We start from the raw sequence: 57,671 nt of genomic DNA, 5'->3' as shown, positions 1-57,671 counted from the left end.
CTACCAGTTCGACTTGTTGGTCACTTGGATTCAAATAAATTTGATTGACCGCCGGCTTAATCGTTGCTGTTTCAAACAATTTTTCTAAATGATGCGGTAAAAAATTCGAGACGCCAATCGTTTTGATTTTTCCTGCTGCAACAGCTTCTTCCATCGCACGCCAACAATCAGCGTTGCGTGTCGCCCAATCCTCTCTAAAAGCAATCGGTGTTGGCCAGTGAATCAAATACAAATCAATATAATCGGTTCCTAACGCTTTTAATGAATCATCGATTGCTTGCACCGCTGCTTCATACGTGCCAATTGGGTTGGCTAACTTGGTCGTGATGTATAACTCTGCGCGTGGAATGCCACTTTCAGTGATTGCCGCGCCGACGGACCCTTCATTTTGATAAGCGGCTGCCGTATCAATGTGACGATAGCCAACTTCTAATGCCTTCAAAACGGAGTGTTTGGCAATTTCGCCATCCGGTGTTTGCCATGTTCCAAAACCAACGACTGGAATCTTGTTGCCATCATTTAAGACATACGTACTCGTTAAACTCATGAATATTCCTCCTTATTTTTACTACTATTGTTAGCGTACCTTATTTTGCCTCGCTTGTCATGAAATCCCTTTCTTTTTTTAAATACGAACATTTCAGCAATCTTGCAAAATATTAAATAAATATGCTTGCTTTTCAGTTTAAAATGAATTATTATACATTATATACTAATAAAACGTAAATAATATTCATAAAAACGACTAAATAATGAATATTTTCGAGAGGAGTCTTCAAATGGATTATTTCTACCTAATGAATATCGTCATTGATTTTGGAAAAATGACAAAGTGGATCCCGACTTTTATCGATGGAACGATTGTTACAATTGTTTTATCTTTAATGACCGTCTTTTTTGGATCGATTATTGGCTTACTGGCAACACTGCTTCAACAATCACCAAACAGACTATTCAAAGGGATCGCAGCGATTTATACACAAGTGATTCGCGGAACACCTTTACTGATTCAATTATATTTTTGGTTATACGGCTTGCCTTTAATCGGTATCACCATTCCGGCCATGCCTTTCCTAGGTGACATTTATGGCTCACGTGAATTTTTAACGGCAATTGTCGCTCTTTCGATTAACTCAGGTGCCTATATTTGTGAACTCTTACGTGGTGGGCTAGATGCGATCGACAAAGGTCAAATGGAAGCAGGTCGTTCCCTTGGTCTAAGTCGTCGTCAAACAATGCGCTCAGTCATTATTCCACAAGCGATACGTGTCATCTTACCTGGTTTAGGAAATGAATTTATCGCAATGATTAAAGAATCTTCTATTGTATCGGTCGTAGGAATCTTTGATGTGATGTATACAACGACCATTGTTAAAGCATCGACTTACTCGATCTTTGAACCGTTAATTATTGTCGCAATTATTTATTTCTTCTTAACATTTACATTGACTGCCTTAATGAAACAACTAGAAAAGAGGTTAAGTATTTATGATTAAAACAGTGAATCTACAAAAAAGCTACGGCGATTTAGAAGTCTTAAAAGGCATCTCAACTGAAATCAAAAAAGGCGAAATTTTGGCTGTCATTGGACCTTCTGGTTCAGGAAAATCAACCTTTCTTCGCTGTTTAAACTTAATGGAAAAACCAACAGGCGGTGAAGTTTTATTTAAAGACAAGTCACTAACCGATAAGACATTAAAAGAAAGTGACATTGACTTGATTCGCCAACAAATTGGCATGGTTTTCCAACACTTTAACTTATTTCCAAATATGACTGTTTTAGAAAATATCATCTTAGCACCGATGAAACTCAAAAACCTTTCGAAAGATGCAGCGACAAAAATCGCCGAAGAGTTATTGAAAAAAGTCGGTTTGTCCGATAAGCGAGATGTTTATCCAAGTAAGTTATCCGGTGGTCAAAAACAACGGGTCGCTATCGCCCGTGCCTTAGCAATGGAACCGGAAGTCATGTTGTTTGATGAACCGACTTCGGCACTTGATCCTGAGATGGTAAAAGAAGTCTTACTAGTTATTCAAGATTTAGCTAAAAGTCATTTGACGACCGTGATTGTCACGCATGAAATGAACTTCGCTAAAAAAGTCGCTTCACGTGTTTTCTTTATTGATAAAGGCGTGATTGTTGAAGAAGGTACACCTGAAGAACTCTTTGATCATCCGAAAGAACAACGTACTAAAGAATTCCTAGATCAAATTACTTTTTAATACATAACAAATTGGAGGAAAATAAAATGAAAAATAAATTTAAATTAGCCGTGGTTGGCCTATTAACAATGACAGTCTTAGCAGCGTGTGGTGGCGGCTCAACAGATGATACAACAGCTGGTTCAAAATCAGATGCTGGCACCGATCAATTAAGTAAAATCAAAGAAGCTGGAAAAATCGTGATGGCGACTTCACCTGACTTCCCCCCTGCTGAGTTCTATATTTTAAAAGATGGTAAAAAAGAAATCGTTGGTAGTGATGTTGCCTTGATTCAAGCTCTTGCAGATGAAATCGGCGTCGAACTTGAAATTAAACCGACAGACTTCAATGGCGTTTTAGCCAATATCCAAACCGGCAGTGTCGATCTTGGGATTGCAGCTTTCGTTGGAACCGATGAACGTGGCCAAGTAATGGAGTTTTCTGAAGGTTACCAACAAGAAGCAGCAGATGGTTTCCAAGGATTGTTAATGACAAAAGAAAATGCAGCAAAATACAAGTCTTTAGATGAAGTCAAAGAAGCAAAAATTAAGATTGGCGCCCAAGCTGGTTCTGTACAATATGAACTTGCTACAAAAGTAACGGACGATTCAAAAATCAAGCAATTCGGTACGATGGATGCAGCTATTTTAGCGTTAAACTCTGGAGATGTCGAAGCCATTACAGTATCCTCTTCACACGTATTACCAATGTTAGCGACATTCCCAGATTTAGAAATTTTACCACAAGAAACGTTTGACTTAGATCCTACGAAACAATACGCAACAAACGTCATCGGTTTCCCTAAAGGACGTGACAACAAAGCCTTAATCGAAGTGGCGAACAAAGTGATTAAAGAAAACCTTGAAAATGGTAACTTAGATAAATGGCGTGCAGAATATACGAAACTTGCGGTTGACGCAATCGAAGAATAGGAGAATTGACTGATGACTTTAACAGCCAAAGAAACGCTTTTACAATCCGTTGAAAACAACGTTGATGCTTATATGCATTTAGTTCAAACCATGTACGATAACCCTGAAATTGGCAATGAAGAATTTGAAACGATGGCTTTACTTGTTGATTACTTAGATAAAGCTGGTTTCAAAACAACTTCGGGCTATATCGTTCCAACCGGTTTTATTGGTGAATACGATACCGGTAAACCGGGACCGACAATCGCTGTCATGTGTGAATTTGACGCGCTACCAGAAGTTGGTCACGGCTGTGGCCATAACTTAATCGCCGGTATCGGTATCGCAACTGGTGAAGCGGTTAAAAAGATTATCGATCAATTTGGCGGAAAATTACTCGTCGTTGGTACGCCTGCTGAAGAAAACTTCGGTGGCAAAGTCAGCATGTCTGACGCCGGTGTCTTCGATGATGTCGATGTCGCTTTGATGGTTCACCCTGGTAGCCACAATGGTGTTGGTGGTCGCTCTAGTGCCTTGAATCCAATTAAATTTGAGTTCTTTGGTAAAACTGCTCATGGTTGTATGCCTCAAGCCGGCGCATCAGCCCTTGACGCCGCTGTGATGAGTTACTTACAAATCAACTTAATTCGTCAATTTTCGAATCAACATACATACATTCATGGCGTGATTAAAGATGGCGGTGAAGCAGCCAATGTCATTCCAGGTTATGCTTCACTGGAATATTACTTCCGCGCACCAACAATGGCTTATGCCAAAGAAATTACAGCGAAAGCCATGACTGCTGTCGAAGGTGTCGCTTTAGCAAATGGCGTGACGTTCAAATCTTCTGTTTACGAGTGCCCCTACGATGATACGGTAGTCAACTATTTATTAGCGGATTTATTAACGGAAAAATACGAAGAACTTGGCTTAACTGATATCCAACCAGTTGATGAAGTTGCGAAAGGTTCCACCGACGTTGGTGCGGTCAGTTACAAATGCCCAACGATTCAAGGATTCATTAAGATTTGTGGCCCTGAAGTTGGCGCTCATACGGTAGAAATGGCCGATGCAACGATTTCACCAGATGGAAAAAATGGTTTAATCAAAGCCGCGCAAGGATTGTCTTTATCGATTTTAGAGCTACTCGAAAAACCAGAAAAATTAGCTGCAATTAAACAAGAATTTGATGAAACAATTGCAAGCATGTAATAATAACACGGCTATAAATACATATGCTCTCCAATCTAACTTGATAACTCCAGTTAGATTGGAGGGCATATTATTTGTTCTATACTTCTATTATTAGTAGAAATTATCCACACTATTTTTGTAGATATAACTAAACAGATACATTGAAATCCATGAGAATAAGATCAACAAAAACTAATCTATAAGGAGTGTTCAAATTGGAAATCACTTCAAAAGAAAGCCGTTGATTTATACTGAGAAAAACGCTATTAGAGCCCTTCCTTTAAAGCTCATTTGACTCAAACAGAAATTATTGCTCGGTTATTATCCTACAGCATGGACACTAAAAAAAGGGTGCAAAATCTATCAATCTTTTTTAGTGTCCTCCGCTATTCAGAAAAAGAAAAGTATCTTTGCTCTCAGACTACGGCTTCCATAACTTCATTAACTTTAAAACTGGAATTTTTATCAACTGTAACAAGCATTTTAAATCAAGAAGCATTCAAAAAAAGATCAAACAATGAAATCAGCTGCTTGATCCTACGATTTTATTCTAAAAATTGTCTAATTTTTACCAACACCTATTGTTAAATAGCCAGTTAAATATGTGACAGGACTCTGTAATTCATTTAAAAGTTGTTTTAGTAAATTCAGATATTTCATCCTCAATCACTTGTCTACTGTATTTATTTACCTGTGCAAGCTCATAATACTGAATAATTATTCGCAGATACTCCCATTGTTGTATCCATACATTTTCTATTTTAGACTGATTACAACGTGGAATAACAAAAAAGAAATAAACTTTGTATATCGGTTTATTGGTTATCAATGACAGCACTCATACAGAACATCATTCTTCACTAACCTATGGAGGATGGGCGACTTTTGCCTAATCACCTTAAATTTAATCGTCTAATAAACCATATAAGAACAAATGAATACTTCTTAACAACTCGTCTTCTTTTTCTGTGGTTTCTAAGTAAGACGAAATGACAACAAAGAGTTGTCCTGCAATCCAGTCCCAGTCTTCTTGTTTTCTTGAAATCAACGGATCTTGTGAAAGCACATCAACAAATGGTTGTCTATACGATTTTTTCCATAATAAAAAAATCTTATATGTGATTTTTTCTGAAAGCATTTGTCGAATATCTCTCAGCATTAAAATCAAATTGACCGGATGCTTTCTCTGTAAAAATAATGCCATTTGACTTATCTTCACTTCTATTTCAAGGTCTTCCTGAGCTGAAATAGCTCTCAGATTGCCTTCGACATGTTTTGATAAACGTAACATGACACTATAATAAATATCCTCTTTATTCTTAAAATGGTAATACAGAGCTGGCTGACTAATATTTAATTGTTCCGTAATTTGGCGCGTTGATGTTTCCTTATATCCTTGTGACATAAATAATTTTTCAGCTACATCTAAAATGGCATCATACATCTTATTCCCCTTCTGAAAGCAAGTAATTTACCTTAGAAACCTCTTCTTTCAATTGCAATTTCCTCATCAGACTCACCGATTGTCTCTTAATTAACATTTAGTATCGTTGATTACGTACAACTGAAAGTATTTCTCGATAAATTTCTAGCATCATTACAATCGTTAGTCCAACATCAAAACGAAAATCATTTTTATCCATTTGATTCATCTTTCCTTCGACTTTACTTTCTTTTTCAAATAAATGGACATCATAGCCTTGATTTTAGAGTCGAATAGCTGCACTTAAGTCTGCTACACTTGCACCAATAACTGCAATTTTCTTCATTTAAATTCATCCCTACTTGTTTCAAACAATACACCATCATCCATTGTATAAACTCGATCGCAATACGTCACCAATCTCAAATCATGCGTCACCATAATAATCGCTTTGTTTTTTTCTTTGGCTTCTTTCGCCAAAATTTTAACAACTTCATATGCCTTTTCTGTATCTAAACTTGCTGTTGGTTCATCTGCTAAAATAATCGTTGGATCATTATAGAGTGCTCGAGCAATTGCAACACGTTGACGTTCTCCCCCTGAAAGTTCTTCTGGATATTTATTACTTAATTTTTCAATTTCCAGTTGCTTCAACAAATCGATACCTTTTTTGTTTTCTTTTTGCTTTGCAACTTTATCGACTAGTTGCAATTGCTTCCTAACTGTTAGAAAAGGGACCAAATTAGATGCTTGTAAGATAAATCCAATCTCATTAAAACGCAGTTTGGCACGTTCCTTTTCTTTTTTTCCACTAAAAGTAAGATCGTTAATTCGAACCTCTCCTTCTGTTGGTGTCTGTAAACCACCAACAATTGTTAAAAAGGTACTCTTTCCAGAACCTGAAGGTCCAATAATCGCAACAAATTCACCTCTTTCAACTGAAAAATTAGTTTCTTTTAGTGCTTCAATCGTCGTATCACCATCTTTAAATGACTTCTTAACATTCGTTATCTCAATTGCACTCATTTTTTATCCCCCTATCCTATAACCTTCAATGGATCAATTTTTACAATTGCTCGAACTGAGAATAATGCTCCAACAATTGCAATAACAATCATTAAAAGACTGATTCCTGCGAAAAAGGGCAAGTTACTCTGAAAAGGGACTGTTTCTGGTAACACGAGCCCCGATAAAATAGTCAGAACCAAGCCAGTAAATACACCAACTGTTGCCAAAAAGAAGGTTTGAGCAATCACCGATTTTGCAATGTATCTACTAGAAATCCCTTGCGCTTTCATTACGCCAAATATCGCTGTTTTTTGCATCGTTAACACATAAATGAAGATTCCAATTACAACTGCTGCAATGATCACCAGAAATCCAATCATAAAGCCAAATGTTAACACTTGTGCGTTATATCCAGGTAACTTATTAATAAAATCGCCAATCGCAATCTTACTCAACCCGTCCGGTTTCTCTGTGATTTGACCTCTCGTGATAATAGCATTTACGCGTAGTTCTTGCTTTTCAGCCATTTCACCGTAACGTACTTGTTGAATTGTCTCTAAAGATGTATATAACACAGGAGAAACACTATATTTCGCATTGTCCGTAAATCCTACAATCGTCATTTTTTCATCATTCATTGAAATTTTAATCTGATCACCTAGTGAATAGCCTCCACTTTTCTTTAAGCTAATATCGGCAACAACTTCACCTTTTTTAGAAAATAATTCTCCCTCAATAATATTGGGCGTAATAAATTGCTGTGAGTCAATTCCAAAAAAACTGACATTTTCCTTTGTATCTTGATCTTCTACTTGATAAATAATTGCTGGCGCTTGTACTAGAAGCGCTTTTTCCTTGGCTTCCACTTGTTCAATCATTTCTGGATCTATCATTGACATATTTAAACTATCATTAGCTTTATCAGACAATAATAAGTAATCCGCCTCCCATTTATCCACAGCCATTCTATTTTCTTGTGCCAAACCATAGGCTAATCCACTAAGGAAAAAGACCAAGTAGGCAATTAAAAACATAACACCAATCACTAAAGTGTAACGTAACTTAGCATATCTTATCTCATTTAATGCTAAAAACATTTTAATTCCTCCATTTTTTATTCTATTTAGATAACAAGATTTTTTCAATTAAATGACTAATTCACTTATCACCTGATAAGCGAACTATAACAAAAAATCTTTTAAATAGATAAAGTTTTGCTCATGATTGTTTTTTCCGTCGATTTAATCTCTTCCTTCCTCTAAACCTGAAGAGGAAATAGCTAAGCTCGTTATTCATATTATCTATCGCATGTTAAAAAAATGAGAAAGAAGCCGCCGATATTGCATAAGTGGCTTCTTTCTCACACTCTCTGGCTCAATCTGATCGCAATAATCATCTTTCCATATCCCGGTTGTAAGTCAATAAAACCCCTGATTTCACTTGAACTATCAAGTAAAATCAGGGGTTCATTATTATTAAGAGAAGATGTAGCTATCACAATTATCATTGATGGTAGTTACAAAAACTGTACTTGAATACTTCAAAGACAGCACCTTTAAAATTGATGATGCTACATTATCTCTCACTCTCTATAATCCTTTTTTCCCAATGAATGGAAAAAATTTCGACGTTTTACTAGCATAAATTTTAAAATCTTCTCGGTCTTTATATTTTTTCTCAAGTAAAGGAACACCCGATACAAAAAGCAAAAGCAAAGTGATGACTATTGGGCTAATCATCAGCCATAATTGTTCACTATTTGTAAATGAAATCAAAAAAATTCCCCACCAACAAGTAGCCTCACCAAAATAATTAGGATGTCTGGTTAATGACCATAATCCTTTCGTCAGTAATTTGCCTTTGTTATTCTGATTCTTTTTAAAGTTTTCTAATTGTAAATCTCCAACAACTTCAAAATAAAAACCGATAATCCAAATGATTATACCCGTGATTTGCCACCAGGTTAAACTAGAATTAACTTGGTAAAAACTATTCATAATCGGTAATGAAATAATGAATAAAAGAATTCCTTGAAGGACAAAAACATTCAAAAATGCTTTGAGATTGACAAAACTCGTTCCCCATCGTTTACGCATATTGACGTAGCGATAATCTTCAGGGCGGTTCCAATTTCTTTTAAATAGATGCCAAAATAATCGCAAACCCCAAATAGAGACAAGTAACAAGATAATCAAGGATTGCGTACGCCAATGACTGGCTATAAAAAAGCTCCCCCAAGCAACCACAACAAAACCTAATCCCCAGGCAATATCAACTAACGAATAGTTGTTTTTCATTTTTGAAATCATGGACCACACAACAAAATAGACAAATAAAATAATCGCTACACTACCATATATCATCTTTATAATTCCTCCTTAACTTTAATTCCGGCTACTGCAATTGCACCAATCCCTGCACTAATCGCTATGGCCGCTGAACTTTCAACGATATAGTGGCTTCGTCCATCTTGATTATCAAATAGACTCTTACCAATTTCATTCGCTCTTTCAGCATTGTCCACGTGTGTGATAGCAAATGCTTCTAACTGACTTTTGGCTATCAACGTATGAACTTGCTTCAACATTTTCTTTGTTGCTGACTCTTGACTAAACGAAATCCCTTTTAGCTTACCGTCTCCATCTGAATCTAGAGTGACAATCGGATAGACGTTTAGTCTTTGTGCTATTCGACCAATTTTTTTAGGAATTCTACCTGATTCCACCATTGGTGCCAGACTGGCTACAGAAACATAAATAAAACTCCTTGTTATCGTTTCTAAAACAGTTGTAACGACCTGTTCAAACGACTCGCCTTTTTTTATCGCATTAACGGCTGAGAGAACGAGTAAGCCTTGTGCTGCAGCATTTAATTTTGAGTCAATCACATGAACTTGCGCTTGATTTAATTTATTTACTTCGATTCGTTGTTTGATTAATTGATATGTTCCACTTAATTTAGCTGAAACGGTAATAATTAAAATTTCACGGTATTTACCTTCCAAAAATGAAAGTAAAGCATCAACGCTTTGAATACTTGGCTGAGATGTACTCAATTTTTCTTTTTTTTGAATTTTTTCTCGAATAATGGAACTGTCAATCGTTTGTTTATCTAAATAGCTCGTTGTATCAGTAAGGATTTGAATAGGCAACACATGAATTTGTTCCTCTAACAGTAGCTCTTGGGGAATATCAGCAATTGAATCCGTTACGATTGCAATCGGGTATTTAGGTGTATTCGCAGTATCCCATTGCAATAACATATCATCGACTTTATGACTAACAATCACTCCATATTGTTCTAATTTAATCAATACATCTTTTGGTTTATTCGTGTGAATATGGATTTTAACGAGTTTACCTTCTCCTACAATAATCAGTGAATCACCATATTTTGAAAGTTTTTCTTTCAGCGCAACGGTATCGACGATCACTTCTTTTAATAAAAATTCAGAACAATAGCGTTCGTTAGGGCGTTCTGCTTGATTGTCTATTTCTAAAAAATCAACATGTTCATTTCTATCATCGCTTGCTAACCTTGACTTTCCTTTAGTATCACAGTAAGTATTAGTGAAGCCTTCTATGAAGTGATAAAATCCTTTTGCTCCGGCATCAACAAGGCGTTTATGACGCAAGACATTTAATTGATATCTCGTCTGTTGAACGGCTTCTGAGGCTGCTTCTTCCGCCGATAGTAATGCTTTTTCAAGTACTTCTTCTTTTAAAAATCCGACATAAAGAGCCTCTGACCAAACGGACATCACAGTTAAAATCGTTCCCTCCTGAGGTTCTAATAAGGCTTGATAGGCATCCTTTACGGCTACGCTAAATGAATATACGAATCCTAAAACAGTTCGTTCTCCCTGCTCAAAGACACGAGCAACAGCATTGAGGTATTGCGCAAATATGATTCCTGAGTTCCCCCGGGCACCGATTAATGACGCCTCAGCTATACTCTGTAACGTTTTGTTGACAGATGCTGACTCTGGATTCACTTGATCAACAATTGACTGCATTAAAGCAGCCAAATTACTTCCCGTATCACCATCGGCTACTGGAAAAACGTTGATTTTATTCAACGCTTCTTTCTCCTCAATTACGTTCAATGCACCACTTAGAAAACTTTCTAAGATTCTCTGATTATCTAATTCATCCACAGGTGCCTACCCTCTTTCAAACAAAAATTTATTTAATAAATACACAATTCCCGAAGTACTCCCCGTAACAAACGTTCCCCAGGCCAAATCAATCAGAGTCATGGTGACTGGCCAATTCTTCAACGTTGATAAATTAGTCAAATCATATGTTGCATAACAAATAAGACCAAAAAAAGCTCCACTTAAAAGAGTATAAATCAAACTATTTTTCTCAATACCTGGAAGGATAACAAAATACAAAACACCGCTCACATAAAGAAAGTAAAAGATAATTGCTGGCATGATTCTTACATCACCCATCAGATGCCCAATAAATTGTTGATACATTTTTTGGGAAACGACTAATAACCAAAAAAGATCAAAAATTAAAAAGACTATCGCACTTAGTAAATAAATCCGCATGATATGAAACATCACAAACACTCCCATCCTTAGTTATTGAATTATCTGTATAGACAATTGTATCATAATATTAAAAACCGTTATAATCAAAGGTTTCCAAACCTTAATAAATGATGCTAAAATCTATTTTTCAATAAAAAACTTAGACAATTTTCGTTTTTGTATAGTCTGCCAAAAAAGTTAGTCTTTTTAAGAGCGTTTTTATATCTCTACTTCTTTGTGCTCACAAAATATATTCAATCAGACTTGTCAACAAGACCTTGTATTTCGCATTCAGTATCAGGTGTAGTAGCGAATCAGATCTTGATACTGAATATGTAATATAATAAAATCCTTAATAAAACTGACCCAAAAAAGTTAGATTTTTTAGGTCTAACTTTTTTGGGTCAGTTCATACACCACGTTTGCTTACTTAACTTAATAATAACTTCTTTCTTGTACTTGTTTTAATCCAAATAATCCCAAAATCGTCGTTTGTAAATATAAAGAATGATACCACAAATTAGTAATATCATACCTATAACTAATGGGGTTAGTGGCAGAAACGGTAAAGCAAGGGTTGCAAATGCATAACCACCAATCAGTAACCCACCGATAATTGTGCCTAGCACAATAAAAATACTCATTAAAATCGTGCCGCCACCTCGCTGGAATAACTGTGTCACGCTTGTCCAATTCGTTAAGAGTAAGCGATAATCGCGTGCAAAATAAATCACACTCATCACAAAACTACCTAGCGTAGCCCCCAGCACTCCGGAAATCGTCAGTAATAACGATAACTTTAAGAAAAGACTCGCAGCTAAAATTGTTCCCCCACTGATAATCACTTGGATCAAGAAGCCGATTAAGAATTTTTCTTTGAGATAAGCTTTTTTAGATAACGGCAATGTACAAATAAAATCATAATTTTCTCGATCAAGTGAAATAAGATTGGCTACGAATGAAGCTTGATTGCACGACAGATACGCTAAAAAAACACCTGAAACAAACACGACTCCGACTAAACGATTCGGTAACATGCCCCCTCCAGCGATTTGATTCAGGACACTTCCAAAAGAGATCAGCATTACGATTGGAATAATCACTGAACTTGAAAAAATTTGCATCGCAACACCTGGCTCTTTAATTAATTGCCAATTATATGAACGTAAAAGCTGAGGTGTCGTTTGTCCGATTTTTTGCTTTTTCTTTTTGAATGTTTCCAACGTTGAAACAGTCATTAGTTGCTCGTATAAACGCGGTAAAAAGAAGATTTTGATAGTAAAAGCCAGTATCATGAATAAGCCAATTAGCAATCCCCATCCAAGTAAACCCGATTGGCTAAATGGATTCGTAATTGCCCAATGAACCGGTAATAACGGTATAAACGGCGTCCGATCAAGTACTTCTATCCCCTGTTCAATATTACTCGTATTACCAGAGAGTTGCATAAAGAGGATTCCAGCAATTGACAAGACGGTGGTCAATACCATGAGCCCTGTCGTCATTAATTTTTTATGCTTCTGGAAAACCTTTGTCCGAGTTAAGCCCAGTACAATGAGTGAGCAAATAAATAATAAAATGCCTAGTAGCAAGACGAATGCCAGCAAACCAGAAACAATCGAAAAGACCAGCCAATTGCCGGCTTGCCAAGCGGTTAAGCTAAAGAGTACAAATAATGGCAGGACATAAGGTACCACGGTTAGTGTCACCGCTAAGATTTTTGATACAAAAATTTCTGATTGTCGAAACGGTAACGGTAGATAGGCTTCCAAATCCTTACTTTCAAAAAAGACATTGTAGATCACTGAAACCCCTTGTGACATCGCAAGTAAGCCGAATAACCCAACGTACATCGTAAAGAAGCCTGGCATTTTTGAAAAATCAACCGTAAACAGCATAAATCCATACAGCACGGTGAAAATCAGTGCGAGCAACACATATTGCATCACAATCGCTTGGATTAATTTCTTACCTGACTTTCCTTTCCTTCTTGCTTGATCGGTATATTGCGGATTCGTGTACAGCAAGGACACGCCTAATAGTGAAGCCAACTTCCTTTTATTCATATGTCTCACCATTTAAGGGTTCCTCTGAATGACTTTGGCGCCCGATCATCTTCAAATAAATCGATTCGAGTGACTCCCCTGGCGATTGTGCTAACAAATTATCCGTCGTTCCTTGATAGACAAGTTCGCCTTTTTTCAAAATTGCTAACTCATCGCATAATTGTTCTGCCGTATCTAACACGTGGGTTGAGAAAATAACCGTATTGCCACGAGCAGCATGATCTTTCATCATTTCCTTTAAATCAAAAGCCGCTTGCGGATCGAGTCCAGTCATCGGTTCATCCAAAACCCAAATATCGGGGTCCGGTAATAAGGCACCAATTAAAATCGTTTTTTGGCGCATCCCATGAGAGAAACTACCAATCGCTTCCTCTCGATGATTCAAGATATCAAACAATCCAGCCAATTCTTGGATTCGTGACTCTTTCTTTTCGGTCGTCATCCCATAAGCCGCCGCAATCAAATTCCAGTATTCACCGGCTGATAATTGCAAAAATAAATCCGGTGAGTCTGGCACATAACCAATCCGTTGTTTGATGGCTAACCGATTCGCACTTAATTCTTGTCCGTCAACAAAAATTTGACCACTTGTTGGATCAAGGACCGAAACCAAGCTTTTAATCGTTGTCGATTTTCCGGCCCCATTGTGACCTAAAAAACCAAAAATTTCTCCTGTTTTAATTGTTAAATTCAAATGATCCAACGCTATTTTTTGATCGTATTGCTTTGTTACCCCTTTAAACTCAATCATATACTCCCTCTTTTCTTTGATTTATAACCTGTATTAAGTGTAGCGCTGATTGAATCCTCTGTCTATCATCCTTAGGGTGGATTTTTAAATGATCGCATGATTCTCTTTGTATTTATATTGATTAGAGTCTACAATGTAGTCAGATAATTCTTTTTAAGAAGAGGTGAGAGGCATGAAAGAAGATAAAATTCATGTGACGAGTCTTTTTTTATCTGCACTCGTCATGTTCCTATTTACTTTAGTATTTGATCAAGTTGCTTTAGGTTTTCTATTGGCAATTCTCTGTTTTCCAATGAGTAAAAATCTAGCGAAAAAATCAACGAGAATAAAAAAATATAAAAAACAAACCTATTTATTAAAAATAACAGGTTTGTTTTTTTCTAATACGAATTGCTTTTTAAGGTGCTGGTTTAATAATAAATGCCAACAAAAACACGACGAAAATTAGTATGAAAGGGCTAAGTCCAATAATTAAAGTCACAATACTTATTTTCGATTTATCTTTACGATACGTATCCATCGAGGTGTAATATAAAGCCATAGAAGCTAGAAACACAACAATCGTCCCCCAGCCAATATCGGTCATAAATATGCGCGTGTATGGCATCCAAACAGTAAAGATGATAAATATAGCTAAAAGGACATTCACAATTTTTAGCATAAGCAAACCTTCTTCCTGAAAGTATTTGTCGAAATTCTCAATCTAAGATCGATTAGACGATGCCTTTTTTGCGTGGTATTCAAACTATTTTTTATCTCGAATTTCTTCTAGTATACGAATCAACTTTTGAAAATACTTGAAAAACAAGATGACTGCAAAGAGCTTGAAAAGTATCGCTGCCAAATTAAATAATAATGCAAAATTTGCCATTGCCATTATAAACACACCTATCCTCCCGAGTAATCGTTTTCACTTAATATATCATTTTAAATACTAAGACACAATTTATTGTATACAAAATAACTAAACAATATAAAATCAACCCAAAATATCATTTACTATCAACTGGCATTATATTTTTGTGACAATATTTTCTACAATAAAAAAAGCAACTCACATTTCTCTGATGTCATTTGACAAATAGAATTGTGAGTTGCTTTTTGATAGCCTCTATTTGGAAACGGTGTTGTGGGAGCAAATGTTCGGATATAAGCCAGAATTGTTTGAAAGTAAAATACACTTTCAAACGATTCTTTGCTTATTACTCGTCATTAAACGCTTCATTTATAGCCTCTTGTTGAAACAGCATTTCTATAGCTGTCACTCAGAGATAAGAAACCCCCGATAAAAATGAAAAATCCATTTTTTCGGGGTTATTCTTATCTTTCATGCCAAAACGCTCTATAAATAGCCTCTTAATTTGAAACGGCATAAAAAGAGCAGGTGCTGCGGAGATAAGTGGTCACTAGAATAAAATCAAAAAGCGATTTTTTCTAATGCCTTCTTATCTCTTGCACCTAACGCTCTTTATTATGGCCTCTTAATAGACTTTCACTGTTTTGGTTGTTTCTACGGTAATTTTTCCATCTTTAATCACGTATAGACGAGTTGGGATGTCGATGATGGCATCATTAACGACTTTAGTATCTAAGATGACTAAGTCGGCTTTGTTGCCTTCTGCGATTCCATAACCTTCTAATTTCAACGCTTTTGCTGGGTTTTCAGTAATCATTGGTAAAACGGTTGGTAAATCATCGGCTCCACCTAAATGAGCGACTGGAATGGCAATCATCGCTGTTTGGAAAATATCGCCATTGCCGTAAGGGGTAAAGGCATTACGGATATTATTCGTTGCGATACACACGTTGACACCGCCATCACGTAATTTACGAATCGGTGTTACCGCTCGGCGTACATTGTATTCATCATTTCTAGCGCCTAAATGTAAATCAGTTGCTGGTAGTGCCATCACATTGATTTTAGCTTTTGCCATTAAGGCAATGATTGGATTTAATTCTGCATCTGGTAACGCATGAAGTGCGGTTAAATGTCCGACAGAAACACGGCCTTCGTAACCTTCATCGATTGTCTTTTGACATAAGTAGATAATACTCATATGATCGGCTTCATCCGCAAAATCTTGGTGTAGATCGATGTCTTTATCAAAACGTTTAGCGATATCAAAGATTAAATCAATATGATCGTTAGCAGGCGCATCGTTATAAGGAATTCCTCCAACAACATCCGCTCCCATTTCCATCGCTTGATACATCATTGTTTCTGTTCCTGGTGCTTTGAAAATGCCTTCTTGTGGGAAAGCCACCACCTGAATATCAACGAGGTGTTTGTATTCCTCTTTTAATTGCATGATGACATCAAATCCAGTGAAGCCTTGTGCCGGGTCAAACTCTGCATGCGTACGAATCGCTGTGACACCGTTTGGAATGATCATGTTTAAGACTTTACTCGCACGTTCATAAATGTCTTCTTTTGTGAAGGTTGGTTTCAATTCCGCCGTGACTTCAATCGCTTCTTTTAAAGTCCCTGACTTATTCGGTTTACGACTAGCAATCAGCGCCTTATCTAAATGAATGTGGCTTTCGACTAAACCAGGAATCACCACACGTCCATCGACATCAATCACTTTTTTTGCTTCGTCGGTAATACCGGTAGCAATCGTTACAATTTTACCTTCGTTAATCGCAATATCCGTTAACGGTGCCTCATCTGTTAAGCGTGCATTTTTAATTAAAATATCCATTGATTTATTTCCTCCTCTTTCTTATCCCATAATTAGTGAAATAATCAGTAGCAATACGGATGCCATGCTAATCCATTTCACGTTGCCTTTTACGACATCTAAAATTGGTACATCAAAGCCTGAAGACAAGGCTTGCATCGTAATATTCACGAAACTCATTTGACTACCTAAACCAACACCCATGGTAACGAATCCTAGTGCTAACGGTGGGAAACCTAGTGAAATGGCTACTGGTAAGACAAGCGTTAGAACGGATCCGACATATGCGCCGGCTGGAACACCGATTAGAATACCGGTTAAAACAGCCACCGGAACAACAATTGCGGCTGGTGCTTCTTTTGCGACACCGGCAATTACAGCAAAGGTTCCCGTTTGAGCAATCACGTTAATAAATGCTAAGAAAATACCAACTTGAAAGAGTCGCGTTAAGATATAGGTTGAACCATCAATCATCGCTTCCACCGTTTGATTCATGCTAAATTTCGTACAGCCGTAGATTAATACGAGTGTAACAACCATGTAAACCAACGGTGTGAAGACTGACACACCAATCATTTGATTGACTAATGGACCAAAGATAACAGCGAATAATAAGAAAATCGCCGGTAACGTTAATTTGAATAACTGACCATTATTCATTTCAGCATATTCATCATTTTCGGTTTCTTTAAAGCCAATATTACGACGCTTTGTTCCCCAATAAGCGAGCACCAAAGCAATCCCCACAAAAAATAACCAGTATGGGCGCATAGTTGCAACGTACTCTGCGACTTCAAAGCCACCTAGTTGTGACACGATACTTGACTCTAATGATGCGGGAGAGGTTGTAAATGAAACAGCAGCAGCTAGTGACATGGCTGCAATTAATTCTGGTACCACACCCACTGCAGCAAAGGCTAACGGTGCAATAACCATCGCGCTTCCGCCACCAATGCCCGACATGTAGGTAGCAGCCGCTAAAAGAATGACGATAAAGACAGAGACGAGTTCCACTTTTCCTTTAGTTCCCCGCTTAGCAAGTGTTAGTGCTGCGGTATAACCACCGGATTTGAACACCGCCATTGCAATTGCCGAGTTAATAATCGGAACAGTGATGCCAAGCATTGTTGGGATCGCTTCTAATAATTGTTTATTGGCATCGGCAATTCCTATGCCCCCAATAATCATAGCGATGACACCACCGACAACACCAGCAATAATCATATCAACTTTTAAGAAAAGTAAAACAAGTACAATCACTAACGGCACAATGGTTAAGATTGCCATGAAACCAGTTGGTGCAACAATTTCTTTCAACTCCTGTGCAAATGCGGTAATCGGTACGAGTAACATTGCTATGAGCGCTAATAGACTCCATTTTCGTTTATTCATAAAATACGCCTCCTCTAGGATTTTAGATTGATTGGGTTGATTACGCTTTTTGATTAAATATTTCATAGTCAATTTCATTTTCAGAACGAGCAACTAAAATCGCTGAGTAGACATCCGAGTTGACGTTTAAGAAGGTTCTTAACATTCCGACAAACCATTCCACGCCAGCAAAAATTGCAATACTTTCGATTGGTAGTCCGAGTTGCGGTACAATAATTGCCAGTGAGACAAGTCCCGCTCCTGGTACAACCGCATTCGCTAATGAAACAAATGTTGCAGTCACAGCGACGGTAATCATTTTAGGTACATCAAAATCCATTTGATACATCTGTGAAATGGTCATAACGGTAATCGCCATATGCATCGCTGATCCGTTACTATTTAAAGACATTCCTAAAGGTAACACCAAATTGGTAATTCGCTCACTTAAACCGAGTTTTTGTGTCGACTCTTCCATCGCAATCGGTAACGTAATCGCAGAAGACGTTGTCGCTAAAGCCATCACGGTCATGCTCTTCATGTTTTGGATTAAGCGAATCGGATTGATTTTGCAATAAACGGTTAAAATTAAAATCCACAATCCCATAAATAAGAGGGACGCTAAACCATAAACCAGTAAATATTTCAATAACGGCAAGATAATTTGCAAGCCTAAGTTACTGATTGTTGATGTAATTAAGGCGAAAATACCAATTGGCGCGATAATCATTACGTAACGAATAACGTTAATAATCACTTCGTTAAAATCGAGTAACAACTCAAATAATTTTGAATCTGGTTTGCTTTGCATATAACGATTTAAAGCAATCCCAAAAAATAAGGAAAAGACAATAATTTGAATAATCGATCCTCGTGATAAGGAATCAAAAATATTCGTTGGAATAAAATTTAGAAAGGTTTCTGATGCTGAAATTTCTTGCGCTTCAATTCCTAAATCTTGCGCTCCAGCTAAATCGACTCCTCTTCCAGGATTAAAGACAACCGCCATCAAAACACCCCAACCGGCCGCTAGTAAAGAAGATACTCCGAATACAGCAATCGTTTTTCCACCTAACTTAGTTAGTTCTTGTGGATTAATGCCACCAACTGCTTGAATAATTTGTCCTAAAATTAATAACGGAATCGCCATTTGCATTAAACGTAAAAATACATCTCCAATAATTTTTAATTCTGCTCCAACTTTGGGTAACAATAAACCAAAAGCTACCCCTAATACAACTGCAATCACAATTTGCGTGACCATCGAGACCTTTTTCATTTTCTCCAAACCCCCATCTATTTGTCTGAAAAAGAACGTTACTTTCTTGTGCGCGTTCAAATAAATATAAAATGACAAAACACGAAAATTAAAACGACACAATTGCGATCTTTTCTTTAGCAAACATTTTTTTACTCATTTAATCCATTTAATAACTGCGTCCCCAACAATAAACCATAAGATAAATCTTTTCCCGATGAATGACCAATTGCCATCAATTGTTGCACATTCTTCTCCGTTAATCTTTCGTCTAACTTGTTTAAATTAAGAAATAATTGATAGACCAACGAATTGACAAACCCATCCGTTGCAGCAAGCAAATAGGCTTTACTTACATCTGGTGTCGCCAGTTTCCCTGATAGCAACGCTTGACTTAACGTGATGGCTTGTGGTTGGCCTGTCGCATACAACAAGGACAAGTATGCCACCAAAATATCATCGCCACTTGGCGTACCACCGCCACCGCGCCCAACAAGATAAGCAACAATCTCTGCCCAATTTGGTTTCGTTTTTCGCATCATTGCAAATATCTCCTGAGTTCGTCTATCTAAGGACAATCCTAACTTTTCTTCGAGGTTTTGATTTTCTAAGACCTTTTGTAATAAAAGTAACTCATCTGATCTCAAAGAAAGCTGTCGTACGTCTAAAGAGCGTGTTTCAACACCAATTAAAGGCAAATGATAAATACCATTTTGACTATAAAAAACAAATTCCTGGTCGTTGACTTTCACAAAGTCTCCTCGACGAACATAAGGTGCAACCGCTTCAAAAGTTACTTTTGGTAAATACAAACCATAGCTTGCTAAGTACTCAAAATAACTCGATACATTGATTAATTGCTCCCCTATTTGTAGGTTAAACGAATAAGGAAAAACAGTATGAACGCTTCCGGCCTTACCAAACTGTTCAATTGGATGAATATATTCGCTGATTTTCATCTGGTCTTTCAATTCAATAACCTCCTCTTGTTTTCCATATTATCAGATTTATTCCAACTTCACCAATTCGAAGATTTTTCTCTTTTTTACTTTATTGATATATCTTTATCACGAAGGTTAACGCTTACATGAAGCACTTAAAAATAACAAAACAAAACCTCTCCGTTTTTCAACAGAGAGGTCCATTTTTTATTTTTTTGTTTTATCAGGGAATTTCGCTTCTACGCGATAAATTGGTTGCCCTTTTGACGCAAATTTTTGTTCGTATTCCGTCATGATATTACCTTCATAATCACTACTATGAAGATCCAACCAAACTTTTTGTAATATTAAACCATATTGCGAAAAACTCGCTAGCGAGTATTCGAATAACCCTTGGTTGTCGGTCTTAAAATGAATTTCCCCAGCTGGTCGTAAAATCGCTTCATCCACCGCTAAAAATGATTTGTATGTTAAACGGCGTTTTTCGTGTCTTGTTTTTGGCCATGGATCTGAGAAATTCAAGTAAATTTGATCAATCTCGCTGTCCGCAAAATAATTGGTTAAATCTGATCCATCAACACGTAACAACTGTAAATTCGGTACTTCTTCGGCAATCAATTTATCGAGTGCGTATGAAACGACACTTAGTTGAATATCGATACCAATGTAGTTGATTTCTGGATTGGCCTTTGCCATCCCAAAAATAAACTGACCTTTCCCCATACCGATTTCAATATGAATCGGATTGTCATTACCAAAACGTTCCGCCCAACGACCTTTCCATTTCTGTGGTTCATCAACCACATATTGTGGATGGTTTGCGATTAATTCTTCTGCTCCATTACGTTTTCTAACTCTCATAAGCTTTCCTTTCCATGAAAAAGAGGGATGTGACAGCTGCCGCATCGCCTACTTTTTATTACATCTTGATTTGACGGGCAATTAAAAGCTGCTCCCTCGGCTACTTCATCGATTCGTTCAATCGAAAGGACCGATTGCTCGACTCGATTCCAGTTGCTCGGAGCAAGACGCTTTAAATTACACCTTGATTTGACGGGCAATTAAAAGCTGCTCCCTCGGCTACTTCACCGATTCGTTCAATCGAAAGGACCGATTGCTCGACTCGATTCCAGTTGCTCGGAGCAAGACGCTTTAAATTACACCTTGATTTAGACATAGATTCTTTTTAGTTGTAGTATTTCTTGATTCATTTTTTGAAATTGACCTTTGGAATAGTATTTCTTAATCTCTTGTAACATACTAAGTAGCGCATACCAATAGGTTTTTTCTAATGTTTCACTGTCCGGATGGATACCATAACTAATCAGCCACTGTCCCCAGTTTGATGTTGGAACATAGTGTCCCAGAATCGAACCAATATCAACAAATGGATCGCCAAACATGACAGAATCCCAATCAACTAAGTATAAATAATGATTGCAAACCAACCAATTACGACAATTGACATCGCCGTGAATCACAGCCTTATCCTTAATTTGAAAATGAGGGATGTGATTCGCTAAATAGTTTTGAACCAGTGCCAAAAATTGATTATCTTCAAGCATTTTAGGTAGATCAGTCATATATTCTTGCAACATTTTTTGTGGCGTATACGTTTGACCGCCCATTTTTTCGAGCATATTTTTTAATGAATAAGAATGGTGTAAATGATATAACACATCGATTACATCATTACGCGCTCCGATTTCTTCTGGAGATAAAATCCGGCCTTCTAGCCATTCTTGAGCAGACAAAACATCACCATTTCCCGTTCGCTTCGTCCAAACGAGTTTTGGCGTAATCCCTTCTTTTGAGAGCGCCGCTAACATTGGGGTCGTATTGCGTTTAATAAAGACTTTTTCTTCGGCTTTTAATCCTAGATACGTTTTCCCTGTATCTCCTTTAATCGGTCGAATTTTCCATTCGCTATCTAACCGCAGATCCATCTTTATTCCCCCCCTTAATTTTTAAACAGTAATACCCATTCTAGCTTCCTACACGGTCTTCGTCAAGCACATGTATGTTCGTTTTTAATAAAATTTTAGCGTTTTTTCATCTTTAATCGTAACGGTACATAGGCAAATGTAAATAAAATTGCCACGATAAAATAACAAGCAGAGGCTAAGACACCATAAATCAATTCATCAAGAGAGAGTAACGCTGACACACTAAATAGCGCAGCCGCCACAAATAATAAGACTGTCAATAGTTGCTGTAATGCGGTTTTCGTCTGTTCTTGTTGGATTGGATACAGTTGAAAAGTCGTAACATAACGAAAGCGCTGAGCCAGCGGTAGCAACTGAAAACCAATTAAATAAAGAAATAAACTTCCTATGCCAATTGAAAAATAAAAATCATTTACAAAATATAACAGCAAGCTACCAAGTAACGTTAAGCGTAGGTACAGACCACTGTACTCCGTTCCACGGACAAAATGTCGACTAAATAAAAATAACGCGGTATTGGATTGTTGATATTTAATTTTTGAAAAAAGACCATCGAATGCCGCGCGACGCTTCACTTGTCCTTGAACTTCTGGCACATCGGTAAACAAATTAATGAACTGATACATACGACGTAAACGTGTTTGTTCCCCATTTAGCAGTTTTTCCCAATCAATGGAAGCCGTCATTTTCAACCATAACCATTGATAAAAGAAGAGGACCTGTAAAACCGATAAAACCATTGATAAAATCGGTGTCATCCACAATGATAACGCCAAAATAACCGTGCTTATCAATAACCAAAAACTATAAGCGATGGTCTTTTGTTTAGCCATTTCCTGAAAAAAAGCAACTCGTTGAATCAGTAAATGACTATATTTCAAGCCCCAAATCGTCCCAATAAACAAGAGTGTCTGGGAAAAATCGACGTTCCCTGTCGCTACAACGACTAACGGCATCGACATCGCAGTTGTTAAAAAGAGGACGCCTAACGGGAAATAAAGGCTGTAATTGAGCGCTTTTGCTAAATATTTGCGCATTTGTTTTTCTTTCGGTAATAAAAACACTTGGTCAGGCAATTGCGTTAAACTTGCAAAACGTCCAACATGTAGCGTGATTAACCAAAAAGCAATTAAAATAAATTTACCAATTGAAAAAGGTGTCGGTAATGTCTTCAAAACATTGGAATAATACAAGCCCATACCACCTACTAAAAGGGTCATCGTTAAGGCAAAGTGATCATTAAATACATAGCGTAAATAGCGTTGAATTTTCTTTTGATGCTGACGTACACGCTGCTGAAAAAAAACATCCATCCCTCTTATGCCTCCTTCGTCAACGCTAAGTATAATTCATCTAGCGAAGCATCCGGTAAGTCAAAAGCGCCTTGTAATTCGAGTAGTGTGCCCTGTGCTCGAATTTTTCCTTCATGTAAAATCACGAAGCGGTCACAATGTTTTTCTGCTGTCGCTAGTACATGCGTCGACATTAAAATTGAGACACCGCTTTGTTTCATCTCATCAAAGAGTGCTAATAATGAATGAATTGCTAATGGGTCTAATCCTAAGAAAGGTTCATCCACGATTAATAAGCTTGGTTCAACTAATAACGCACATAAAATCATGACCTTTTGTTTCATCCCTTTAGAAAAATTCGCTGGAAACCAATCCACTCGATTTTCTAAACGAAAAGTCGTTAATAACTTCGCTGCTCGTTGGTGTGCAATTTCTTGTGGAATATCGTAGGCCATTGCCGTAATCTCAATATGCTCTTTTAAGGTCAACTCTTCATATAAGACGGGCGTTTCCGGAATGTAACCAATTTTCTTACGGTAACTTTCGGGATCTTGACTTAAGCGTAAACCGTCTAATGTGATTGTCCCCGATTGCGGCTGTAACAACCCCATAATTTCTTTAATTGTCGTGCTTTTTCCTGCACCATTTAGGCCAATTAAGCCAACTAATTCATGATCTTTCACTTCAAAACTAACTTCTTTTAAGACAGGAATATGGCCGTAGCCGCCTGTAACTTGTTGTAAGGATAATGTCATTTAATTCTTTCCTCCAAAACGTAGTACAACCATTATACCACGCTCACGAAAAAATAAAGAGTCTGAAGAGAGCCCACCTTACATTTTCCATTAAAAAAATAAGGCCCCTCTTGCGAATCTTACTATAACCAATGATCAAACTTCCGGACAAACAGACTATTGAAAATTCTACTAAAAATTCAAGTTTTTTTGTTATTTGTTACAAATTATGCTAAGGTACAACTAGAATTAAGGGGGCGATTGAATTGAATTTTATTGCGATTGATTTTGAAACAGCGAATCATCTACCACATAGTGCTTGTTCCGTCGCTTTAGTCATGGTTCAACACGGAAAAATTGTGGGCGAATACTATTCATTGATCCAACCAGAAACCGAATTTTTTTGGCGAAACATCCAAGTACACGGCATTGAGCCAGAAGATGTCCACAACGCACCAAAATTTCCTGAAGTTTGGCGAAATATTCAAACGTATTTCCAAGAAAATCGATTAATCGTCGCGCATAACGCCGCTTTTGATATGAAAGTCTTAGCTGGCTGTCTTGATTATTATGGACTGGAGCAACCACATTATTTATCTTTATGTACCGTAAAGACAAGTCGTAAACTTTTCCCAACGATGACCAATCATCGTTTAGACACAGTTTGTGCGAATTTAAATATCACTTTAAACAATCACCACGATGCCTTAGAAGATAGTCGTGCCTGTGCTGAAATCTTGCTATACCAAGCAGCGAATTTTGGCGTTGAACCACTTAAGAAACTCGTACAGCCTAAATAAATTTGAATAGCAAAAACCTGTGTTTGAAATGAATTGAGACATTTCAAGCACAGGTTTTTTTCATATTTTACGGTAACAATTCATTACCTCTCGCTTCACTTATAACCTCTTATTAGAAACGGTATAACTGAAGCAACGACTCGGTAATAAGCCAGAATCTTTTTGAAAGTAAAAGACACTTTCAAACGATTCTTTGCTTATTACTCGTCATTACACGCTTCACTTATAACCTCTTATGCGACTTCTTCTGAGAATTGGCTGTTATATAAATCGGCGTAGAAGCCGTTTTTAGCCATTAACTCTTCGTGGTTGCCGGTTTCGACGATTGAACCTTGGTTCATTACGATAATATTATGAGCATCGCGAATCGTTGATAATCGGTGAGCGACGACGAAGCTAGTACGTTTTTCTAATAAGCGTTCCATCGCACGTTGAATCAAATGTTCTGTACGCGTATCAACACTTGATGTCGCTTCATCTAAAATTAAAACATCTGGATTAGCTAAGAATGCACGAGCAATCGTGATTAATTGGCGTTGTCCTTGAGAAATATTACTTGCATCCTCATTTAAAATCGTATCATAACCATCTGGTAATTTACGAACAAATTCATCAACGTATGCGGCTTTGGCAGCTTCAATGACTTGTTCTTTTGTTGCGTGTTCATTGCCGTATAAGATATTGTCATAAATCGTTCCGGTAAATAACCACGTATCTTGTAGAACCATCGAGAAGTTTGCACGTAGTTCTTCTCGTTTCATATCACGTGTGTCTTTCCCATTGTAACGAATGCTTCCGCCTGAAATATCATAGAAGCGTTCAAGTAAGTTAATTAAAGTCGTTTTACCCGCACCTGTTGGTCCGACGACCGCAATCATTTCACCTGGTTTCACGTCTAAACTAAAATCAGTCATTAACAATTTGTCTTCTGAATAGCCGAATTGGACGTTTTCAAAAGAAACTTTGTAAGGTGAATCTGCAATCGCTGGTACGCCTGATGGGTCATCATTCATTTCTTCTTCATCTAAGATTTCAAAGACACGCTCAGCAGATGCGACGGTTGATTGGATTGTGTTGATTAAACTTGCCATTTGCGTAATTGGTTGTGAAAATTGGTTCGTATATTGTAAGAATGCTTGCACATCCCCTAATGAAATTTGACCATTGGCAACACGAATCCCACCTAAAACGGCAATAAAGACATAGCCTAAGTTTTTAACAAAGTTCATCAATGGCATAATCATCGCAGAAATAAATTGCGCTTTCCAACCCGCTTGATATAACTTCTCATTTTCAACTTCAAAGACTGCTTGATCGGCTTCTTCATGGTTAAATGTTTTCACAACAGTATGTCCAGCGTAGGTTTCTTCGACTTGGTTGTTTAATAAACCTAAGCTTTTTTGTTGATCGGCAAAATATTTTTGTGACTTCGGCGCAATCATCATGACAACTACTAGACTTAATGGCACGGTAATTAAAGCCACTAAGGATAACTGCCAGCTAATTGAAAACATCATCCATAAAACACCGATGAAAGTCACGGTACTGGTCACAAACTGGGTTAAGTTTTGTTGCAATGTACTTGCGATATTATCCATGTCATTAATCGCACGCGACATAATATCACCATTGGAATGCGTATCAAAATAAGAAATCGGTAATCGTTTCATCTTGTGATCCAATTCTTGGCGCAATTCATAAACCGTGCGTTGTGACACACGAGTCATGATAAATTGTTGCCCGAAGTTAAAGATGGCTGAAATCACGTACATCGCAATCACAATCATTAAAATTTGACCGATTTTATCAAAATCGATTGGGAAAGAAGTCAACTTCTCGCCCATCTTCATTTGTTCAATTCCCTTCATTACACCACTAAATATTTCGGTTGTTGCTTGTCCTAAAATACGTGGGGTACGAATTTGGAAGATGACTGCGGCAATTGCCAAAATAAATACGAGGCTAATGGCGATTAAACGTCTAGACATGTAACGGAATAAACGTTTTGTTGTGGCACCAAAGTTTTTTGGTTTCTCAGCTTTCATTCCTAAGCCATGACCGGGTCCACGTCCGCCGCCCATTGGTCCTTGTGTTTTCTTTTCTGTTTTTTGACTCATGCTAAGTCCTCCTCTCTCAATTGTGATGACACAATCTCTTGGTACGTTTCGTTGCTAGCAAGTAATTCTTCATGTGTTCCTTGTCCAACGACTTTTCCTTCATCAAGGACTAAAATCGTATCGGCATCAATAACCGTACTTACTCGTTGAGCGACAATCACTAAAATTCCTTGGGTTAAATCTTCTTTTAACGCTTGACGCAAGTTCGCATCGGTTTTGAAATCCAGTGCAGAAAACGAATCATCAAAAACAAAAATGTCTGATTTTTTCACTAATGCTCGAGCGATGGCTAAGCGTTGTTTTTGTCCACCAGAGAAGTTACCTCCGCCTTGTTCTACGTGACTATCTAAACCATCAGGTAATGATTCGACAAATTCACGGGCTTGAGCGGTTGTTAAAGCTTGCCAGATTTCTTCATCGGTTGCTTCTTTATTACCATATTTGATGTTTTCACGAATTGTTCCAGTGAATAAAACGGCTTTTTGTGGCACAAAACCAATTACTTCACGCAAATTCTTTTGCGTAACAGAAGCGATATTATGACCATTAATCATAATTTCACCTGCTTCAATATCATATAAACGAGGAATCAGGTTGACTAGGGTTGTTTTTCCTGAACCTGTTCCACCGATAATCGCAACGGTTTGACCAGAACGTACCTCGAAATTAACGTCTTCCAATGTCCGTTTTTCTGCTCCTGCATAACGGTAATCCACATTCTTAAAGACTAATGTCGCATCTTTACCTTTAGTTGTTAAGGTTTCTGGTTGTTCAGGATCTAAAATATAGTCTTCTTCCTCTAGCACTTCATTGATCCGTTTCGCAGAAGCTTCTCCACGTGGAATCATCACGAATAACATCGCAAACATCATGAAACTAAACAAAATTTGCATCGCATACGTAATAAAGGCAATTAAGTTTCCGACTTCTAGTTGCATTTCGGAAATGTATTGTGCACCAAACCAAGTGATCGCAACTGTTGTTCCACTCATAATTAATGTCATGATTGGCATCATTGATGAAACAATCGTATTTACCTTGATTGCTGTGGTTGTAAAATCTAAGTTCGCTTCATCAAAACGTTTTTCTTCGTACTTCGTTTTATTGAAGGCACGTACCACACGGACACCGGTTAGGTTTTCACGGAAAACTAAGTTTAAGCGGTCGGTTTTCTCTTGCATACTCTTAAATAGCGGCACGGCTAAGTACATAATGACACCAATCACGGTAATCATAATTGGAATAACAACTAAGAAAACCCGCGTTAATTCGGCATCTTTTTGATAAGCTAAAAAGCTCGCACCTAGTAGAGTAATTGGTGCATTAATCATCAAACGTAACGTCATTTGTGTCACTAACGCCACTTGGTTAATATCGTTGGTTGTACGTGTAATCAGTGACGCTGTTCCATATTTATCAAACGTTTTAATCGATGATTGTTCCACTTTTCGATAAACGTCGCTACGTAACTTTTGTCCTAATTTTTGTGATTCTTTTGTCGCATAATACGTATTTCCGACAGCTGCGACAATACTAAGAAGTGAAAAACCAAGCATCACAATACCGGTACTCCAAATATAGTCAATGTCGCCTTTCGCCACCCCATCATTAATAATATTCGATGTTAAGTTTGGCAAATATAAATCTGAAATGACTTGAACAATCATAAAGGCAAATGCCATGATTGCTGAAGTCAAAGAGACTCGTTTTATTAATTTAATCATACGTTTATTCCTTTCCTGCACCATTTTTTAGCCATTTAATTTTTCTCATAAAATTTTTCTCCATCCGTTCTTGGCCTTCTTCTGGATAGAGTTTTTGATAACGATAACCTTCTTGAATCGTTGAAAAGACGATGTGCATTAACATCTTAAATAAGACATGTAACTCTTCGGAATCATTGACATCGATTAACGCTAAATTCACAACTCTTTCTAAATCTTGGTGATTTTTTTTGATGTGTTCTTTTTGCTGACAGTGTGCTTTTTCGACCTTCTTTTCTAAATAAGGCATCACGCGTTGAAAGCCATGAGCATCCATATTCATAAAGAGATGACGATAAAATTGATGGTTCTTGCCGGTAAACATTTCTGGTGTCAGACGGAAAAAATAATCTTCTATTCCTGCAAATAAATCGCCCTCTCGCTCAGCAATCGCTTGAATTAAATAACGATGATTATGACTACGTAATGTGTAGAAATAATAATAATATAAATCCTCTTTGTCTGAAAAATATTGATAGAAACTCCCACGAGAAATTTCTGCCTCTTTAATTACGTTAGCAATCGAAGCTTCATTTAACCCTACACGTGAAAATTCTTGCGCTGCAGCATCCAAAATCCGTTTTTGTTTTTCTTTTGGCAAATTAAAAAACGTTTCTGTTGGCATCACTTAACGCCTCCTCTCCCTTATGACACACTGTCATATGACACTATGTCATATTACGCTTTTTCGAAGGGGATTTCAAGAAAAAAGTTTTGAAAATTTTGTGAACTTCTCAAAAATACACTTCTACGTTGCCTTTCTTAGGATTTTTTTAAAATTTCAATTTTCTCTTTGTCCGTTATTCCCTGTTTTGTGGTAAACTAACGAATGATATGTCGTCATTGATACGACTGATTTTAATTATGTAGGAGGAATCTTTTAATTGATTACAATGGAAGATATTATTCGTGAAGGCCATCCCACTTTACGTAAAACAGCACAAGAGGTCCCCTTCCCATTAAGCGAAGAAGACATTCAATTAGGTCAAGAGATGATGGAATTTTTAACCAATAGCCAAGATCCCATTAAAGCAGAAGAACTTGATTTACGTGGCGGAGTTGGTTTAGCTGCCCCTCAATTAGATATTTCAAAACGGATTGTCGCGGTCTTAATTCCAAGCAATGACCCGGAACATCCCGAACCGATCTTAAAAGACGTGATGTATAATCCTAAAATTGTCAGCCATTCTGTCCAACAAGCTTGCTTAGCCGATGGTGAAGGTTGCCTGTCTGTTGATCGTAACGTACCTGGTTACGTCGTGCGTTCTGCAAGAATTACCTTGACGTACGTCAACGCAGATGGTGAAAAAAAGAAAGTGCGCTTCAAAAATTATCCGGGAATTGTCGTCCAACATGAAATGGACCACTTAAATGGGATTATGTTCTATGATCATATCGACCCTGAAAATCCTTTCATCCTAAAAGACGATGTGCTTGTGTTAGAATAATTGACATAAAAATCAACCCAGCCCTTGATTTTGTTAATCAGTGGCTGGGTTTTTCGTATCTAAAAAAAGCAAGACATGCTATTATTAAAGTAACTACACATTCGTTAGAGAAATACCATCCAATGACTTATTCATAAATTTGTGGGAGGTTTTTATTTTGGAAAAAAGAAAAACAGTATTTAAGTCGCTCATTACTTTTGCTCTTGTCTACCTTGCCAACTTAGGGATTGATTCCTTCGGTACAACCTTTACATGGAAATTATTGTTTCAATCCTTTTTCACAACAAGTATAATGTGTTTCATTTTTTATTTAGGCGTTTTGTACGTCCGTAAAAAAGAAAAAAACAAGGTGGATCAATGAAAAAGAAAATAGGTGTTTTTGTCGTTGGAATCATCGTCGGTTTAGTATTATCAACGGTGAGTCGAATGTTTATTAATTAAAAATAAAAGCAAAGGAACAAAAATGATGAAAAAATCATACAAATTGTGGATGATTTCTGCCCTTACCATTGGGGCAATCAGTATTTTATTAACGATTTTCGATGTTTCCGCCTATTGGGTTCATTGGTTCCGTCTAATTTCAACTCTTCTCGTGTTACCATTTTTCATTTATCGTTGGTGGCGAGACAGAGAATATTAAACAAAAAAACGCAACCAACTCGTTGCGTTTTTTTGTTTCGATATTAATATTTGATTGGCACTCTAGTCTAATCGTCTAATTCGACTTCTAATACCTCACCGGTCTGTGCATTGATTTTTACGGTTGCTTCTTGTTTACCGTTTTTCACGTCAACATCCCAATGCGTCACCCCGTTGTCACGATCTAAATCCCAATCAGTTACTTGACCACCTTGTGTTTGCTCTAAGGCAATTTTCGTAATTTCGTCTAATGACAACAAGTTTGATAGATCGAGTTTGTCTGCTTGACGTTTGATACCATTTTTATCATCATTGTCTAACTGATCTTCTTCTCGTTCAAGAATCGCTTTCGTTGTCCCATCGATTTTTAAATCGTATTCTTTCAAATCATCGACACCTTCGATTTTATAAACCCACTTACCAAAAGAAGTATCAATGTCAAGCGACGTAATGTCTGCTCCTGCGTATTCTTTTTGGAAAATCTCAATTGCTTCTGCGATCGTAACACTTGGCTTGGATTGTGTTTCTTGATTATTCGCTGCACTTGACGGCTCGCTTGCTTGGCTATCGTCTACTCGACTAGTCGTTGTTTCTGTCTGATTCGATTGCTCTGGTGTTGGACTTGATGGTTGAACGGGATTCGCGCCACACCCAACGAGTAGCATTCCCAAACCTAGCGTTCCGACGGATAAAATCATTTTTTTCATTATAAATTCCTCCTCTTTTTCTTTACACCCTTAGTTTATCGTCTTTTTCAATTGCAATAAATGGATTTAGTTAAAGGTAAGATGAAGATTTCTTCATCTTGACGGAAATTTAATTTGGAATAAGCTTCCTCTCGGTTGATTATCTAAAACAGTAATTGTCCCATGGTATTTTTCAACAATTGTTTGCACAATCGACAAACCAATCCCTGAACCTTCAATTTCGCTTGAACGCGAGTGATCGATACGATAAAAACGTTCAAAAATCCGTGTTTTCATCGCATCTGGAATCCCTGGTCCTGTATCCGATACATTGAAGAAAATCGTGTTTCCCTGCTTTGTCAATGTAATCGTAATGGTATCTGTTGCCTGTGAGTATTTAGCTGCATTTTCAAACAGGTTTTGACAAATTTGCTGAATTTCTAAAGGATCAGCAGCCATTTGAATCCCTTCTTGAATGGCTATCTCGACTGTTTGCGAACAGCTTCGGCGAAATTCATCGGCCGCTTGTTGAATGATTTTTGACAACGACACGCATTCAACGGGTTTTTCAACGGTTGAACGACCAAGCGTTAACAACTGATTCATCAAAATTTCGAGGCGTTTTGATTCTTTATCTATAAATTCAATTGATGGCGCAATGACTTCGGGATGTTGCATCCCTCGGCGTTTAATCAGTTGAACATGTCCTCGAATCGCTGTTAGTGGCGTGCGTAATTCATGCGAGGCATCCGCCACAAATTGACTTTCTCTTTTCATGGCCTGTTGTTGTGTATCCAGTAACTGGTTAAACGACGTTGCGACTTGACGAAATTCATTCGGTGAATTTGGAACACTCAGCAGTCGTTCCTGTGCTCCGTCTTCCTCAATTTCTGCCATTTCTTTGGTCATCTTATGCAACGTTTTGCTCCATTTTCCAACGAATAAGTAAATGACTAGACTACCGATTAAAACCGCAAAAATATTCAGTAATAAACTAATCAAGAACATGCGCATCATCAGTTCGACAATTTGTGTACCATGGACTGCTAACTCGACCGTTCGCCCCATTTGTTCTTGTTTTTGATAAAAATAAATTTTATTCTCACTTAAAATAATCCCTCGAAAGAGCAATAAGGCTTTTCCTTGTACCAGTTTCTCAAAAATCGCTTTCCCATTAGCCGAATAATACATCGGACCATTTTCTAATAAGATTCGCACAGCATCTTCATCATCTTTGGCTGTAGTCGCATTGACTAGCGTGGTCCATTCTGTTGTATCTTGTGGTACTTCTTGTAAGGTATTCATAATCTCCGTTGCCTGATTCGCTAAATAACGATAGGAAGAAATTAATGAAATGCTGACAAAAGCCAGATTCACAACAATTAAGAGTAACGTTAATATTTTGACGAAACGGTTCGTTAATTGATATTGCGCATTATTTTTTTTATTTTCCATCGACTTCCCTCAAGACATAACCGACGCCGCGAACGGTTTGAATATATTGCCCCGCTACACCTAATTTATTGCGTAGCGTTCGAACATAGACATCGACGACATTCGTCTCACCCATAAATTCATAGCCCCAGACATGATTCAATAATTCATCACGTGTTTTAACGACTTCTGGTGCTTTCATTAATTCATGCAAAACGCCAAACTCTTTCGGTGTTAAATGGATCGCTTCTGCTCCTACTTGCACTTGATGTTTCGCCACATCTAACTGTAACTCTTGATAGTTTAAATGGACACTTTCAGGTTGTTTGGCTAACCTTCGCTCAATCACACGAACGCGGGCAAAGAGTTCTTCAATTTCAAACGGCTTAGTAATATAATCATCCAGACCGGCATCTAGTCCAGTCACGATATCGGTTGTCTCATTTCTAGCAGTCATCATAATAATCGGAATGTCACTCTCTCGTCGTATGCGACGCGCGACTGTGATCCCATCGTATTTCGGTAGCATCCAATCAAGCAAGATTAAGTCAATCGCTTGTTGATTAAATTTTTCTAACGCCTCTTGCCCATCTTTGGCCCAAATCACTTGGTACCCTTCAAACTGAAGTTCTGTTTGAATAAAACTTGCTAAACTCGCTTCATCTTCCACAAGCAAGATTGTTACTTTGTCCATGCTTACGCCTCCTTCTTATCCTCTATTATAAACATAATTAGAAAAAGAAGGAAATTTTTCCCTATTGAATCTGAATCCAACGTGAAATCAAAACAGGAGGTGTGACAGATGTCATACCTCCTGTTTGTTATGCGAAAATTTGATAGGTAAATGGGTGAAAAAAGTCTGCTCCTACAAAACAATCGACTAAATTCAAGTAATTGAAAAAAACAATTACTCGAATTTATCTCCCGTTTCTCAGAATAAAGAGACTTTTGTCACAGTCCCATCATGCCGATGTTAGATTTTATGAATCGTTTCATTAGCAATGATTAACTGACCGTCAAAGTTTTTTTCTAAAAAGTAACGATCGTGCGTGACTGCTAAAATCGTTCCCGTAAAAGTCGATAAGAGGGCCTCAATTTCTTCACGCATGTAAATATCTAAATGGTTCGTCGGTTCGTCTAAAATCAATAAATTAATCTTCTCTTGAAAGAGCAACAGTAAATATAAACGAACTTGTTCACCCCCAGATAAATCTTTGATTCTTTTTGTGACGTCCTCTTTATAAAACCCGTATTGAGCCAACGTTTGACGAGCGATTTGCTCATCCGCTATCCAATTTTTCACATAGGTCAAAAGCCGGTTTTCTGGCTGTTCAAAGACCAATTTTTGTGGCAAATAGCCGATTTTAAGACTGGCACCTAACGTCATTTCACCTTCATCTAAGTCATATTCTCCTAAAATCAATTTTAAGAGCGTTGACTTGCCACTGCCATTTTCACCTGTAATGGCCAAGCGTTCTCCTCGATAAACCGAAAAACTGCTATCACTAAATAATAAGTGATCACCCATCACTTGACCGATTTTTTTAGCAATTACTACTTCATTTCCGGAGCGATTGGCTGCATGAATTTTATTTAAACGTTTTTTAGGGGGTATGGGTGCTTTAATCAGTATTAATTTCTCTAAGCGGCGTTCGATTTCTTTCGCCTTACGAAAAAAAGCTTCATTGTCTCCTTCATTTCCCCACTGACGATAGCGGTGAATCATTCGTTTCAATCGTTGAATTTCTTTTTGTTGCAACTCAAAATTTTTCTGAAGTAATTGATGACGTTCATTTTTCAATTCCATATAGCGACTATAATTCCCAGGATAATTGACGAGCTGTCCATCCTCAATTTCTACGATACGCTGTGTGATTTGATCTAAAAATGCGCGATCGTGCGAAATCACAACGTATGCTTTTTTCGTTGACTTTAGATAATTTTCTAACCAATGAATCCCAGTTAAATCTAAATGGTTAGTAGGTTCATCTAATAGTAAAACATCGCTATCTTGAACTAAGATCTTAGCTAACTCTACGCGAACACGTTCACCACCACTTAGATTCGAAAGTAACGTTTGATGGTGCTGCGCCAATCCGAGCCCTTTCAATGTACCTGCTAATCGATCTTCCACTTCATAGCCACCAAGGGATTCGAATGTTTGTTGTAAATCCCCATACAAGCGCATTGTACGCTCTAAGTCGATCGTAAAATCGTTCATTTGTGCTTCATATTTTCTCATTTGCTGCTGAATCGTTTCGAGTTCGGTAAAACTTTGAATGAGGTATTCAAAAACCGTCAGTTCGGGGCTTTCTAATTCTTGTGGAATCCATCCTATTTTCAAGCCTTTACGTTTGGCTAGCTGGCCCTCATCGATCCCTTCATGGCCTAAGATGATTTGAAACAAGGTCGTTTTCCCTGTACCATTTTGACCGACCAAACCCATTTTATCTTCAGATTGAATCGTTAAACTTAACTCCTCAAACAGTGATGTTCCTCCAAAATTTTTCGTCATTTTATTTATTTGAATGATCATGTTGTTCTCCTTTCAGACCACTCAACGTTCGATAGACAAAAAAAAAGGCCATGGGTAACCCATGACCTTTGTTCTTTTATTATTCATGTTTTGGGTACACAAATAAAGTTACGCATCGCGAATGGTCATTGATTTTTGTATGATTCGGCTGTTTTGGACAGACTTGTCCCTTGAACGGCTTTTGCAAAAATCAGCGCGTGACTAAAGCTAACATAACTACGTTGAAAATTTTCAGTTGTTGTTATTTTTGTCATGCTTACCATTGTGATGTTCCCTCCCTTTGTGTATTTATTCATTAGTAATTAGGCAAGTACCCAACTACCAATCCATTTTTCTTGTGTATAATTATATTGGCGTTTATGCAATTTGCCATCAATCATTTGATAACGCCAACCAATACTATCGGCATATGGTGCAGTAATCACTTCATCCACTGTTTGTTCAGCTGCAAAAGTGGTAACTGGTTGAAACATTAAAATAAAACTAAATATAAAAAGAAATCCTAAACTAATTTTTTTCATTTGGTTGATTCTCCTCTTGATAAATCGTTAATTTTTGGAAATCTTGATTTTCATTCCACTGCATTTGGGTAATGACCGTCAAAAATTCCCCATTCATATAAAGTTCATACTGTTTATCAGCTAACTCAACAAGGTAATTCGTATCTGCCGTAACCATGAAGCTTTCACCGATATGTTCTTCTTTAATTCTATGAGGTTCAAAAATAATTGAGGTACTAAAAAAAGCGCCCAGTAAGACAACACTTAGTAAAGTTAACAACGAGTAGTTACGTGGCCTTCCCTCTAAAATATTACGTGTTCTAAATAATAACTGATTTTGTGTTCCATAAGAAAAGGAAAAAGCATATTGCCCCATCTTTCTTTTCTTAATTTGATTTTCTCTAACTTTTACAAGTGTTTGTACGTATTCTATTCTTTCTTCATACGTTAATTGTTGAATCAATTGTTCATCGGTTTTTAATTCAATGACGTTATCCATTTGCTCTCTAAATAAGTACATTAATGGGTTCCACCAATAGATGACAATGACTATTTCATAAAAATATTTAACGAATAAATCGAGATTTGAAATGTGCAATGCTTCATGTGTTAAAATATAATTTAATTCTTTTTCAGAAAAATCGATTTTGGGTAACAACACAATGGGTCGACGTAAACCAATAACCACCGGTGAGTCCAATTCTTCAACGATTTTAAATGAATGAACCGATTGAAACTGGCTACTATTTTTTATCTGGTAGTCGGGTGTTACACGAACAAATTGTTTGATTTTCATATAGTTCCAAAACAACGTGTACAATTTAAAGAGACTACCAATCCCCCAGATAAGGAGCAACACATTTAAAACAGTCACCTCTTGTTGAAAAAGAGTGATTAAATGGTAATTGAAAAAATCCTTAACTGCCGGTAAAATATTTTTGGAAACAATCGTTATCGTATAACCAAATTCAAAAGGAAATATTAAACGAAACATAAACAAGAAGTTGAAAATAGTTAAAATTCTTGACGTAACAACCCCTCGATAGTTCGTTACGCTCAACAAAAAACGTTGGAACACTAAAATAAGTGTTCCAAAAAAAAGTGATGTGAGAAGACTCATTAAAGAAAAATTCATGATAAATACGTTTATTTACCTTCTGTTTTTTCTTTTAAAATTTCATAGACTTCTTTCAATTCTTGATCGTTTTCTTTTGATTTCTTGTTTTTTAATAAATGACTAACAAAGTTAGCGATTGATAAGTTTTGGTATTGCATTGCGATAAATGCTTCTTGTGTTAATGTTGGTGCGAATGTTCTTGATAAAACTGTTCCACTATAAATAATATCATCCACACGGATTAATTCTTTTTGAAGTAATTTTCTAAGTGTTGTTTGAACGGTACTCATAATCATACCTTCTTTAAATTCACTGATTTGTTTAGCGTTTAAGGCAGTTTCTGATGCCCATAAGATTTGCAAGATTTCTAATTCTTTGTTTGTAATTTTCATGCTGTATTAGCACTCCTTTTTCTTTTTCTCTATTGTACCATAAGTTGAATTAAATGTTGTTCATTTGCATAATCTATTATGAATACTTCATATAAATAGATTGTAATAGACTGGAAATGTGATTTTATTTAATCTCTGATATTCTACACTGAAATAGATTCAATGTTAAGCTTTTTTTGAAAAAAACAGTAAATTTATCGAAAAAATAATACTATAAATCATTCCTAATCTTCTCATTAAAAAAGAACGTCATCCAAATATGATTGTGTTCGGGATGACGTTCTTTGTTACACTTCTATCAACAGCTCTAATTTCTACTGAAAGCCCTTGCCTTTTATGATTAGAACAGACTGATTCGATTCATCGTTCAATAAGCAGATTGAGGGGGAATATTTTTATAATTTATTTTGTAAGTTAACGCTCTAACCCTAGTCATAGAGCCGTTTAGTTAGACGAACATTTGATTGATAAATGAGTGCTAATAAAAACAAGACCTGTTTTAAGGTCTTGTTTTTATTATTATTTAATTCCCTTTTGCTAAGCTGATTTGATGTTCGGCTTTGATTTTTTCAAGCAATTCCGGTTGTTCCAACAAATCTAGTGCTGTTTTTGCTAAGAGGTTAGCTGCAATCCCAATCGAGTTTAAGCCTTTTTCACTACGAGAAGCGGCTTTAAATTCAATCGAGTGTCCAGCAATATAATCATCTGAAATCGAAACGGTTGGTTGGATTGTCGGAATGACTTGACTGACATTTCCAACGTCTGATGAACCCAAACTTTGCTTTTTCGTTTCAACAATTTCATCAAATGGCACACCTGAGGAAGCGGCATGACTGAAAAACACGTCATCAAACGCATCGGTTACTATAATATCATCGACCGAATTTTGAAATAAACCAAAATCATACGTCGCTCCTGTTGCAAGTGCTGCAGCTTTAACGATATTTTCAACTTTCGTGTACACTTCATTTAGAGTCGCACGGTTGGCAGCGCGTAAGTAAAAACGCGCCGAAGCAAAATCAGGTACAACGTTGGCTGCGACACCACCGTTTGTAATCACACCATGAATGTTCACGTCTTTTGGTAAATGCAAACGCAACGCATTTATACTATTGAAGACTTGAATCACGGCTTCCAGTGCGTTCACTCCTTTTTCAGGTGCACCGGCTGCATGGCTTGCGACACCGTAAAATTTAATATCAACGGGATCATTGGCTAGACCTGTTGAGGTACGTGAATAACGATGCCCTGGATGAATACAAAGCGCCGCATCCACATCATCAAAGAACCCTTCACGAACAAAGCTCCCTTTAGCTGAACCATTTTCGCCGCCTTCTTCGCCCGGTGTACCGTAGACACGAATTTCGCCACCTACTTGATCAACGACTTGTTTTAAAGCACTTGCGGCTAAAGCAGAGTAGTTTCCAAACAAGTTATGACCACAGGCATGACCAATGCCAGGTAACGCATCATATTCTGCTAAGAAAGAGACCGTTGGACCGGGTTTCTCTGATTTGTAACGGGCATCAAAACCAGTGTGGTGACCAGCCACATCTTTTTTCACGTCAAAACCTTCTGCAATTAATTGATCGATTAAGACTTGTGAAGAGTAGACTTCGTAGTTACTCACCTCTGGATGTTCATGAATCTCAATTGCAAGTTCCTGATATTTCGGTAAACTTGCTTGAATAAATCCCTCAATAATTTGATGTTTTGTTTTTGTTTCAACTGTCATAACCAATTCGCTCCTTTTTTATCGATACCTTTTTTATCGATACCTTTTTTATTTTGAACCAAATGTTTCCCATGCTGGAATACTTGAACCTTTTGATGTTTCTTCGATGACTTTGACTGTTTCCTCGTTTTGATACGCTGCAACAACTTTTTGATAAACTTCATTGTCTTTATCTTCTGTACGAGCCACGATGATATTCACATACGGACGAGATCCTTCATCCACAGGTTCTAAGAAAATCGAATCTTCTGTTGGAATAAAACCAGCGTCAACAGCCATGCCACTATTAATAACCGAAACGGTCACGTCTTGTAACGCGCGTGCTGTTTGTGAAGCTTCGAGTTCAGTAATGTCTAAGTTTAATTTATTTTCGGTAATATCCGAAACCGTTGGTGCTTGTTTTTTCGTTTCATCGATTTTAATTAGACCGGCTGACTCCAATAAATTTAACGCCCGACCACCGTTTGTTACATCATTTGGAATCGCAACTTTATCGCCTTCTTTAAGTTCTGAAATGTCTTTTAATTTATCTGAATAAATACCTAATGGCGCATTGACCGTGTTTCCAATCGATACGAGTTCTGTTCCATGCTCTTCGTTGAAATTATCTAAGAAAAATTGGTGTTGGAACGAGTTCAAATCAATGTCACCACTTGCTAATGCCGTGTTTGGTTGACTATATTCGGTAAATTTGACGTATTCTAAGTTGATGCCTTCGTCTTTTAAGCGGGCTTGAACATTATCCCAAACATCGGTATCTGCACCGATAACTCCTAATTTAACCGTTACTTCTTCTTGTGCACTAGAGCTACTACTCTTGTTCGTGCCTTCTGCTTCTTTTCCACAACCTGTTGCTAAAACCAATAAAGCAACTGCTGCTAAACCAAGTGAATAAATCTTTTTCATTTTCATTTCCCCCTATGTTGTTAGTGCGTTATTTTTTTAATAATCAAGTTACTAATTGCTTGACTAATGAAAACCAAAATTAAAATAATAAACATCGCCATAAATGTGACATCTGTTTGGAATCGATTATAACCACGAGTAATCGCCAAACTTCCAAGTCCACCTGCACCGACCGCTCCTGCCATGGCTGTTAAACCAATAATATTAATAATTGTTAATGCTGATACGCGAACGATTCCCGGTAATCCTTCTTTTAAATACACTCGAAAGACAATTCCTAATGGACTCGTTCCCATTGCTTCTGATGCTTCAATAACACCAGGGTCAACTTCTAATAAAGCAATCTCGATTTGACGGGCAAAGAAAGGAATCACACCAGCAATTAAAGGTACTAAAGCGGCTTTTGCTCCGATTGATGTCCCAACAATGAGACGAGTCACGACAACTAAAAGTGAGAGTAAAATAATAAATGGAATGGATCGTACGATATTGACGATTTGATCAAGTAAGACAAAAATAAATCGTTGCTCCAAGATACCGCCTGGTCGTGTAACAACAAGTAAAACACCAAAGAAGACACCTAAGATTCCCGCGATTAACGACGTCCAAAACGTCATATAAATCGTATCGATTGTTGCTTGGACAAATTCATCTGGAATTTCCATTACATTTGGAAAATACGTTTCTAAAAAGCTCATTTCTATTTCCCTCCTTGGGCAGATTCTTTAATAATGGTCACATTGACCTCTTGCGACTCTAGGAATGCCAATGCCCGTTGACGGTTCTCGATGGTTCCTTTGAACGTCACGACTAAGCTTCCTAAAGGCACTTCTTGAATAATCTCAACGTTTCCATATAAGATATTCGTTACGACATCATATTGACTGAATAGCTCAGCAATAATTGGTTGTCCCGTTTGTTCGCCAACGTAAGATAATTCTGCTAACCACTCATCATCGCCAATTTGAGAGAATTTTTTGTGTCCTAAAATCGTCTCTAACGCCTGATCGACATGCGTTGCGGTACGAATAAAGTCTTTTGTCAAATGTTCTTTTGGTTGACTGAAGATTTGCACGCTATCGCCGTGTTCAATCACACGACCGTCTTCCATAACCGCTACTTTATTACAAATTTCTTTGACCACTTGCATTTCATGCGTAATTAAAACAATCGTTAAGCCCAGTTTCTTATTTAGTTCTTTTAATAAAGCTAAAATTTGTAACGTTGTTTTTGGATCCAAGGCACTCGTTGCTTCATCACAAAGTAATATTTCAGGGTCATTGGCTAAAGCTCTGGCAATCGCGACACGTTGCTTTTGACCACCTGATAATTGACTCGGATACGCATTGATTTTATCTGCCAAACCGACGAGTTCTAATAACTCTTCAACTTTTTTCTTGCGCTCGACTTTCTTTTTGCCAGAATACTTCAATGAAAAATCAACGTTTTCAAAAATGGTGCGGCTATCCATTAAATTAAAGTGTTGGAAAATCATTCCAATATTTTTGCGCTTTTCACGTAATTCCTTTGGTTTTAAGGTGGTGAATTCCACGCCATCGACGATTACGTTTCCTGTTGTTGGACGTTGCAACAAGTTAATCACACGAACCAAGGTACTCTTACCGGCTCCTGAATAACCCACAATTCCGTACACGTCACCTTTTTCAATCGTTAAGTCCACATCTGTTACTGCTGTAATTTGACGGTTCTTTTGACTAAAAACAACCGAAATATCTTTTAATTCAATCATGTTCTTCCTCCTGAAATTCTCTATTTAGATGATTGAGGGGTACAAAAAAAGCACCCTCAAACAAATAAGCCAATGACTTATTTGCTTGAGGACGCCTTCTTGAGCGTGGTACCACCTCTGTTTGAGTGACTATTCACTCCTTTGCCCAACCTTTCTAGCTCTAAAAAACAAAAAAATCCCTTTACTAGCCGAAACTAGTAAAAGGACGAATATCGTGTTACCACCTTTTGTTTGGAAGTTGCCTTCCCTTAGACCCAACGTTTTCACATATGAAAAATTGGCGTTTCTTTTAACGGTGAAACTTTCCGAATTTGCCTACTTATCGACAAATTATCCTCCAAGGCCATTTTCTACTCTTCTTGAACTTAGCTCTTCTCACCAACCAGAGCCTCTCTTTAAAGCATCCAAGTATACTTTCCTTTTCATCAGACATGCTATTTGTATGTGACACTTAATTTACAGGAGTTTTTCTAGTTTGTCAATTGAATTCTCCAAAAAAATTCATTTGTTCGACTTTTCCCCTTATCCTTGATATAAAATACCTTTTTCAGCTAATACCGCTTTTATTTTATCTAAATCGGTTGTTCTTTTGTAACGAATCGTATGCAAATGTATGCCATTCGTTAATTGTGATAACAAGTTGGATTGTGAGTTTTGGTATTTATCCATAAAGCGTTGGATGTCTTCGTGTGTCCGAATGTAGAGCCCTCCGACCAATTCACCATATAACTCATGTTCAACAATGACGTCAACGACTTCTGCACCAAAGGAAAGAATAATTTCAAGTTCTTGTTGGGTCGCCTCTTCACCATGTTGTACGGCAATTTTAGCCATATATCCGACTTCTTGTGCTTCTTTGTCGATCTTATAACCTCTTGCAGTCGCGATAATGTCTTCTCCTGCCGCTCGTAACAAGGCAACGTCGCCGACAATCACTTGGCGGCTCACACCAAATTCTGCCGCAAATTTACTTGCACTAATCGCTAAATTCGATTGATGCAGACGAGCTAATAACGCCTGACGTCTTTCTTCTCCTTCTAACATCGCCTAATCCTCCAATTGTTGGTTTTGGTAATGACGAGACTGACGCATAATATCTTCAAAGGTTGCTACAATCGTGTCTGCATATTTTTCATTCACGACACGTTTTCGCACATTTTCTAGTAATGACGCTTCCCTACCAGAATCAAGAATGGCAATCTGCTCTTCTTTTTTTATCCGAACTACATCGGAAACAGCGGTCATTCGTTCTTCTAATAAAGCAATAATTTGTGTATCAATCGCGTCGATTTTTTGACGCGGTAGCGCTAAAGGATTTTTTTGATCCATTAAAGATTCCTCCAATTTTTCATTCATTAAATTGTTTTTCTGAATACCTTCATTATACCGAAAACTTCATTAATAGGGGAAATTTCTTTAAAATAGAAAAATAAGTAGTTTTTTTCACAAATTTTTCATGACAAGATTTCAAAAAGGTGTTAAAATTGGAGTGAAAGATTGAAGTGAGGTGAAACAAATGTTAGCATCAATTATTTATTGGGCAATTATTTTAGTTTGTATTGCATGGACAGCGGTTAGCTTATTCTTCTCTATTTTTTACTTCTCTCGTAAAGAATTCGGGAACTTATGGGCGTTTGCTTTCTTTAACGTGATGGCAATGGTCGTTTTAGCGATTGCTCTAGTGATTTTCCGTACGTGGGGCTTCGGCGTAACACAATATTCAAGTTTAATTTATGCGATTCTAGGTGCAATGGGTGGATTAACCGTTCTCCAAGCCATTTTAGGACGCGAACCAAAAGTCAAAACAGCTTAATAACCGACTTAGCGTATCGATTAGAGGAATTCATTCTTCTAATCGATTTTTTTTACATTAAAGAAAGTACAAATTTTGAAGTTAGAAAAAGTTAGCGATATCAGGCAGTTAGACAATTTTTATAGGGTTCGTTAAATAGACCCTCGATTAGAAGAAGCTTACGCTTCCCTGTATTCTAAATATTTGGTGGATTTTATCATTGTATTTGGAAAACATTATCCGTTTGATGATTTCAAATTTAAAATTTGATTGTAACATTTGAAATGAAATAGTCAGTACATCGTTAGCGTACCGGAGAGAATCCTTGGCGTCAGAGCCGTTCCAAGGATTCGAGGAGAATTATCGTAGCCTTGCTGCTTTAGCAGCTCTAGGATACGTTTAAAAATCGAAAGACGTAAGAGACCGTGGGCTCAATTAGAGGTTATGAAATGAGCGGTTAATGACGAGTAATAAGCAAAGAATCGTTTGAAAGTGTTTTTTACTTTCAAAAAGATTCTGGCTTATTACCAAGTCATTGCTCATTACATACCATTTCGAAGCGGTCCAACGGCTCATTAAAGCCAAGGCATTCTCGTAGGGGAGCGGACAGCGAAAAATCTTAGGAATGTTTTCCTCCTGAGATTTTTTAATTTTCTTTGTTTTTTTTCTCATGAGATTCTCAGCTCCATTTGACAGTTTTCGGTCAATCAGCTACAATGAGAAAAATTGAATACGAGATACCTTCAACCAGGTAGAGGTCGCGAGGTTCATTAACCCTGTCGAGTGAAGCAACACTTTGACGCAGGACTAGGGAACATCGCCGAAACAGTTTTTAGCTGCTTTCTAAAAATTGTTGGGTCGCAAGCGAATAACTTGCGAACTGTCTTAGTTTACACTAAGGTGCGCTATTGTTACGTGAGGAGTTTGTCGATAGGTACTTTTTGTCTGTCCACAGCCGCTTTCTAACTTTAGAAACCGGCTGTTTTTTGTTTTTTTCACGCCCCTCTCTTACTGTCAAAGACTCGTAAATCATTAAGAAAAGAGGATTATAATGAATAAAAGAATGACTTTGTTGCTGTTACTTAGCTTTGTTGCTTCGATTTTAATCGGTAGTGCACCGGTGATGGCCGACGATAAAACACCTGATGGCCAATTCCGTGTTGGGATGGAAACAGCTTATGCTCCATTTAACTGGACACAAACTAGCGATAAAAATGGTGCCGTCCCTAAATCAGGTGATAAAGGTGCTTTTGCTGGTGGTTACGATGTTGAAATCGCTAAGCGTATTGCCGAAGAAATGGGACGTGAATTAGTGATTGTCCCAACGCAATGGGATGGTCTTGTACCTGCACTTCAATCGGGTAAGATTGATGCGATTATTGCAGGGATGTCACCAACTGAAGAACGTCGTGAGCAAATTGATTTTACCGACCCTTATTATGAATCGCATTTAGTCGTTGTGACACGTAAAAATGGAAAGTTTGCTGAAGCGACAAGCATTAATGATTTTGCTGGCGCCAAAATAACGGGCCAACTAAATACGTTCCACTATTCAGTCGTTTCTCAAATCCCAGATGTCATTTACCAAGACCCGATGAAAGATTTCTCAGCGATGCGTGTCGCGCTTGATTCCGGTATTATCGATGGCTATGTTACCGAACGTCCTGAAGGAGTAACTGCCACAAGCGTGAACGATAAATTTGAAATGATTGAATTTAATGAAGCAGACGGATTCCAAACGAATCCCGAAGACGTTCAAATTGCCGTTGGGATGCGTAAAAACGATCCACTCGTACAAGAAGTCAATCAAATTTTAGCAGGAATTTCAGCAGAAGAACGCACGACCTTAATGGACCAAGCGATTCAAAATCAACCTTCTGCTAACCAAGAGGAATCATCCTCAACTTTTGCTAGTTTCAAAAAAATTATCGATGATTATGGCATGCTTTTCTTAAAAGGTGCAGGTTTAACGCTATTCATCGCGATTTTCTCAACAATCGCTGGAACAATTATCGGTCTATTAGTTGGTGTCTTCCGTACGATTCCAATGAGTGACAATCCAGTGACTCGTTTCTTCCAAAAATTAGGCGATATTTTATTAACGATTTATATCGAAGTTTTCCGTGGGACACCAATGATGGTACAAGCGATGGTCATCTTCTATGGATTGGCTTTAGCTTTTGGCATTGATTTAAATCGAACCGTTGCCGCTCTATTAATCGTATCCATTAACACGGGTGCGTATATGTCTGAAATTGTACGTGGTGGGATTTTCGCTGTGGATCGTGGACAATTCGAAGCCGCCCAAGCGATTGGTATGACCCATTCACAAACGATGGGTAAAGTTGTTTTACCACAAGTGATTCGCAATATCTTACCAGCTATCGGAAATGAAACCGTGATTAACATTAAAGATACAGCCGTTTTAAGTGTCATCAGTGTGGCAGACTTGTTCTTCCAAGGAACAGCAGCTGCCGGAACCAATTACCAGTTCTTCCAAACGTTCTTAATCGTTGGTGTGATTTACTTAGTCATGACGATCACAGCAACACGCTTGCTACGTTTAATGGAGAAAAAGATGGATGGCCCTTCTGCTTACGTCAAAGTTGAAGAAGTCGTTGAAGGTCAAGAATAGGAGGAACAACATGTCTACAATTATTGAAGTTAATCATTTGAAAAAAAGTTTTGGCGAAAATGAAGTCTTAAAAGACATTGGTCTAACGGTCAATAAAGGCGAGGTTTTAACGATTATCGGTTCTTCTGGTTCTGGTAAATCAACGTTACTTCGTTGCATCAACTTATTAGAAAAACCAACAAGTGGTGAAATTCTTTATAATGGTGAAAATGTCTTAAGTAAAGGCTATAACTTACCAAAATACCGCACACACTTAGGGATGGTTTTCCAATCATTTAACTTATTTAATAATATGAATGTCTTAGAAAACTGCATCACTGGTCAAATTAGCGTTTTAAAACGTAATCCAGAAGAAGCCAAAAAAATTGCCCTTGAGAACTTAGAAAAAGTTGGTATGAAACAATTTCAAGCCGCGAAACCCAACCAACTATCTGGTGGACAAAAGCAACGCGTTGCGATTGCCCGTGCGCTATCAATGAATCCTGAAGTCATGCTGTTTGATGAACCGACTTCTGCTCTTGACCCTGAAATGGTCGGCGAAGTGCTGAAAACGATGAAAGATTTAGCAGATTCTGGCCTAACAATGGTTATCGTAACGCATGAAATGGGCTTTGCTAAAGACGTTTCCGATCGTGTGATCTTCATGGATAAAGGCGTCATTGCTGAAGAAGGCACACCTGAACAGATTTTTGGCCAACCAAAAGAAGAACGGACAAAAGTCTTCCTGAAACGAATTTTAGAAGGATGATCAAACAATTGACTAGCCGTTTTTGGCTAGTCTTTTTTATTATTTATTCGAAAAAAGCAACTATTTACGAATGATTGTGAGAGTCGATTAGCAGTTCGATAAGAATTCACTGAAAAATCTGCTATAACAATTGCTTACGAATCATTAATTTGATATTTTTATATCAAGTTAAAACCGAAATGAGGAACCTTAGATGGAAAAAAAATTAACATTCACCGATTATTTAACAATTGGCTCGATGCTTTTTGGTCTGTTTTTTGGAGCTGGAAACTTAATTTTCCCTGTTCATATGGGACAAATGGCTGGTGCCAATACTTTTTGGGCAAACTTAGGTTTCTTAGTGACCGGAATTGGATTACCGTTCTTAGGCGTAATTGCTATTGGTAGTTCGCAAAGTAAAGGACTCTTTGACTTAGCTTCAAAAGTTCATCCGCGCTATGCCTTTATTTTCACTATTTTACTTTATTTAGTGATTGGGCCGTTCTTCGCTTTACCGCGTTTAGCAACAACTTCTTTTGAGATTGCTTTTGCAACCAACTTACCGAAAGAACAACTAACAAGTGGCCTTGCTATCTTTAGTGCATTATTCTTTTTAGCCACCTGGATTTTAGCAAAAAAACCGTCGAAATTATTTGATTATATTGGAAAATATTTGAATCCGTTTTTCTTAGTTTTATTAAGTATTTTAATTCTCTTTTCTTTCTTACAGCCTTTAGGTGCAGTGAGTGACGCCCCAGTGCAACATGCATACCAAAACTATGCGTTCTTTACCGGTTTTACCGAAGGCTATAACACACTTGATGCCTTAGCATCGCTTGCTTTTGGGATTATTATTGTTAAAACGATTCAAAATCGTGGCATAACCAAACCAAAAACCATTGCACTTGATACGATTAAATCAGGCGCGATTAGTATTATTTTAATGGGAATCATCTACACTTTACTTTCTTACATGGGTGCCAAAAGTTTAGGTGCATTTGAAATGAGTGAAAATGGCGGGATTGCCTTAGCTCAAATCGCGCAACATTACTTAGGTTCATTCGGTAGTATCGTATTGGCGTTAGTCGTGATTTCTGCTTGTTTAAAAACAGCGATTGGTTTAACTACTGCTTTTTCAGAAACATTCGTTGAACTCTTTCCAAAGGGCAACTACTTATTCTTTGCAACAGTTGTGAATTTAATGGCCGCAACCTTTGCTAACGTTGGTCTAACGAATATTATTACATTTTCGATTCCTGTTTTAATGTTCCTATACCCACTAGCAATGACGTTAATCTTACTAGCGATTATTGGTCCTTTATTCAAACACGATCGCCGTGTTTACCAAATGACTACACTCTTTACCCTAATTGCTTCAATCATTGACGGCTTAAATGCGAGTCCAGATTTCATTCGTGACACCGCCTTTTCTCAAAGCTTAATTCAATTTGGTGAAACAGTCTTTCCACTCTTTGGAATTGGTATGGGCTGGCTCTTACCTGCTTTAATCGGCTTTGCTGGCGGCATCATTTGGCGTTTTGCAGCGACCTCAAAATCTTAAGAACTTTCCAAGATTTTCGTCACAAAAAATTCACATTTAGTCGGTAATATATAAGCATACCAACAAACAACCCTAACAAACACTTTTTCATTTTTACTCCTTGCCTACCGGTCCCCTCCGGTAGGCCTTTTTGTTATTCAAGGTTATATGAGGAGCGTTTAATGACGAGTAATAAGCAAAGAATTGTTTGAAAGTGCTTTTTACTTTCAAAAAGATTCTGGCTTATTACCTAGTCATTGCTTCGAATATACCGTTTATCAAAGGTTATCAATCAATCGTTTAGCTACGATAAATAAGTACAGATCTGAAAAGAAAGTGTGCTTTTTCACTTTTTTTCAGATTGGCTTATTTATGAGTAGCTGATTGATTTATACCGTCTATCCTAGGTTATATGAGAAGCGTTTAATGGCGAGTAATAAGCACGTATCAATCTCAGATGTCTTAGAGAGCGATACGTGCTTATTTATCTTTTTTACTTAAATAATCAACTAATTGATATTGATTTGTGTAATGGTTGGTGCTGCACGAAATTGCTCGAAAACAATTCGAATGCGCTTGGTTTCAATCGCTGGAAATTCAACGATCTTCTGATAGCCAATCATCGTCCCTCTTTCGGCTACTTTTAATTCGTCTTCCGCTTCATAATAAATCGTGAAAGCTTCAACCCTCTGGCTCTCTTGAATCGCTTCTTTCAAGCTCACACGTTGAATTCGCTGCTCTTCATCCCAACTAATTTCAATAAAAGGTGCCTGATCCTCTGGCTGACTTTGCCAAAATGGGCGATCATCTGCTAATAAATCTGACAACGTAATCGCTTTTCTTGCCGATGAAACATGTAATTGAGCATTCGCAATCAGTGTTTGATCTTTCACTTGAATGATTTTTTGTCCTAATTCTTTTAATACTGCGAGGTCATTTTCATGTATTAACCCTTCTTTATTTGGTGGTAAGTTGAGTAAGAACGTGCTATTTCCACCCACGGTCTTCAAGTAAATCGCATACAGTTCCGCCACATCGCGGACTTGATTGTCTTCTTCTGGATGATAAAACCAGCCTGGGCGAATCGATGTATTGACTTCTGCTGGGAACCAAACCAACTCGCCTTGATAATTTTGTAAGACCTCCCGACTGCCTAAATCCTCATCACCGGAGGTTAATTTACGTGAAAATGCACCATCATCAATTTGTTGTGAATGTTCCGCAATTTTTTCTAAATTGTGTAACTCAATCGGAACAACACTCCATTCTTGTGGACGGGTTTGCCCCGCTTCATTCCCACACCAACGAACATCTGGACCACAAACACTGATTGCGGCATCCGGTTGCAAACGACGCATGACTTCATAATAGCGCTCCCAATCATACGTTTGCTTTTTCCCATTGGGTCCTTCACCATTGGCACCGTCTAGCCAAATACTAAAGATCTCACCATAATTTGTCAGAAGCTCTGTCAATTGTGCAACATATAAATCATCATATGCTCGACCACTACCATAACTTGGCTCATGACGATCCCAAGGTGATAAATAGACACCAAATTTTAAACCGTATTTATGGCACGCTTCAGCGACTTCTTTCACCAAATCACCGGTACCGTTTTTCCATGGAGTATGTTTTACTGAATAATCAGTCGTCGCTGTCGGCCACAAGCAAAAGCCGTCGTGGTGTTTACAGGTCAAGATCACCCCTTGCATTTGCGCTTCTTTGAGTTGACGCACCCAACGGTCACCATCTAATTGTTTGGGATTAAATAAGTCTAATGGTTCATCACCAAATCCCCACTCTAAATTGGTCATTGTATTGATGCCAAAATGAATAAAACCATAATACTCCGTTTGCTGCCATGCAATTTGGCGTGGGCTTGGTACGATTTTTACTAATTCTTCTACTTTCACTTTAAAAGGCCTCCTACAACAGCAATCGTCGCTTCATTTAATAATTGTTTTATCGTCTCCATCGCCAGTCGAATCGCTTCATGACTCGTGTTTTCTTTCGCAATTCTTGCCCCGTATGGATTTTCGATACTTTCCGGAAAGAATAACGTCGATAAATAATCGTCAAGCTCCGCAACACTTGCTGGTTCCTGTGCTTTTAACTGTTTGTATTGGCAAATTTGAGTCATCACTTCTAACAACTTTTGATAACGAATCGATAAATAGGCTTCTTTTTCACCTGGCTCATGCGGATAAATTAAAAATGGATCGCCACTTTCCCAATACCAATGACTGGCATTTTCTAAGGGGGCTTCTACCCAAGCATCTAATGCCCAACGTAAAAAACCATCACTGCCGTAGCTTACTGCGTTCCATAAGACCCACTGCGTCTCATAAGGACTGCTGTATAAGAATAGACTTGGATAATCACCGACACAATTATAGATTGATGTAAAGAGCCCCTTTTGACGACGTGAGGCACACAAGCGTTGGAAAATTTCTCTTGACCCTAAATGACTTTGTCCAATCGAAACATCAGCAATTTGATCCAATAATGTTTCATCAAAATTTTGATAATCCATCGCACAAGAGAGTTTTAATCGTTCTCCTGATGAACTCGGATACTGTTCTAATAAAGCAATCACATGCTGTAACGTTTCGGCCGGTCGCTCATCAATCGCAATATACGTCTTTTCAAACCAACCTTTTGTTTCGATATGAGCCACAAAAGCGGTTAAGAATTGTCCCCAAATCGTTTGCCATTCACTCGATCCAACGGGATATTGCTCTTGCTGTAATTCTCCTTGTTGATTCCAGTAATAAATTTTATCTTCCCAAGGCAACATTGAGAAACATTTGATTTTTTTCGTAATACCTACGTCTAAATTAAGCGCTACGTATTGATCAAACCAACTAAAATCAAAGGTAAATCCAGTTGCTGTCTGTTGCCACTTAATTAAACTTGGATAAGCATCGTACGTTTGATGGTTCCATGGATCATGAAGGATCGCCGTTACAATGACATCGCCACCTGCTTGACGATAACGTACTAAACTCTCTTTAATTTTGGCTAAATGAGTGGCCTTAAAGTAATCTTGTTCTTCAATCCCATAATACCGTGCCACCGCAAAAGGATACTGCCACAGCTCTAATCCAAAGGGCTCCTCTTGGCTCAATTGCTGAACCACGACATCCAACTCGAGAACAAGTGACTCCTCTAGTCTGCCATTAATCCACAGCTGCAATTCACCTTGATGTTCTCCGACAACAGCACTCCTCACTTCGAAGCAAAAAAGTTGTCGTGTCGTTACTTGCTCTTGATCATCATATGGTTTTAGCACATCTAAATATTGTTCCGTGGGAAATGCAGGAATCACACCCCATTCACTTCCACGACCAATGTGGGCCGTGGTTGCCTCGACTTGATACATTTGGTATTCGCACTTCGAGAAACCTTCAACGCGACAAACGATTGCGTTTAATTCTTCAAAAGTGGCAGCAAAGTAATGATACGTTTTTTCATTTTGCCAAAGAATTTGTTTTTCTTTCGTCTTTTCAATCCGAAATTCCGCATCTTTGCGCATTTCTTCTTTTAGTGTCACCCAATTGAATGCCATATTCTTTTTTCCTCGCTTATTTTGCATATTTTCGTTCTTCTCAAGCATACTAAAAGCCCTTACATTTTAGAAGTCTTTTTGAAGAAATAAAAAAACTTTTTCAGCCATCGCATCTGACTGAAAAAGATTCTTAGCTTTTAAATCAATTAGGAAAAAATCATTTGTTGCGTCCTTAGCCAATCGTCAATCGCCTTTTTTAACCGCGTGAAATCTTGCTCAGATGGCACTTCGGCGATAGCAATTCCTTGAGTCGTCGGTTCAGTAGATAAAATCAAATCCGCTTGTTCGCAATCCGCCACGAAATGAAGATTCGCAACTTGCATTAATTCCCATTGAAGGACTTTTTCTAAACCCATGATTGCGCTACTTGGAAGATTGGTGCGCCAAGCACAGTGAAGGTTTGGTACGAGTTCTTGTGTTAACATCAATTGAAACGTCCATGACTTCACACGTTCCTTATTGACGCAATTCTCAACATACCCTTGCTGTTTGATAAATAACTCCCATAGTCGTTCAAAGACGAGGGAATAATAATTGTACGATTGAAACATTAACGGATTTGCTAAATGAAAAACCGAATCGAACACTTCAGGGGCGTCAATCACGCTTTCGATTAAAGAATACTGGTAAACTTGAATAAAAAATTGTTCTTTTTCTTCTTTAGTCACAGTGCGAACATGCTTTTCAAATAGAGATAACCAATCTTTTGCCATTTCTGAATACTTATTTTGTTGCAATGCTTCATAAGTCAGTATTGGAGCAAAGTCAAAAAAATCTAAACCGTAGATGACTAGAAAGATATAACGCCAAGTCTCAGGTGAACACTGGTCATTCGTATAAAGAATTGAGTATGACGCATCAAACATTTCGCGTGTTATTCGTTTACCTAAAGACTCTGAGTGTAAATTAACGAATAACCATAGCGCCAGCACCTCTAATCGTTCCTCTTTCGATTCGTCATAGTAAGTGTCGCAAATTTGCTGACTCATTTCTAAAAAACCTGCACCATCCATCCATGGCACCTCCGAAATTTTACGATGGATATGATAAAACACGGTGAAAAACAATAAGCGAATTCGAGCTTCATCCCCAACCATACTAACGTCTTTCCCCACTCGAATGAATACTTGATAAGGCTTGAGTTCTTGATTCATCCGATTAATTAAACGGCGTAACGTCGACAAACTGATATCATTTTGTTCACAAAATGCTTCAGCTTCAAAATCACGTTCTAACATGAGCCTACGGTAAATGACATAGACGACTTCTTTCGAATACATTTTTTCAAAAAAACGTTGATAGTTCGCTTCTTTACGAACGAGCTGTATACCAAATCTTTTCCCTATGTTCAAGGATAATTGTTCCTCTGAATACAAAGATGCCAGACTTTCTTTAATCTCTTTAAGATATTTAAGTGTGGTTTGATTCGTTAACACACGCAAATGCTTCGCGACTTCTTCCGTTGTCGTATAACCATTTTGCTGATCTAAATATAAAAAAATTTGATGTTTAAAGTCTACCTCTTTTGAAAAGCCAAACATCGTTCAATATCCTCCATCCCTCTTCATCACTATAATTATTCATTAAAAAAATGTTTCCCGTCTTTTCTGGATTAAAATAATACTTAAATCGAAACTTTTTATAGACTCGTTTCGATTTAAGAAACAATACCTATTATAGTATCTCTAATTCAGAAACGTCAATGCTTCTGGTATCTATTTTACCGACATTGCGTATCTTTTTTAGAAACGATGTTAATATAGTATCGAAAATGTATTTGAAATTAAGGACTGGTGTCAATGAACCAAAAGATTATTTTTCAACGAATCGTTAATTTAAGAGAAAAGAAAGATTGGTCCCAAACAAAATTAGCTCAAAAAATGGGTATTAGTAAATCGACTATGAGTAAAATTGAAAATGGCTCACGTAAACTCACAGCAGAAGAATTAATTAAACTTTCAAAAGTGTTCGACGTCACTTCTGATTACATACTTGGATTAAATGATTATCCCTTTGAGTCCAATCGAAGTATTCAATATGATTTAGAAATATTACTTAACTCTAATGCTCGTATCAAGTATGCAAATCAATACATCCTTTCTGAGGAAGAAAAGAAATTTTTCGATGGAATTATTTCTGGACATTATGCTTTAAAAAAGAAAGAAAAATAAATTTGGGAACCTATTTCCCTTTGATAATCCAACTAATGATAGAACAAAAACACCCACTGATATCCGTTTAAGTAACTGGATATCAGTGGGTGTTTGATTTATTTAGCAATTAATTTATGCTTATTCTTTGTATCTAGTACACTGACTTTTTCAATATCTCGTAAAGCCACGATTCGTAATTGCTGTAAATTATTTTGAATTTTAATGACAACTTGCTCATGAATCGGTCGTTTTGTAGTCACGTAACCTACAACCGTTTCAAAATGAGCGATTTTTTTTGTCTTTAATTGTAAAACAACCAATGCCTTGCGACGACTGGCATCTAATAACTGCTCACGATGCTTCTCAAGCATCTGTTGTTGCTCTAAATTATCATTAAATAAACTATCAAGCAAAGTAATCGACGTCCGAACGAGGTGTTTGCCTAACTTTTTGAAAGAGCTATTTTTTTTGTCCATAAGACTCGTCCTTCCTCAAGTTCAATCGATTCATTATCCTTCCCGGTACTAACACCGTCTAATTTATCCTTCTAACTGTTTCATTCTTATCAAGACTCTTGAATTTTACTATTATAAGATCCAAGTTATACGATGACAAACAAATAAAAACTTACCTTAAGTGACGATGACAAAAATCCAAAAGTATTATATCAAAAGCTTATGCTGCCCACGATTCGGATAGCATCTGAAACAACTTAAACATGTAATCAATCAAAAGACGATTACGGGTGAGTCGATCCTTTAATTATTCTCATGGTATGGATAATTAAAGTGTTCATAAGATAAACGCGTTGCAATCCGACCACGTGACGTGCGTTTGAGGAATCCTTTTTGAATTAAATACGGTTCATACATATCTTCTACTGTTTCTTGTTCTTCACCGATATTTACCGAGAGCGTACTCAACCCAACTGGTCCTCCGTTATAGAGCTCAATCATTGTTTTAATCAGCTTTTGATCGACGTAATCAAGTCCTTGGTGATCTACCTGTAATAAAAATAGCGCTTGATCAGCAATTTGACGATTAATCACCCCATCTGCTTGGACCTGAGCAAAATCACGTACCCTTTTTAAGAGACGATTCGCAATACGTGGTGTCCCTCTCGAACGTCGAGCAATTTCTAATGCTCCTTCTGGGATAATTTCTGTTTCAAAAATAGTCGCTGAGCGGATCACAATTTCTTGTAAATCTTTTTCATGATAATATTCCATATGAGAGATAATACCAAAACGGTCTCTCATAGGTGCTGATAGCATCCCTGCGCGCGTCGTTGCGCCGATTAAGGTAAATGGCGGTAAAGGGAAATGGACAGGGTGAGCGGTCGTTCCTTGGCCTACCATGATGTCTATATAAAAGTCTTCCATTGCTGAATAGAGCATTTCTTCAACAATTCGTGGCAAACGATGAATTTCATCAATAAATAGAACATCTCCTGGTTCAAGTTCATTCAAAATAGCAACTAAATCACCTGGTTTTTCAATCACAGGACCACTCGTCGTACGAATATTGACTTGCATTTCATTCGCTATCACCATTGCCATTGTCGTTTTTCCTAGTCCAGGCGGTCCATATAATAAGACATGATCAAGTGACTCCTCACGTTGCTTAGCCGCTTGAATATAAATATCTAATTCATTTTTGACTTTATCCTGGCCGATATATTCGCGAAAATATTGCGGGCGAAGAGATTTCTCAAAAGTATCCTCTTCCTTTTCAATCGGTGAAATAATTCGTTCTTCCATCTATTGTCCCCTCTAACTTATGTCTTCATAATTAATCGTAAAGCAACACGCAAGTATTCATCTGTCGTATGACAGCTCTCCTTGAGCAGTTCTTTGTGAACTCGTTTAACTTCCCTCTCGCTATATCCCAATGCTTGTAGGGCTGCTAAGGCTTCCTCTAATTGCGGTACTTGAGTTGTTTTGATTGGTGCATCAAGTGGTAACTCTTCGTTTAATAAATCAGCCAATTTACCTTTTAAATCTAAAATTAACTGTTGTGCGGTCTTCTTACCGACACCTGGGAACTTGATTAAATACGTCGCATCACTGGTTTCAATTGCTTGAATCAGTCCGACGTGATCTTCATTAGCCATAATCGCTAATCCACTCTTTGGACCAATACCTGAAACACTGATTAAACGTAAAAATAATTTTTTTTCTTCAATCGTTTTAAAGCCATATAATAGATGCGCATCTTCTCGAACCACTTGATGTAAATAAATCTGTAGTGATTGATTCATTTTGCTAGAATAAAAATATGGATTGCCACATTGAATTTGATAACCGATACCTTGATTTTCAACTACTATATAAGCCGGTGTAATTGCGGTCACTTGACCAATAATATATTCGTACATAACTAACCCTTTCTGCACATATGTTCCCTTTATTGTACCACAAATTGACCTAATATGAAAAACCTAGATTAGCAAAACAATCTAGGCCGCTTCATTTTATTCAACTGTTAATAAATAGTCTCCATAGCCTGCTGCTTCCATTTCGTCTTTTGGAATAAATTTTAATGCCGCTGAATTAATACAGTAACGCAATCCTCCTGCATCTTGAGGTCCGTCTGGAAAAACATGGCCTAAGTGCGAATCCGCCTCTTGACTACGAACTTCAATTCGTCGCATCCCTAAGCTATCATCACTCACTTCTTTTATTTGAATTTTGGGCAATGGTTTCGTAAAAGATGGCCAACCGCAGCCAGCATCATACTTATCTTTTGACGAAAATAATGGTTCGCCACTAACAATATCTACATAGATTCCCGGATTAAAATGTGCATCATATTCACCAGTAAATGGCCGTTCCGTCGAATTTTCTTGCGTCACAGCATAAGCTATTGGGCTCAGTTTGTTTTTTAATTCTTCTTTTGAATGATTCATCTTTTTTCCTCCGTTCTTATCCTTGCATTCTATTTTGCATGATTTCAATTGAATATGCGAATAATTCAACTTTTCATTTTTTTATTTTAGGAAAAATAAAAAAGTCTAGAAATTTCATTCTAGACTTTTCGTTTGCGTGGCGACGTCCTGCTCTCACAAAGGGAAACCCTTCACTACAATCGGCGCTAAGAAGCTTAACTTCTG

General features: G+C 37.5%; 54 protein-coding genes, 1 pseudogene, 1 riboswitch and 1 other annotated feature (1 of these 57 running past the window's edge). Of the genes and pseudogenes, 12 read left to right on the top strand and 43 right to left on the bottom strand.

The annotated features are described in order from the left end of the window. A protein-coding gene (locus tag IEV09_RS09025) for an aldo/keto reductase (RefSeq protein WP_188367972.1) crosses the window boundary here: on the bottom strand, positions 1-547 show its 5' portion. Its footprint begins 302 nt before the window's first position; 547 of the gene's 849 nt are visible here — the first part of the coding sequence; the start codon lies at positions 545-547; its stop codon lies beyond the left edge, outside the window. A 232-nt stretch (positions 548-779) separates the two neighbouring features. Here IEV09_RS09025 and IEV09_RS09020 point away from each other — a divergent pair, with 232 nt between their 5' ends. The 4 genes from IEV09_RS09020 to IEV09_RS09005 are packed head-to-tail and all read left to right on the top strand — an operon-like array spanning position 780 to position 4,325. Beyond that, positions 780-1,496, top strand: a complete 717-nt coding sequence (locus tag IEV09_RS09020) for an amino acid ABC transporter permease (RefSeq protein ID WP_188367971.1) — start codon at positions 780-782, stop codon at positions 1,494-1,496. Next, a complete protein-coding gene (locus IEV09_RS09015) occupies positions 1,489-2,223 on the top strand; it encodes an amino acid ABC transporter ATP-binding protein (protein WP_188367970.1) in 735 nt (244 codons plus the stop codon). Before IEV09_RS09020 ends, IEV09_RS09015 begins: the two co-directional genes overlap by 8 nt. Before the next feature lie 26 nt (positions 2,224-2,249). Continuing rightward, positions 2,250-3,134, top strand: a complete 885-nt coding sequence (locus IEV09_RS09010; RefSeq protein WP_188367969.1) for a transporter substrate-binding domain-containing protein — start codon at positions 2,250-2,252, stop codon at positions 3,132-3,134. 12 nt (positions 3,135-3,146) lie between these two features. Beyond that, positions 3,147-4,325, top strand: a complete 1,179-nt coding sequence (locus IEV09_RS09005; RefSeq protein WP_188367968.1) for a M20 family metallopeptidase — start codon at positions 3,147-3,149, stop codon at positions 4,323-4,325. An 886-nt stretch (positions 4,326-5,211) separates the two neighbouring features. Here IEV09_RS09005 and IEV09_RS09000 read toward each other — a convergent pair. The 18 genes and pseudogenes from IEV09_RS09000 to IEV09_RS08915 all read right to left on the bottom strand — a co-directional run bounded on the left by IEV09_RS09000 (position 5,212) and on the right by IEV09_RS08915 (position 24,339). Continuing rightward, a complete protein-coding gene (locus IEV09_RS09000; RefSeq protein ID WP_188367967.1) occupies positions 5,212-5,751 on the bottom strand; it encodes a TetR/AcrR family transcriptional regulator in 540 nt (179 codons plus the stop codon). 127 nt (positions 5,752-5,878) lie between these two features. Further along, a pseudogene (locus IEV09_RS08995) lies at positions 5,879-6,076 on the bottom strand (NAD(P)-binding protein); the annotation flags it as partial. Beyond that, complete coding sequence (locus IEV09_RS08990) at positions 6,073-6,756, bottom strand: ABC transporter ATP-binding protein (protein ID WP_188367966.1); 684 nt, start codon at positions 6,754-6,756, stop codon at positions 6,073-6,075. The pseudogene IEV09_RS08995 and the gene IEV09_RS08990, both read right to left, overlap by 4 nt. A gap of 11 nt (positions 6,757-6,767) precedes the next feature. Continuing rightward, the gene (locus IEV09_RS08985) at positions 6,768-7,835 is read right to left on the bottom strand and encodes an ABC transporter permease (protein WP_188367965.1); all 1,068 of its coding nucleotides are present in this window, start codon (positions 7,833-7,835) and stop codon (positions 6,768-6,770) included. A gap of 492 nt (positions 7,836-8,327) precedes the next feature. Next, complete coding sequence (locus IEV09_RS08980; protein ID WP_188367964.1) at positions 8,328-9,101, bottom strand: DUF1295 domain-containing protein; 774 nt, start codon at positions 9,099-9,101, stop codon at positions 8,328-8,330. 2 nt (positions 9,102-9,103) lie between these two features. Continuing rightward, the gene (locus tag IEV09_RS08975; protein WP_188367963.1) at positions 9,104-10,894 is read right to left on the bottom strand and encodes a DegV family protein; all 1,791 of its coding nucleotides are present in this window, start codon (positions 10,892-10,894) and stop codon (positions 9,104-9,106) included. 6 nt (positions 10,895-10,900) lie between these two features. Then, positions 10,901-11,308 carry a DUF2177 family protein gene (locus tag IEV09_RS08970; RefSeq protein ID WP_188367962.1) on the bottom strand — a complete coding sequence of 136 codons (408 nt, stop codon included), beginning with the start codon at positions 11,306-11,308 and terminating at the stop codon, positions 10,901-10,903. A 434-nt stretch (positions 11,309-11,742) separates the two neighbouring features. Then, positions 11,743-13,344, bottom strand: coding sequence for an ABC transporter (locus IEV09_RS08965; RefSeq protein ID WP_188367961.1), 1,602 nt, complete (start codon positions 13,342-13,344; stop codon positions 11,743-11,745). Continuing rightward, positions 13,337-14,095 (bottom strand): ABC transporter ATP-binding protein, encoded by a 759-nt coding sequence (locus tag IEV09_RS08960; protein ID WP_188367960.1) that lies wholly within the window; start codon positions 14,093-14,095, stop codon positions 13,337-13,339. The genes IEV09_RS08965 and IEV09_RS08960 overlap by 8 nt, the downstream gene beginning before the upstream one ends. Before the next feature lie 397 nt (positions 14,096-14,492). Further along, complete coding sequence (locus tag IEV09_RS08955) at positions 14,493-14,756, bottom strand: hypothetical protein (RefSeq protein WP_188367959.1); 264 nt, start codon at positions 14,754-14,756, stop codon at positions 14,493-14,495. Between the two features lie 820 nt (positions 14,757-15,576). Next, positions 15,577-16,797, bottom strand: a complete 1,221-nt coding sequence (locus IEV09_RS08950; RefSeq protein WP_188367958.1) for an amidohydrolase family protein — start codon at positions 16,795-16,797, stop codon at positions 15,577-15,579. Positions 16,798-16,818: 21 nt separating this feature from the next. Next, positions 16,819-18,168: a citrate transporter gene (locus tag IEV09_RS08945; protein ID WP_188367957.1), complete on the bottom strand. Its 1,350-nt coding sequence runs from the start codon at positions 18,166-18,168 to the stop codon at positions 16,819-16,821. A 40-nt stretch (positions 18,169-18,208) separates the two neighbouring features. Then, positions 18,209-19,426: a dicarboxylate/amino acid:cation symporter gene (locus IEV09_RS08940; RefSeq protein ID WP_188367956.1), complete on the bottom strand. Its 1,218-nt coding sequence runs from the start codon at positions 19,424-19,426 to the stop codon at positions 18,209-18,211. A gap of 131 nt (positions 19,427-19,557) precedes the next feature. Next, a complete protein-coding gene (locus IEV09_RS08935; protein ID WP_188367955.1) occupies positions 19,558-20,376 on the bottom strand; it encodes an oxamate carbamoyltransferase subunit AllH family protein in 819 nt (272 codons plus the stop codon). 177 nt (positions 20,377-20,553) lie between these two features. Then, positions 20,554-21,207: a tRNA (guanosine(46)-N7)-methyltransferase TrmB gene (gene trmB / locus IEV09_RS08930; RefSeq protein WP_188367954.1), complete on the bottom strand. Its 654-nt coding sequence runs from the start codon at positions 21,205-21,207 to the stop codon at positions 20,554-20,556. A gap of 308 nt (positions 21,208-21,515) precedes the next feature. Then, complete coding sequence (locus IEV09_RS08925; RefSeq protein ID WP_188367953.1) at positions 21,516-22,292, bottom strand: phosphotransferase family protein; 777 nt, start codon at positions 22,290-22,292, stop codon at positions 21,516-21,518. A 95-nt stretch (positions 22,293-22,387) separates the two neighbouring features. Next, the gene (locus tag IEV09_RS08920; RefSeq protein WP_188367952.1) at positions 22,388-23,605 is read right to left on the bottom strand and encodes an ABC transporter permease; all 1,218 of its coding nucleotides are present in this window, start codon (positions 23,603-23,605) and stop codon (positions 22,388-22,390) included. 5 nt (positions 23,606-23,610) lie between these two features. Continuing rightward, complete coding sequence (locus tag IEV09_RS08915; protein ID WP_188367951.1) at positions 23,611-24,339, bottom strand: ABC transporter ATP-binding protein; 729 nt, start codon at positions 24,337-24,339, stop codon at positions 23,611-23,613. Positions 24,340-24,584: 245 nt separating this feature from the next. Here IEV09_RS08915 and IEV09_RS08910 point away from each other — a divergent pair, with 245 nt between their 5' ends. Beyond that, complete coding sequence (locus tag IEV09_RS08910; protein WP_188367950.1) at positions 24,585-25,118, top strand: 3'-5' exonuclease; 534 nt, start codon at positions 24,585-24,587, stop codon at positions 25,116-25,118. 233 nt (positions 25,119-25,351) lie between these two features. On the opposite strand, the gene IEV09_RS08905 is transcribed toward IEV09_RS08910, so the two are convergent. Genes IEV09_RS08905 through IEV09_RS08895 form a run of 3 tightly spaced genes read right to left on the bottom strand, consistent with a single transcriptional unit; the run spans position 25,352 to position 29,623 of the window. After that, on the bottom strand, positions 25,352-27,235 hold the full coding sequence (locus tag IEV09_RS08905) for an ABC transporter ATP-binding protein (protein WP_188367949.1): 1,884 nt from the start codon (positions 27,233-27,235) through the stop codon (positions 25,352-25,354). Continuing rightward, positions 27,232-28,959 (bottom strand): ABC transporter ATP-binding protein, encoded by a 1,728-nt coding sequence (locus IEV09_RS08900; protein ID WP_188367948.1) that lies wholly within the window; start codon positions 28,957-28,959, stop codon positions 27,232-27,234. Before IEV09_RS08900 ends, IEV09_RS08905 begins: the two co-directional genes overlap by 4 nt. 4 nt (positions 28,960-28,963) lie before the next feature. After that, positions 28,964-29,623 carry a TetR/AcrR family transcriptional regulator gene (locus IEV09_RS08895; protein ID WP_188367947.1) on the bottom strand — a complete coding sequence of 220 codons (660 nt, stop codon included), beginning with the start codon at positions 29,621-29,623 and terminating at the stop codon, positions 28,964-28,966. A 259-nt stretch (positions 29,624-29,882) separates the two neighbouring features. Between IEV09_RS08895 and def the strand changes: the two genes are divergently transcribed. Continuing rightward, positions 29,883-30,446, top strand: coding sequence for a peptide deformylase (gene def / locus IEV09_RS08890; protein WP_188367946.1), 564 nt, complete (start codon positions 29,883-29,885; stop codon positions 30,444-30,446). Positions 30,447-30,909: 463 nt separating this feature from the next. Next, entirely contained in the window at positions 30,910-31,086 is a 177-nt protein-coding gene (locus tag IEV09_RS08885; RefSeq protein ID WP_188367945.1) for a hypothetical protein, read from the top strand. Positions 31,087-31,153: 67 nt separating this feature from the next. Here IEV09_RS08885 and IEV09_RS08880 read toward each other — a convergent pair whose 3' ends face one another. From IEV09_RS08880 to IEV09_RS08815, 14 genes are all read right to left on the bottom strand, one after another. Then, on the bottom strand, positions 31,154-31,792 hold the full coding sequence (locus tag IEV09_RS08880) for a PepSY domain-containing protein (RefSeq protein ID WP_188367944.1): 639 nt from the start codon (positions 31,790-31,792) through the stop codon (positions 31,154-31,156). A gap of 93 nt (positions 31,793-31,885) precedes the next feature. Continuing rightward, positions 31,886-33,226: a sensor histidine kinase gene (locus IEV09_RS08875; RefSeq protein WP_188367943.1), complete on the bottom strand. Its 1,341-nt coding sequence runs from the start codon at positions 33,224-33,226 to the stop codon at positions 31,886-31,888. Continuing rightward, positions 33,216-33,899 (bottom strand): response regulator transcription factor, encoded by a 684-nt coding sequence (locus tag IEV09_RS08870; RefSeq protein WP_188367942.1) that lies wholly within the window; start codon positions 33,897-33,899, stop codon positions 33,216-33,218. Before IEV09_RS08870 ends, IEV09_RS08875 begins: the two co-directional genes overlap by 11 nt. 279 nt (positions 33,900-34,178) lie before the next feature. After that, entirely contained in the window at positions 34,179-35,741 is a 1,563-nt protein-coding gene (gene abc-f / locus IEV09_RS08865; protein WP_188367941.1) for a ribosomal protection-like ABC-F family protein, read from the bottom strand. A gap of 125 nt (positions 35,742-35,866) precedes the next feature. Beyond that, entirely contained in the window at positions 35,867-36,004 is a 138-nt protein-coding gene (locus IEV09_RS08860) for a hypothetical protein (RefSeq protein WP_188367940.1), read from the bottom strand. Between the two features lie 39 nt (positions 36,005-36,043). Next, positions 36,044-36,262, bottom strand: a complete 219-nt coding sequence (locus IEV09_RS08855; protein WP_188367939.1) for a hypothetical protein — start codon at positions 36,260-36,262, stop codon at positions 36,044-36,046. Further along, entirely contained in the window at positions 36,249-37,319 is a 1,071-nt protein-coding gene (locus IEV09_RS08850; RefSeq protein WP_188367938.1) for a M56 family metallopeptidase, read from the bottom strand. The genes IEV09_RS08855 and IEV09_RS08850 overlap by 14 nt, the downstream gene beginning before the upstream one ends. A gap of 68 nt (positions 37,320-37,387) precedes the next feature. After that, positions 37,388-37,750, bottom strand: a complete 363-nt coding sequence (locus IEV09_RS08845; RefSeq protein ID WP_188367937.1) for a BlaI/MecI/CopY family transcriptional regulator — start codon at positions 37,748-37,750, stop codon at positions 37,388-37,390. Between the two features lie 523 nt (positions 37,751-38,273). Next, positions 38,274-39,485, bottom strand: a complete 1,212-nt coding sequence (locus tag IEV09_RS08840) for a M20 family metallopeptidase (RefSeq protein WP_188367936.1) — start codon at positions 39,483-39,485, stop codon at positions 38,274-38,276. A 48-nt stretch (positions 39,486-39,533) separates the two neighbouring features. Beyond that, the gene (locus tag IEV09_RS08835; protein ID WP_188367935.1) at positions 39,534-40,391 is read right to left on the bottom strand and encodes a MetQ/NlpA family ABC transporter substrate-binding protein; all 858 of its coding nucleotides are present in this window, start codon (positions 40,389-40,391) and stop codon (positions 39,534-39,536) included. Between the two features lie 20 nt (positions 40,392-40,411). Continuing rightward, positions 40,412-41,089, bottom strand: a complete 678-nt coding sequence (locus IEV09_RS08830; RefSeq protein WP_188367934.1) for a methionine ABC transporter permease — start codon at positions 41,087-41,089, stop codon at positions 40,412-40,414. Positions 41,090-41,091: 2 nt separating this feature from the next. Continuing rightward, positions 41,092-42,141, bottom strand: coding sequence for a methionine ABC transporter ATP-binding protein (locus IEV09_RS08825; RefSeq protein ID WP_188367933.1), 1,050 nt, complete (start codon positions 42,139-42,141; stop codon positions 41,092-41,094). A gap of 198 nt (positions 42,142-42,339) precedes the next feature. Continuing rightward, positions 42,340-42,576: a binding site (T-box leader), on the bottom strand. An 87-nt stretch (positions 42,577-42,663) separates the two neighbouring features. Then, positions 42,664-43,185 (bottom strand): transcription repressor NadR, encoded by a 522-nt coding sequence (locus tag IEV09_RS08820; RefSeq protein ID WP_188367932.1) that lies wholly within the window; start codon positions 43,183-43,185, stop codon positions 42,664-42,666. Positions 43,186-43,188: 3 nt separating this feature from the next. Further along, complete coding sequence (locus IEV09_RS08815; protein ID WP_188367931.1) at positions 43,189-43,470, bottom strand: chorismate mutase; 282 nt, start codon at positions 43,468-43,470, stop codon at positions 43,189-43,191. Positions 43,471-43,657: 187 nt separating this feature from the next. Between IEV09_RS08815 and IEV09_RS08810 the strand changes: the two genes are divergently transcribed. The 4 genes from IEV09_RS08810 to brnQ all read left to right on the top strand — a co-directional run bounded on the left by IEV09_RS08810 (position 43,658) and on the right by brnQ (position 48,856). Continuing rightward, a complete protein-coding gene (locus tag IEV09_RS08810; RefSeq protein ID WP_188367930.1) occupies positions 43,658-43,954 on the top strand; it encodes a hypothetical protein in 297 nt (98 codons plus the stop codon). A gap of 723 nt (positions 43,955-44,677) precedes the next feature. Further along, a riboswitch (Lysine riboswitch) is annotated at positions 44,678-44,849 on the top strand. Between the two features lie 135 nt (positions 44,850-44,984). Continuing rightward, entirely contained in the window at positions 44,985-46,568 is a 1,584-nt protein-coding gene (locus tag IEV09_RS08805) for an ABC transporter substrate-binding protein/permease (RefSeq protein WP_188367929.1), read from the top strand. Positions 46,569-46,578: 10 nt separating this feature from the next. Next, the gene (locus IEV09_RS08800; RefSeq protein WP_188367928.1) at positions 46,579-47,316 is read left to right on the top strand and encodes an amino acid ABC transporter ATP-binding protein; all 738 of its coding nucleotides are present in this window, start codon (positions 46,579-46,581) and stop codon (positions 47,314-47,316) included. Positions 47,317-47,509: 193 nt separating this feature from the next. Continuing rightward, complete coding sequence (gene brnQ, locus IEV09_RS08795) at positions 47,510-48,856, top strand: branched-chain amino acid transport system II carrier protein (RefSeq protein ID WP_188367927.1); 1,347 nt, start codon at positions 47,510-47,512, stop codon at positions 48,854-48,856. 488 nt (positions 48,857-49,344) lie between these two features. Here brnQ and IEV09_RS08790 read toward each other — a convergent pair whose 3' ends face one another. The 3 genes from IEV09_RS08790 to IEV09_RS08780 form a co-directional block, all read right to left on the bottom strand. Beyond that, on the bottom strand, positions 49,345-50,751 hold the full coding sequence (locus tag IEV09_RS08790) for an alpha-L-fucosidase (RefSeq protein ID WP_188367926.1): 1,407 nt from the start codon (positions 50,749-50,751) through the stop codon (positions 49,345-49,347). Beyond that, entirely contained in the window at positions 50,748-52,406 is a 1,659-nt protein-coding gene (locus IEV09_RS08785; RefSeq protein ID WP_188367925.1) for a DUF4091 domain-containing protein, read from the bottom strand. The genes IEV09_RS08790 and IEV09_RS08785 overlap by 4 nt, the downstream gene beginning before the upstream one ends. Positions 52,407-52,552: 146 nt before the next feature. Next, positions 52,553-53,947 (bottom strand): helix-turn-helix domain-containing protein, encoded by a 1,395-nt coding sequence (locus tag IEV09_RS08780; RefSeq protein WP_188367924.1) that lies wholly within the window; start codon positions 53,945-53,947, stop codon positions 52,553-52,555. Between the two features lie 258 nt (positions 53,948-54,205). On the opposite strand from IEV09_RS08780, the gene IEV09_RS08775 reads away from it, so the two are divergent. Then, positions 54,206-54,577 carry a helix-turn-helix domain-containing protein gene (locus IEV09_RS08775; protein ID WP_188367923.1) on the top strand — a complete coding sequence of 124 codons (372 nt, stop codon included), beginning with the start codon at positions 54,206-54,208 and terminating at the stop codon, positions 54,575-54,577. A 98-nt stretch (positions 54,578-54,675) separates the two neighbouring features. Here the strand turns inward: IEV09_RS08775 and IEV09_RS08770 are convergent, their stop codons facing one another. The 4 genes from IEV09_RS08770 to msrB all read right to left on the bottom strand — a co-directional run bounded on the left by IEV09_RS08770 (position 54,676) and on the right by msrB (position 57,467). Next, positions 54,676-55,035: a hypothetical protein gene (locus IEV09_RS08770; RefSeq protein WP_188367922.1), complete on the bottom strand. Its 360-nt coding sequence runs from the start codon at positions 55,033-55,035 to the stop codon at positions 54,676-54,678. Positions 55,036-55,317: 282 nt separating this feature from the next. Continuing rightward, positions 55,318-56,319, bottom strand: coding sequence for a Holliday junction branch migration DNA helicase RuvB (gene ruvB, locus IEV09_RS08765; RefSeq protein ID WP_188367921.1), 1,002 nt, complete (start codon positions 56,317-56,319; stop codon positions 55,318-55,320). 17 nt (positions 56,320-56,336) lie between these two features. Continuing rightward, positions 56,337-56,936, bottom strand: a complete 600-nt coding sequence (gene ruvA, locus IEV09_RS08760) for a Holliday junction branch migration protein RuvA (protein WP_188367920.1) — start codon at positions 56,934-56,936, stop codon at positions 56,337-56,339. A 96-nt stretch (positions 56,937-57,032) separates the two neighbouring features. Beyond that, positions 57,033-57,467, bottom strand: a complete 435-nt coding sequence (gene msrB / locus IEV09_RS08755) for a peptide-methionine (R)-S-oxide reductase MsrB (RefSeq protein WP_188367919.1) — start codon at positions 57,465-57,467, stop codon at positions 57,033-57,035. Positions 57,468-57,671: the final 204 nt, after the last annotated feature.

This window comes from Enterococcus alcedinis (genome assembly GCF_014635985.1).
Classification (GTDB): Bacteria; Bacillota; Bacilli; order Lactobacillales; family Enterococcaceae; genus Enterococcus_I; species Enterococcus_I alcedinis.
Note: the sequence above shows the minus strand (reverse complement) of the source record. Positions and strands in the feature narration are given on the sequence as shown.

Coding starts and splice junctions, on each gene's coding strand:
- IEV09_RS09010 (WP_188367969.1), top strand. CDS start 2,250: ATGAAAAATAAATTTAAATTAGCCGTGGTTGGCCTATTAACAATGACA.
- IEV09_RS08835 (WP_188367935.1), bottom strand. CDS start 40,391: ATGAAAAAGATTTATTCACTTGGTTTAGCAGCAGTTGCTTTATTGGTT.
- abc-f (WP_188367941.1), bottom strand. CDS start 35,741: ATGATCATTCAAATAAATAAAATGACGAAAAATTTTGGAGGAACATCA.
- IEV09_RS08870 (WP_188367942.1), bottom strand. CDS start 33,899: ATGGACAAAGTAACAATCTTGCTTGTGGAAGATGAAGCGAGTTTAGCA.
- IEV09_RS08810 (WP_188367930.1), top strand. CDS start 43,658: ATGTTAGCATCAATTATTTATTGGGCAATTATTTTAGTTTGTATTGCA.
- IEV09_RS09015 (WP_188367970.1), top strand. CDS start 1,489: ATGATTAAAACAGTGAATCTACAAAAAAGCTACGGCGATTTAGAAGTC.
- IEV09_RS08925 (WP_188367953.1), bottom strand. CDS start 22,292: ATGGATCTGCGGTTAGATAGCGAATGGAAAATTCGACCGATTAAAGGA.
- IEV09_RS08885 (WP_188367945.1), top strand. CDS start 30,910: ATGATGAAAAAATCATACAAATTGTGGATGATTTCTGCCCTTACCATT.
- IEV09_RS08825 (WP_188367933.1), bottom strand. CDS start 42,141: ATGATTGAATTAAAAGATATTTCGGTTGTTTTTAGTCAAAAGAACCGT.
- IEV09_RS08900 (WP_188367948.1), bottom strand. CDS start 28,959: ATGATTAAATTAATAAAACGAGTCTCTTTGACTTCAGCAATCATGGCA.
- trmB (WP_188367954.1), bottom strand. CDS start 21,207: ATGAGAGTTAGAAAACGTAATGGAGCAGAAGAATTAATCGCAAACCAT.
- IEV09_RS08840 (WP_188367936.1), bottom strand. CDS start 39,485: ATGACAGTTGAAACAAAAACAAAACATCAAATTATTGAGGGATTTATT.
- IEV09_RS08895 (WP_188367947.1), bottom strand. CDS start 29,623: ATGCCAACAGAAACGTTTTTTAATTTGCCAAAAGAAAAACAAAAACGG.
- IEV09_RS08815 (WP_188367931.1), bottom strand. CDS start 43,470: ATGGATCAAAAAAATCCTTTAGCGCTACCGCGTCAAAAAATCGACGCG.
- IEV09_RS08945 (WP_188367957.1), bottom strand. CDS start 18,168: ATGAATAAACGAAAATGGAGTCTATTAGCGCTCATAGCAATGTTACTC.
- IEV09_RS09020 (WP_188367971.1), top strand. CDS start 780: ATGGATTATTTCTACCTAATGAATATCGTCATTGATTTTGGAAAAATG.
- IEV09_RS08830 (WP_188367934.1), bottom strand. CDS start 41,089: ATGAGCTTTTTAGAAACGTATTTTCCAAATGTAATGGAAATTCCAGAT.
- IEV09_RS08950 (WP_188367958.1), bottom strand. CDS start 16,797: ATGGATATTTTAATTAAAAATGCACGCTTAACAGATGAGGCACCGTTA.
- brnQ (WP_188367927.1), top strand. CDS start 47,510: ATGGAAAAAAAATTAACATTCACCGATTATTTAACAATTGGCTCGATG.
- msrB (WP_188367919.1), bottom strand. CDS start 57,467: ATGAATCATTCAAAAGAAGAATTAAAAAACAAACTGAGCCCAATAGCT.
- IEV09_RS08785 (WP_188367925.1), bottom strand. CDS start 52,406: ATGGCATTCAATTGGGTGACACTAAAAGAAGAAATGCGCAAAGATGCG.
- IEV09_RS08880 (WP_188367944.1), bottom strand. CDS start 31,792: ATGAAAAAAATGATTTTATCCGTCGGAACGCTAGGTTTGGGAATGCTA.
- IEV09_RS08965 (WP_188367961.1), bottom strand. CDS start 13,344: ATGAATAAAAGGAAGTTGGCTTCACTATTAGGCGTGTCCTTGCTGTAC.
- IEV09_RS08990 (WP_188367966.1), bottom strand. CDS start 6,756: ATGAGTGCAATTGAGATAACGAATGTTAAGAAGTCATTTAAAGATGGT.
- ruvB (WP_188367921.1), bottom strand. CDS start 56,319: ATGGAAGAACGAATTATTTCACCGATTGAAAAGGAAGAGGATACTTTT.
- IEV09_RS08845 (WP_188367937.1), bottom strand. CDS start 37,750: ATGAAAATTACAAACAAAGAATTAGAAATCTTGCAAATCTTATGGGCA.
- ruvA (WP_188367920.1), bottom strand. CDS start 56,936: ATGTACGAATATATTATTGGTCAAGTGACCGCAATTACACCGGCTTAT.
- IEV09_RS08820 (WP_188367932.1), bottom strand. CDS start 43,185: ATGTTAGAAGGAGAAGAAAGACGTCAGGCGTTATTAGCTCGTCTGCAT.
- IEV09_RS08915 (WP_188367951.1), bottom strand. CDS start 24,339: ATGACATTATCCTTACAACAAGTTACAGGCGGCTACGGCCATATTCCT.
- IEV09_RS08905 (WP_188367949.1), bottom strand. CDS start 27,235: ATGAGTCAAAAAACAGAAAAGAAAACACAAGGACCAATGGGCGGCGGA.
- IEV09_RS09005 (WP_188367968.1), top strand. CDS start 3,147: ATGACTTTAACAGCCAAAGAAACGCTTTTACAATCCGTTGAAAACAAC.
- IEV09_RS08780 (WP_188367924.1), bottom strand. CDS start 53,947: ATGTTTGGCTTTTCAAAAGAGGTAGACTTTAAACATCAAATTTTTTTA.
- IEV09_RS08775 (WP_188367923.1), top strand. CDS start 54,206: ATGAACCAAAAGATTATTTTTCAACGAATCGTTAATTTAAGAGAAAAG.
- IEV09_RS08860 (WP_188367940.1), bottom strand. CDS start 36,004: ATGGTAAGCATGACAAAAATAACAACAACTGAAAATTTTCAACGTAGT.
- IEV09_RS08980 (WP_188367964.1), bottom strand. CDS start 9,101: ATGATATATGGTAGTGTAGCGATTATTTTATTTGTCTATTTTGTTGTG.
- IEV09_RS08955 (WP_188367959.1), bottom strand. CDS start 14,756: ATGCTAAAAATTGTGAATGTCCTTTTAGCTATATTTATCATCTTTACT.
- IEV09_RS08920 (WP_188367952.1), bottom strand. CDS start 23,605: ATGGATGTTTTTTTTCAGCAGCGTGTACGTCAGCATCAAAAGAAAATT.
- IEV09_RS09000 (WP_188367967.1), bottom strand. CDS start 5,751: ATGTATGATGCCATTTTAGATGTAGCTGAAAAATTATTTATGTCACAA.
- IEV09_RS08970 (WP_188367962.1), bottom strand. CDS start 11,308: ATGTTTCATATCATGCGGATTTATTTACTAAGTGCGATAGTCTTTTTA.
- IEV09_RS08770 (WP_188367922.1), bottom strand. CDS start 55,035: ATGGACAAAAAAAATAGCTCTTTCAAAAAGTTAGGCAAACACCTCGTT.
- IEV09_RS08960 (WP_188367960.1), bottom strand. CDS start 14,095: ATGATTGAGTTTAAAGGGGTAACAAAGCAATACGATCAAAAAATAGCG.
- IEV09_RS08805 (WP_188367929.1), top strand. CDS start 44,985: ATGAATAAAAGAATGACTTTGTTGCTGTTACTTAGCTTTGTTGCTTCG.
- IEV09_RS08855 (WP_188367939.1), bottom strand. CDS start 36,262: ATGAAAAAAATTAGTTTAGGATTTCTTTTTATATTTAGTTTTATTTTA.
- IEV09_RS08940 (WP_188367956.1), bottom strand. CDS start 19,426: ATGAAAAAGGTCTCGATGGTCACGCAAATTGTGATTGCAGTTGTATTA.
- IEV09_RS08985 (WP_188367965.1), bottom strand. CDS start 7,835: ATGTTTTTAGCATTAAATGAGATAAGATATGCTAAGTTACGTTACACT.
- IEV09_RS08800 (WP_188367928.1), top strand. CDS start 46,579: ATGTCTACAATTATTGAAGTTAATCATTTGAAAAAAAGTTTTGGCGAA.
- IEV09_RS08875 (WP_188367943.1), bottom strand. CDS start 33,226: ATGGAAAATAAAAAAAATAATGCGCAATATCAATTAACGAACCGTTTC.